Origin of the sequence: Chryseobacterium luquanense (genome assembly GCF_026460945.1) — a bacterium.
Taxonomy (GTDB): Bacteria; Bacteroidota; Bacteroidia; order Flavobacteriales; family Weeksellaceae; genus Chryseobacterium; species Chryseobacterium luquanense.
In genome coordinates this window covers 57672-114424 of the sequence record NZ_JAOVZV010000005.1, presented here as the reverse complement: position 1 = coordinate 114424, position 56753 = coordinate 57672, and the positions used below count along the sequence as shown (strand labels likewise).

Annotated in this window: 65 protein-coding genes and 3 pseudogenes (2 of these 68 cut by a window edge); 56 read left to right on the top strand and 12 right to left on the bottom strand. The window is 33.7% G+C overall.

Features of this window, described 5'->3' with window-relative positions; translation table 11 throughout:
• Window positions 1-726: the 3' portion of a trypsin-like serine protease gene (locus OEA66_RS07220; protein ID WP_267280732.1), read on the top strand. The gene continues 15 nt to the left of window position 1, outside the view; 726 of the gene's 741 nt are visible here — the last part of the coding sequence; the start codon falls outside the window, past its left edge; it ends in the stop codon at window positions 724-726.
• A gap of 22 nt (window positions 727-748) precedes the next feature.
• Here the strand turns inward: OEA66_RS07220 and OEA66_RS07215 are convergent, their stop codons facing one another.
• From OEA66_RS07215 to OEA66_RS07190, 6 genes are all read right to left on the bottom strand, one after another.
• Complete coding sequence (locus OEA66_RS07215; protein WP_267280731.1) at window positions 749-2248, bottom strand: DNA recombination protein RmuC; 1500 nt, start codon at window positions 2246-2248, stop codon at window positions 749-751.
• Between the two features lie 59 nt (window positions 2249-2307).
• The gene (locus tag OEA66_RS07210; RefSeq protein WP_267280730.1) at window positions 2308-3063 is read right to left on the bottom strand and encodes a DUF5995 family protein; all 756 of its coding nucleotides are present in this window, start codon (window positions 3061-3063) and stop codon (window positions 2308-2310) included.
• A gap of 58 nt (window positions 3064-3121) precedes the next feature.
• Complete coding sequence (locus OEA66_RS07205; RefSeq protein WP_267280729.1) at window positions 3122-3631, bottom strand: YciI family protein; 510 nt, start codon at window positions 3629-3631, stop codon at window positions 3122-3124.
• Window positions 3632-3679: 48 nt separating this feature from the next.
• Window positions 3680-4363: a hypothetical protein gene (locus OEA66_RS07200; protein WP_267280728.1), complete on the bottom strand. Its 684-nt coding sequence runs from the start codon at window positions 4361-4363 to the stop codon at window positions 3680-3682.
• An 18-nt stretch (window positions 4364-4381) separates the two neighbouring features.
• Window positions 4382-5560 (bottom strand): nicotinate phosphoribosyltransferase, encoded by a 1179-nt coding sequence (gene pncB, locus OEA66_RS07195; RefSeq protein ID WP_267280727.1) that lies wholly within the window; start codon window positions 5558-5560, stop codon window positions 4382-4384.
• A gap of 96 nt (window positions 5561-5656) precedes the next feature.
• The gene (locus OEA66_RS07190; protein ID WP_267280726.1) at window positions 5657-6133 is read right to left on the bottom strand and encodes a Dps family protein; all 477 of its coding nucleotides are present in this window, start codon (window positions 6131-6133) and stop codon (window positions 5657-5659) included.
• Between the two features lie 136 nt (window positions 6134-6269).
• Between OEA66_RS07190 and OEA66_RS07185 the strand changes: the two genes are divergently transcribed.
• The 5 genes from OEA66_RS07185 (at window position 6270) to rpsJ (ending at window position 11141) form a co-directional block, all read left to right on the top strand.
• Window positions 6270-7646: a hypothetical protein gene (locus OEA66_RS07185; protein ID WP_267280725.1), complete on the top strand. Its 1377-nt coding sequence runs from the start codon at window positions 6270-6272 to the stop codon at window positions 7644-7646.
• A 134-nt stretch (window positions 7647-7780) separates the two neighbouring features.
• On the top strand, window positions 7781-8194 hold the full coding sequence (rpsL, locus tag OEA66_RS07180; RefSeq protein ID WP_027383325.1) for a 30S ribosomal protein S12: 414 nt from the start codon (window positions 7781-7783) through the stop codon (window positions 8192-8194).
• A 23-nt stretch (window positions 8195-8217) separates the two neighbouring features.
• Window positions 8218-8694, top strand: coding sequence for a 30S ribosomal protein S7 (gene rpsG / locus OEA66_RS07175; RefSeq protein ID WP_055987532.1), 477 nt, complete (start codon window positions 8218-8220; stop codon window positions 8692-8694).
• A 6-nt stretch (window positions 8695-8700) separates the two neighbouring features.
• Entirely contained in the window at window positions 8701-10818 is a 2118-nt protein-coding gene (gene fusA, locus OEA66_RS07170) for an elongation factor G (RefSeq protein WP_267280724.1), read from the top strand.
• A 17-nt stretch (window positions 10819-10835) separates the two neighbouring features.
• Window positions 10836-11141, top strand: a complete 306-nt coding sequence (rpsJ, locus tag OEA66_RS07165; protein ID WP_002661363.1) for a 30S ribosomal protein S10 — start codon at window positions 10836-10838, stop codon at window positions 11139-11141.
• 388 nt (window positions 11142-11529) lie between these two features.
• Here the strand turns inward: rpsJ and OEA66_RS07160 are convergent, their stop codons facing one another.
• The gene (locus OEA66_RS07160) at window positions 11530-13266 is read right to left on the bottom strand and encodes a tetratricopeptide repeat protein (protein WP_267280723.1); all 1737 of its coding nucleotides are present in this window, start codon (window positions 13264-13266) and stop codon (window positions 11530-11532) included.
• 334 nt (window positions 13267-13600) lie between these two features.
• Here OEA66_RS07160 and OEA66_RS07155 point away from each other — a divergent pair, with 334 nt between their 5' ends.
• Window positions 13601-14098 (top strand): low affinity iron permease family protein, encoded by a 498-nt coding sequence (locus OEA66_RS07155; protein WP_267280722.1) that lies wholly within the window; start codon window positions 13601-13603, stop codon window positions 14096-14098.
• 16 nt (window positions 14099-14114) lie between these two features.
• Here OEA66_RS07155 and OEA66_RS07150 read toward each other — a convergent pair whose 3' ends face one another.
• The 3 genes from OEA66_RS07150 to OEA66_RS07140 form a co-directional block, all read right to left on the bottom strand.
• Window positions 14115-16823 carry a hypothetical protein gene (locus tag OEA66_RS07150; protein WP_267280721.1) on the bottom strand — a complete coding sequence of 903 codons (2709 nt, stop codon included), beginning with the start codon at window positions 16821-16823 and terminating at the stop codon, window positions 14115-14117.
• A 121-nt stretch (window positions 16824-16944) separates the two neighbouring features.
• A complete protein-coding gene (locus OEA66_RS07145) occupies window positions 16945-17916 on the bottom strand; it encodes a hypothetical protein (protein WP_267280720.1) in 972 nt (323 codons plus the stop codon).
• A complete protein-coding gene (locus tag OEA66_RS07140; protein WP_267280719.1) occupies window positions 17917-18330 on the bottom strand; it encodes a hypothetical protein in 414 nt (137 codons plus the stop codon). It lies immediately after the preceding gene.
• Window positions 18331-18572: 242 nt separating this feature from the next.
• On the opposite strand from OEA66_RS07140, the gene rplC reads away from it, so the two are divergent.
• The 28 genes from rplC (at window position 18573) to rplQ (ending at window position 32348) form a co-directional block, all read left to right on the top strand.
• Entirely contained in the window at window positions 18573-19199 is a 627-nt protein-coding gene (gene rplC / locus OEA66_RS07135; RefSeq protein WP_267266476.1) for a 50S ribosomal protein L3, read from the top strand.
• Window positions 19190-19819, top strand: a complete 630-nt coding sequence (gene rplD, locus OEA66_RS07130; protein ID WP_066679846.1) for a 50S ribosomal protein L4 — start codon at window positions 19190-19192, stop codon at window positions 19817-19819. Before rplC ends, rplD begins: the two co-directional genes overlap by 10 nt.
• Window positions 19820-19822: 3 nt before the next feature.
• Window positions 19823-20113, top strand: a complete 291-nt coding sequence (gene rplW / locus OEA66_RS07125; protein WP_047442263.1) for a 50S ribosomal protein L23 — start codon at window positions 19823-19825, stop codon at window positions 20111-20113.
• A gap of 22 nt (window positions 20114-20135) precedes the next feature.
• Window positions 20136-20957 carry a 50S ribosomal protein L2 gene (gene rplB / locus OEA66_RS07120; RefSeq protein WP_267280718.1) on the top strand — a complete coding sequence of 274 codons (822 nt, stop codon included), beginning with the start codon at window positions 20136-20138 and terminating at the stop codon, window positions 20955-20957.
• Between the two features lie 2 nt (window positions 20958-20959).
• Complete coding sequence (gene rpsS / locus OEA66_RS07115; protein ID WP_267266473.1) at window positions 20960-21238, top strand: 30S ribosomal protein S19; 279 nt, start codon at window positions 20960-20962, stop codon at window positions 21236-21238.
• 2 nt (window positions 21239-21240) lie between these two features.
• Window positions 21241-21639 (top strand): 50S ribosomal protein L22, encoded by a 399-nt coding sequence (gene rplV / locus OEA66_RS07110; protein ID WP_267280717.1) that lies wholly within the window; start codon window positions 21241-21243, stop codon window positions 21637-21639.
• A gap of 8 nt (window positions 21640-21647) precedes the next feature.
• The gene (gene rpsC, locus OEA66_RS07105) at window positions 21648-22394 is read left to right on the top strand and encodes a 30S ribosomal protein S3 (protein WP_066679842.1); all 747 of its coding nucleotides are present in this window, start codon (window positions 21648-21650) and stop codon (window positions 22392-22394) included.
• 76 nt (window positions 22395-22470) lie between these two features.
• The gene (gene rplP, locus OEA66_RS07100) at window positions 22471-22896 is read left to right on the top strand and encodes a 50S ribosomal protein L16 (RefSeq protein WP_267280716.1); all 426 of its coding nucleotides are present in this window, start codon (window positions 22471-22473) and stop codon (window positions 22894-22896) included.
• A 12-nt stretch (window positions 22897-22908) separates the two neighbouring features.
• Window positions 22909-23094, top strand: a complete 186-nt coding sequence (gene rpmC, locus OEA66_RS07095; RefSeq protein WP_267266470.1) for a 50S ribosomal protein L29 — start codon at window positions 22909-22911, stop codon at window positions 23092-23094.
• Between the two features lie 14 nt (window positions 23095-23108).
• Window positions 23109-23363 (top strand): 30S ribosomal protein S17, encoded by a 255-nt coding sequence (gene rpsQ / locus OEA66_RS07090; RefSeq protein ID WP_034678021.1) that lies wholly within the window; start codon window positions 23109-23111, stop codon window positions 23361-23363.
• A 2-nt stretch (window positions 23364-23365) separates the two neighbouring features.
• The gene (gene rplN / locus OEA66_RS07085; protein ID WP_034684837.1) at window positions 23366-23734 is read left to right on the top strand and encodes a 50S ribosomal protein L14; all 369 of its coding nucleotides are present in this window, start codon (window positions 23366-23368) and stop codon (window positions 23732-23734) included.
• A 22-nt stretch (window positions 23735-23756) separates the two neighbouring features.
• Window positions 23757-24083: a 50S ribosomal protein L24 gene (gene rplX / locus OEA66_RS07080; protein ID WP_267280715.1), complete on the top strand. Its 327-nt coding sequence runs from the start codon at window positions 23757-23759 to the stop codon at window positions 24081-24083.
• A gap of 11 nt (window positions 24084-24094) precedes the next feature.
• A complete protein-coding gene (gene rplE / locus OEA66_RS07075; protein WP_267280714.1) occupies window positions 24095-24646 on the top strand; it encodes a 50S ribosomal protein L5 in 552 nt (183 codons plus the stop codon).
• A gap of 3 nt (window positions 24647-24649) precedes the next feature.
• Entirely contained in the window at window positions 24650-24919 is a 270-nt protein-coding gene (rpsN, locus tag OEA66_RS07070; RefSeq protein ID WP_047442254.1) for a 30S ribosomal protein S14, read from the top strand.
• Between the two features lie 148 nt (window positions 24920-25067).
• Window positions 25068-25466, top strand: coding sequence for a 30S ribosomal protein S8 (gene rpsH, locus OEA66_RS07065; RefSeq protein ID WP_267266467.1), 399 nt, complete (start codon window positions 25068-25070; stop codon window positions 25464-25466).
• 17 nt (window positions 25467-25483) lie between these two features.
• Entirely contained in the window at window positions 25484-26029 is a 546-nt protein-coding gene (rplF, locus tag OEA66_RS07060) for a 50S ribosomal protein L6 (RefSeq protein WP_230636376.1), read from the top strand.
• 14 nt (window positions 26030-26043) lie between these two features.
• A complete protein-coding gene (gene rplR / locus OEA66_RS07055) occupies window positions 26044-26397 on the top strand; it encodes a 50S ribosomal protein L18 (protein WP_267280713.1) in 354 nt (117 codons plus the stop codon).
• Between the two features lie 18 nt (window positions 26398-26415).
• Window positions 26416-26937 carry a 30S ribosomal protein S5 gene (rpsE, locus tag OEA66_RS07050; protein ID WP_027387203.1) on the top strand — a complete coding sequence of 174 codons (522 nt, stop codon included), beginning with the start codon at window positions 26416-26418 and terminating at the stop codon, window positions 26935-26937.
• Window positions 26938-26947: 10 nt separating this feature from the next.
• Complete coding sequence (rpmD, locus tag OEA66_RS07045; RefSeq protein WP_047442249.1) at window positions 26948-27124, top strand: 50S ribosomal protein L30; 177 nt, start codon at window positions 26948-26950, stop codon at window positions 27122-27124.
• 19 nt (window positions 27125-27143) lie between these two features.
• Window positions 27144-27593 carry a 50S ribosomal protein L15 gene (rplO, locus tag OEA66_RS07040; protein WP_267266464.1) on the top strand — a complete coding sequence of 150 codons (450 nt, stop codon included), beginning with the start codon at window positions 27144-27146 and terminating at the stop codon, window positions 27591-27593.
• Between the two features lie 9 nt (window positions 27594-27602).
• Window positions 27603-28982 carry a preprotein translocase subunit SecY gene (gene secY / locus OEA66_RS07035; RefSeq protein WP_129535101.1) on the top strand — a complete coding sequence of 460 codons (1380 nt, stop codon included), beginning with the start codon at window positions 27603-27605 and terminating at the stop codon, window positions 28980-28982.
• A gap of 3 nt (window positions 28983-28985) precedes the next feature.
• Complete coding sequence (infA, locus tag OEA66_RS07030) at window positions 28986-29201, top strand: translation initiation factor IF-1 (RefSeq protein ID WP_027381317.1); 216 nt, start codon at window positions 28986-28988, stop codon at window positions 29199-29201.
• 65 nt (window positions 29202-29266) lie between these two features.
• Window positions 29267-29383: a 50S ribosomal protein L36 gene (gene rpmJ / locus OEA66_RS07025; RefSeq protein WP_007839480.1), complete on the top strand. Its 117-nt coding sequence runs from the start codon at window positions 29267-29269 to the stop codon at window positions 29381-29383.
• 3 nt (window positions 29384-29386) lie between these two features.
• Window positions 29387-29764, top strand: coding sequence for a 30S ribosomal protein S13 (rpsM, locus tag OEA66_RS07020; RefSeq protein WP_034678036.1), 378 nt, complete (start codon window positions 29387-29389; stop codon window positions 29762-29764).
• 12 nt (window positions 29765-29776) lie between these two features.
• Window positions 29777-30166, top strand: coding sequence for a 30S ribosomal protein S11 (rpsK, locus tag OEA66_RS07015; protein ID WP_066679832.1), 390 nt, complete (start codon window positions 29777-29779; stop codon window positions 30164-30166).
• A 19-nt stretch (window positions 30167-30185) separates the two neighbouring features.
• Entirely contained in the window at window positions 30186-30794 is a 609-nt protein-coding gene (gene rpsD / locus OEA66_RS07010; protein ID WP_066679831.1) for a 30S ribosomal protein S4, read from the top strand.
• 33 nt (window positions 30795-30827) lie between these two features.
• On the top strand, window positions 30828-31823 hold the full coding sequence (locus OEA66_RS07005) for a DNA-directed RNA polymerase subunit alpha (RefSeq protein WP_074230972.1): 996 nt from the start codon (window positions 30828-30830) through the stop codon (window positions 31821-31823).
• A gap of 6 nt (window positions 31824-31829) precedes the next feature.
• Entirely contained in the window at window positions 31830-32348 is a 519-nt protein-coding gene (gene rplQ, locus OEA66_RS07000) for a 50S ribosomal protein L17 (RefSeq protein ID WP_267280712.1), read from the top strand.
• Window positions 32349-32405: 57 nt separating this feature from the next.
• Here the strand turns inward: rplQ and OEA66_RS06995 are convergent, their stop codons facing one another.
• Window positions 32406-32834, bottom strand: coding sequence for a hypothetical protein (locus OEA66_RS06995; RefSeq protein ID WP_267280711.1), 429 nt, complete (start codon window positions 32832-32834; stop codon window positions 32406-32408).
• A 175-nt stretch (window positions 32835-33009) separates the two neighbouring features.
• Between OEA66_RS06995 and OEA66_RS06990 the strand changes: the two genes are divergently transcribed.
• From OEA66_RS06990 to ctlX, 7 genes are all read left to right on the top strand, one after another.
• Complete coding sequence (locus tag OEA66_RS06990) at window positions 33010-33642, top strand: response regulator transcription factor (protein ID WP_267280710.1); 633 nt, start codon at window positions 33010-33012, stop codon at window positions 33640-33642.
• Between the two features lie 3 nt (window positions 33643-33645).
• Window positions 33646-34443 carry a hypothetical protein gene (locus tag OEA66_RS06985; protein WP_267280709.1) on the top strand — a complete coding sequence of 266 codons (798 nt, stop codon included), beginning with the start codon at window positions 33646-33648 and terminating at the stop codon, window positions 34441-34443.
• A 651-nt stretch (window positions 34444-35094) separates the two neighbouring features.
• Window positions 35095-35880, top strand: a complete 786-nt coding sequence (locus OEA66_RS06980) for a sensor histidine kinase (RefSeq protein ID WP_267280708.1) — start codon at window positions 35095-35097, stop codon at window positions 35878-35880.
• Between the two features lie 302 nt (window positions 35881-36182).
• Window positions 36183-37475, top strand: a complete 1293-nt coding sequence (gene eno / locus OEA66_RS06975; RefSeq protein ID WP_267280707.1) for a phosphopyruvate hydratase — start codon at window positions 36183-36185, stop codon at window positions 37473-37475.
• Between the two features lie 89 nt (window positions 37476-37564).
• Window positions 37565-38851 carry a citrate synthase gene (locus OEA66_RS06970; RefSeq protein ID WP_267280706.1) on the top strand — a complete coding sequence of 429 codons (1287 nt, stop codon included), beginning with the start codon at window positions 37565-37567 and terminating at the stop codon, window positions 38849-38851.
• Window positions 38852-39216: 365 nt separating this feature from the next.
• Complete coding sequence (locus OEA66_RS06965) at window positions 39217-40131, top strand: dimethylarginine dimethylaminohydrolase family protein (RefSeq protein WP_267280705.1); 915 nt, start codon at window positions 39217-39219, stop codon at window positions 40129-40131.
• Between the two features lie 48 nt (window positions 40132-40179).
• Window positions 40180-41106 (top strand): citrulline utilization hydrolase CtlX, encoded by a 927-nt coding sequence (gene ctlX / locus OEA66_RS06960; protein ID WP_267280704.1) that lies wholly within the window; start codon window positions 40180-40182, stop codon window positions 41104-41106.
• Here the strand turns inward: ctlX and OEA66_RS06955 are convergent.
• A complete protein-coding gene (locus OEA66_RS06955) occupies window positions 41103-41345 on the bottom strand; it encodes a hypothetical protein (RefSeq protein ID WP_267280703.1) in 243 nt (80 codons plus the stop codon). The genes ctlX and OEA66_RS06955 overlap by 4 nt on opposite strands.
• Before the next feature lie 46 nt (window positions 41346-41391).
• On the opposite strand from OEA66_RS06955, the gene OEA66_RS06950 reads away from it, so the two are divergent.
• From OEA66_RS06950 to OEA66_RS20500, 14 genes and pseudogenes are all read left to right on the top strand, one after another.
• Complete coding sequence (locus tag OEA66_RS06950; protein WP_267280702.1) at window positions 41392-42075, top strand: hypothetical protein; 684 nt, start codon at window positions 41392-41394, stop codon at window positions 42073-42075.
• A gap of 231 nt (window positions 42076-42306) precedes the next feature.
• Window positions 42307-43113, top strand: a complete 807-nt coding sequence (locus OEA66_RS06945) for a hypothetical protein (protein ID WP_267280701.1) — start codon at window positions 42307-42309, stop codon at window positions 43111-43113.
• Between the two features lie 20 nt (window positions 43114-43133).
• A complete protein-coding gene (locus OEA66_RS06940; protein WP_267280700.1) occupies window positions 43134-43925 on the top strand; it encodes a T9SS type A sorting domain-containing protein in 792 nt (263 codons plus the stop codon).
• Window positions 43926-43934: 9 nt separating this feature from the next.
• Entirely contained in the window at window positions 43935-47459 is a 3525-nt protein-coding gene (locus OEA66_RS06935) for an RHS repeat domain-containing protein (RefSeq protein WP_267280699.1), read from the top strand.
• 10 nt (window positions 47460-47469) lie between these two features.
• A complete protein-coding gene (locus OEA66_RS06930) occupies window positions 47470-50988 on the top strand; it encodes a DUF6443 domain-containing protein (RefSeq protein ID WP_267280698.1) in 3519 nt (1172 codons plus the stop codon).
• Window positions 50985-51584 carry a hypothetical protein gene (locus OEA66_RS06925; protein WP_267280697.1) on the top strand — a complete coding sequence of 200 codons (600 nt, stop codon included), beginning with the start codon at window positions 50985-50987 and terminating at the stop codon, window positions 51582-51584. Before OEA66_RS06930 ends, OEA66_RS06925 begins: the two co-directional genes overlap by 4 nt.
• Window positions 51585-51648: 64 nt before the next feature.
• Window positions 51649-51837, top strand: a pseudogene (locus tag OEA66_RS20505) (RHS repeat-associated core domain-containing protein); the annotation flags it as partial.
• Window positions 51838-52453: 616 nt separating this feature from the next.
• Complete coding sequence (locus OEA66_RS06915; protein ID WP_267280695.1) at window positions 52454-53161, top strand: hypothetical protein; 708 nt, start codon at window positions 52454-52456, stop codon at window positions 53159-53161.
• Between the two features lie 578 nt (window positions 53162-53739).
• Complete coding sequence (locus tag OEA66_RS06910) at window positions 53740-55131, top strand: RHS repeat domain-containing protein (protein ID WP_267280694.1); 1392 nt, start codon at window positions 53740-53742, stop codon at window positions 55129-55131.
• Entirely contained in the window at window positions 55113-55520 is a 408-nt protein-coding gene (locus tag OEA66_RS06905; RefSeq protein ID WP_267280693.1) for a hypothetical protein, read from the top strand. The genes OEA66_RS06910 and OEA66_RS06905 overlap by 19 nt, the downstream gene beginning before the upstream one ends.
• 4 nt (window positions 55521-55524) lie before the next feature.
• Window positions 55525-55717, top strand: a pseudogene (locus tag OEA66_RS06900) (RHS repeat-associated core domain-containing protein); the annotation flags it as partial.
• A complete protein-coding gene (locus OEA66_RS06895) occupies window positions 55705-56358 on the top strand; it encodes a DUF4329 domain-containing protein (protein WP_375379293.1) in 654 nt (217 codons plus the stop codon). The pseudogene OEA66_RS06900 and the gene OEA66_RS06895, both read left to right, overlap by 13 nt.
• Window positions 56359-56360: 2 nt before the next feature.
• On the top strand, window positions 56361-56726 hold the full coding sequence (locus tag OEA66_RS06890) for a hypothetical protein (protein ID WP_267280692.1): 366 nt from the start codon (window positions 56361-56363) through the stop codon (window positions 56724-56726).
• A 21-nt stretch (window positions 56727-56747) separates the two neighbouring features.
• Window positions 56748-56753, top strand: a pseudogene (locus OEA66_RS20500) (RHS repeat-associated core domain-containing protein) (its annotated part continues 192 nt past the right edge of the window); the annotation flags it as partial.

The following is a 56753-nucleotide window of genomic DNA, read 5'->3' as shown; positions in this document are numbered from 1 at the left end:
CTACTTTCTCTAGTTCTATTTTCCCTGTATGGCTGTCAAAATAAAACATCTGCAAAAACTTTTGAAGAAATTGCTTTGGTCAACAAAATTGATTTTAACGATAAAGAATTAGATCAGCCGAGATTTAGCTGTGGATTTTTATTGCAGTATAAAAATGAGACGTATGCTATTACGGCAAAACATTTATTGCAGATTATTAAACCAAAAGAAATGAAGACTTTATCTTTTAAGGATCACATCAAAAGTTGGTCGTTTTATGTATTGGATAAGAAAAATGAGCTTGTGACAACAGAAAATTTGTTAAACACTAATCAGTCTGAAAACTTAGAAGATAAATCTTCTTATACTAATGATTGGCTTGTCTTTTCAATTGAAAATAATGATACAAAAGTGAAAGTATTAAATATAAGAAAAACTCCACTCACAGCTGGTGAAAAATTATATGTAATTGGCTGGACAAGAACCATGGAAAGCGGACCTCAAAGAGTTTATGAATTCGAGTATTACAAAACGATTAAAAACAGAATTCTGCTGAAAGATATTGCAGTTCCAGATAAATTCGGTGGATTAAGTGGTGCTCCCGTTGTTGATGAAAATGGCGAACTTGTTGGTATTGTTTCTAATGGAACTGAAGATCCGGACACTAAGAAAAAATATTTTTCACCATGTACTTTAGATGGATTGATTTCTTTTTTAGATCACGATAAACAAATCGGTAAGGATTAAATTGTAGAAATTTGAAAACAGATTAATCAGGAAGTTGGGATTCCTCAGTGGTTTGTATTTCATCAACAGTTGCTCTTTCCACAAGAGTTTCCGGCAGGTTTTTTTTAGGCTTTACACCCATCTGGGTCAGTCGCTGAGCACTGGAAACCAAACTTCCTCTTCCGGTAGATAATTTCTTCATTGCACTTTCATAATCTGTTTTTGCATCATCCATTTTCTTTCCTATTTTCAAAAGATCGGAAACGAAACCTTCGAACTTATCGTACAGAGCAGCAGCTTGGCGTGCAATTTCTTCTGCATTTTGATTTTGATCCGCTCTTTTCCAAACATCAGAAATTAGTTTCAGATAAGCGACCAAATTAGTTGGACTTAGTAGGATAATATGTTTACGATAAGCATAATTCCACAACTGATTATCACTTTGTAATGCCGTTAGAAATGCAGGCTCTATGGGTACAAACATAATGGTGAAATCCAACGATTCTTTCAGATTATCATACCTTTTCAGTGCCAAAGTGTCAATGTGCTTTTTCATCGCTGAGATATGAAGTAGCAAATTTTGTTTTCGTTCTTCTTCAGTTTCTGCCGAAACCATTCTTTCATAAGCATTTAGTGAAACTTTAGAATCAATAATTACCAGTTGGTTTCCGGGAAGTTTTAAGGCAAAATCTGGACGCTGATTTTCTCCTTCTTCATTTTTTATATTGAATTGGGTGAAGTATTCACGGTCTTTCGTTAATCCGGAATCTTCCAAAATTCTTTCCAAAATCATTTCTCCCCAATCGCCCTGCGTTTTCGTTTGTCCTTTTAAAGCTGTTGCCAGATTGTTCGCTTCCTGGCTTATTTTGCTGGATTGTTCCATCATCAGTTTGATGGTACTATTTAAAGAAAATCTCTCGCGGGTTTCATTTTCGTACACTTCATTTACTCTTTTTTTGAAGCTTTCTAAGTTTTCACCTAAAGGTTTTAGCAAAAGATCAAGATTCTTTTTATTGGAGTCGGTGAATTTCTTTGATTTTTCTTCTAATATTTCATTAGCCAAATTTTTAAATTCAAGTTTTGCGGTTTCTTGGATTTTGGTGATTTCCTCTTTCTGTGTTTCCAGGGATTTCTGCAAACTGTCATTAATCGCTGAAAGTTCAGAATTCCGGGCAAAAAGATTTTGCTTTTCTGACAGTAAGCTTTCAATCTGAGATATTTGCTTTTGGTTTAAAATTTTTTGCTCGTTAAATTGAGTTTGAAATAAATTGTTTTCTGCAGTAATTTTTGAAAATTCGTTTTTTAAATCATTTAGTAAATCGGTTTGCTGAACATGAAGTTCTTTTTCATCTCTGATAATTTGATCTAATTCTTTAATTTTAGTGTTGGAATTTTCTAAATCTGCATTTGATTTAATGTGCGAATGGTTTAACTCATCATAAGAATTTCTTGAAATCATCGTAGATTTCAAAACATAATAAATGATAACTGCCCCGATTATTCCTCCGGCAAAACATCCGATGATTAGATAAGTAACTTCCATTTTTCAAAATTACAAAACAATAAAATAGGTTCTTTGAGGAAAACCTTAATGTGGATAAATTAAATGATTTTTGTTTGTTCTAAAATCTCAATATTTTTCACGACATCATTGCTTTCGCATTTCTTTAATTCTTTGGCTAAAGCTGACGAAAGTAATTTCGGATTTAAAATCTGTGAAGCAACTTTCGCTGCTGCGTAATCTACAATAGTGATAACCGAATCTTTAAGGAAATTTGGAGTATTTGAAGAAATCACGGCAGTTGCCCAAGAAGTGTCTCTCGCTTTTGAAATCGCAAAATCTAAAACGGCATTATCTTTTCCGTTGGAAAGTTTGTCGATGAGACTGACGGGATAGCAAATCTTATTTAAAGAATCCTGAACATTTTGATTAATCGAAGAAATCACAGAATTGATTCTTTCGAAATCGGTTTTCAGGGGATTGATTTTTCGGTAAGGCATAATTGAAGCAGCAGAAATTCCCAAGTCTAAATTGATGTGTGCATTTATCCCAAGAAAAATATGCTGAAGAATCAGAAGGTCTTTGTTTTTCGCTGCTTCAAACGCTAAATACCACGAATTACTGCATTTTCTGCCTTTAGAATAATTTTCCCACGCATCAAGATAGCGGCTTGCAAAAACAACATCCATCATTGTCATTCTAGGATTGTCTTCAAATTTTTTCTGTTGAATTCCTTTCAAAACCTGAGCGGTCATCATTCTGTAAGTACTGGCAAAATATCCTACCGGACTTTGATTTGTTTTGCTCCAAGCGATAATTTCATCTAATTTTTTCAGAACTTCTTCGATGGTTTTCATGATGGTTTAGTTTTATTTAAAGATAAGAAAAACCTCACAAAAAATGTGAGGCAAATAATTAAGGATTCTCTTTCGCAATCTCATCATGATGTTTCAAATACAGAGGCAAAGCTGCAGAGCCGTACCAAGAAAATATTTCATAACTGAAAAGTCCGGCAGCAACAGCGGGGTCGGTTTTTACCCAAGATTCGGCTTCTTCTTTTGATTTTGTATTGAAAATAAACATTCCACGATAGTTTTCTTTATTCTTTTCTAAGAACGGACCGGCAACAGTAATTTTTCTTTCTTTGGCAAGCTTTCCGATATTTTCCATGTGACCTTTCATCAGCTCGGCTTTTTTATCTTTATCGTCAATTTTTGCAGTTCCGGTGGTAAGCATTACAATCGTGTAACCTTTCATTCCATATTGGTCTGCACCTAGAGAGTCTGCCAGTTTTTGGTTAAAGAGAGTTTTAGAATTTGAAGACACGCCATCTTTTCCAGGTTTCCCATTTTGAGCTTTTGTTTGAACAGAGCAAGAAACCAAAGTGAAGATCATTCCGCTAAGTAGAAATATATTTTTCATCATTTTAAATGTTTTTAATAAGTTTATTAGCAATTATAAATGTCGGAAGTTTTAGCTAATTGTAGAATAAATAATTTTCAGTTTATGCCATTTACCATTTTTAAATTCAAAAATGGCAGTTTCACTATACGCGCTCAAGTATCCTGAATAGATATGATAGGAAAAAATAACTCTGTTTTTATCTTTTAAAAATATTGGCTTATTGATATATAATATTGGAGTGTATTTTTTGATATAATTCTGATATTCGCTAGATGCTTCATGTGAGATATATTCCTTTGCTTTTGAAACGCTTATTTTTCTTAAAGAGTCTATTTTTTTATCTTGCCAATCACTAAATTTTTTATTTTCATTTCTCAAAGAATCAGAATTGATAATTTTTTTCTTGAAGTTTTTCCTATTAAGCGAATATTCTTTCTTATCCGTTGTTTGCTTTTTTACAAAAATTAAATCTTCACTGCTAAATATAGAATCCTGTTGAGCTTTGGTGATAATCCATCTCTCAGGTTTTAATAGAATTGCATTTTTTTCAAGTTTGTTGCCGTAAAATTTTGTGTTCTTTACAAATGAAAATAAATCATTTTTGTTATCTAGGTTTTCAATGAAAAATTGAGTAAAATTATTTATTTGCTCTTCACTGAAAACATCAATATTCTCAAATTTATTATCATGATGACCTCTTTTATTACAAGAAAAAAGAAGCAATGTTATGATAACAAAATGTTTAATTCGCATTTGATTTTAAAATGAAAGTTAATCTTTAATTCTCAAAAATTCTTTTGCCAATTCGATCATTTTTGGGTCACCGGTGTATTTTCCGTGTTCGTCAGAAAGTTTTACGGTAGGAATCCATTCTTTGTTTGTGGCTTGCACACCGATTAATTTCATAACGATATTCATTGGCTTCAAACCGACATCGTTGGTCAGGTTAGTTCCGATTCCGAAAGAAACTCCTATTTTTCCTTTACAATAATTGGTGATTTCTTCTACTTTTTCAAGATTTAAAGCATCAGAGAAAATAATATATTTAAATAAAGGATTAATTCCGTGACGTTGATAATGTGCAATGGTTTTGTCTGCAAATTCTAAAGCATCACCGCTGTCATGACGAACTCCATCGAAAAGTTTTGCGAATTTTTTGTCAAATTGCTGAAAGAAAACATCCGTCGTATAAGTGTCGGAAAGGGCAACTCCCAAATCACCTCGATAGACATCGACCCAGTGTTCAAGGGCTAATTCGTTCGCCATTTTAAATCCAAATTCAGCTCCATGAAACATAAACCATTCATGAGCGTGTGTTCCGATTGGTTTTACATTGTATTTCATCGCAAAATGCACGTTGGAGCTTCCAATAAATGTAGAATCTTTTTTCTGCGTTAAAGCTTCCATTACAAGATTTTGTACTTTGTGAGAATGTCTTCTTCGGGTTCCGAATTCTGCGAAAGTAACGCCAAGTTTATTTAGATAATCTGCTTTTTCAAGAGTTTTATTCATCACGACTTCGTTGGAATCTCTTTCCATGTGATTCATTTCGTAATGTAGTTCGCTAATCAAAGCAAGTAACGGAACTTCCCAAAGAATTGTTCTGTACCAAAGCCCCTCAACGGTAACGGAAAGTTCGTTTCCGGTTTGTACGATTTTCACTTCTGACGGATCGTAATGATAACCTTCAAGAAAATCCAAATAAGGTAAATCTAAATATGGACAGGTTTTAGCTAAAAACTTTTTCTCATCTTTTGTGAGTTTCAGTTCAGCCATTTTGTTGACAATTTCTTTTAAAGCCTGATCGAAACCTTCAGGAAAATGATGTTTTCCACGATTGATAAATTCGTATTTTACAATCTGACTCGGGAATAATTTTACCACCGCATTTTGCATGGTGATTTTATAGAAATCGTTGTCAAGGATGGAATTTAAGTGTATGCTTTGCATGATTGCGTAATTTTAACACAAATATAATTATTTAAAAATAAAAATCGTCTAAATGTAAGACGATTTTTCTAATATAAAGGCGATTTTTGTCCAGTTTTACTTTCCTAAATAAGAATTATACATCCAAACTTCTTTTTCCTGTTCGGTAATGTAGTCGCTCATCTGAGAATTTGTTCCCTCGTCTCCAGCTTTTTCCGTGATGTCTAAAAGCTCTCTTTGTAAATCGATAACAATTTTAAAAGAATTTAGAATAATTTCGACGCTTTTATTTCCGTCGCTTACCTCTTTGCTTTCCTTAATTGTGGAAACTGTTAAATAATCTGAGTAATTATGAGCCGGAGTGGCTCCAAGAGTAAGAATTCTTTCAGCAATTTCGTCAATTTTTAAAACTAAACTGTTGTAAAGTTCTTCAAATTTTGGATGTAGTGTGAAAAACTGGTCTCCTTTAATATTCCAGTGTGAACCTCTTGTGTTTTGATAAAAAACGGAGTAGTTGGCTAATAGCAGATTTAGTTTTTCAGAAATGTTTTTGCAGTCTGCTTCTTCAAGACCGATAATGTTGGCATTTTTCATAAGTTTATTTATTTGCATTTTTAGAGGAAATATTGTGCCATAAGACTTATTATTGTGATAGAAGTTGGCTATAGTAAGTTTTTAAAATTTGTCTGAATAAGATTTCTTATTATTGTGAAAAAATATAGTATAAGCAATGTTTAAGTACAAAGTTTTAGCGGTCTTAATAGTAATCATCTATTTTCTACAGCCTTTTTTCTTTTCAAATGGCGGAATTGGAGCAGACAGTCTTTCTTATTTTGGAATTGCTGTTGATTTGCCGCATCCTGAAACCAATCTTTTTCCTTTGGGTTATCCTGTGATGTTGAGAATGATTTATAATCTTGTAAGCGATTGGTTTTGGACAGCCAGAATTTTGAGTCTGCTTTTTATGATCACTATTTTAAGCTTTTCATATTTTAAAAAGTTTTATTTCAGAGAAACTGTCTTATTATTTACAGGAAAAACCTGCTTTTTTGTCTTCACCCAAGCGATGTCTGAAGAACCTTTTATTTTCTTCTTATATTTTCTTTTCTACTTTTTGCATCAATTGTTTTCTGAAGAAAAAAAAGATTATAAAAATGCAATTTATGCTTCTGTAATGTTAATCTGTATGTTTTTAGTACGATATTCCGGTATCTATATATATGCATCAATATTGGTTTTCTTTTTCTTGATGTTTTTTAAACTGAAAAACAAACTGTATTTTAAACCTTTTGTGTTGTTTGTTCTTTTATCTGGATTGGGAATTGGCTCATATTTGCTGTTTAATTATTTGCATTTCGGAAGTTTTACAGGTGAAAATTTGCGTGGCGGTCCGGTGGGAAGAACTTCAATATTTATATTAAGAAGTATTTTGGGCGTAACAAATGTGACGGATCCTTTTATTGGTATAAAACCGGCGTCTAATAGTTTTTTAAGTATAGGATTTCAGTTTTTTTTATTATTATTAGATGTTTGTCTATTTATTTATATGTTGAAATTTTTTAAAAAGGCTAAAAATGATTCAAACTATTATTTCCATATATTTTTGTGGACTACAACATTGATATATTCCATAGCTTTATTTGCATCCGGTTGGTATCAACAGATAGAGGAGATGAATGTGAGGATGTTGGCCGCCGCAAATTTTGCAATCTTTTTCTCATTTCTTATTTTATATTTTAAATATTCTATATCTGATAAATTGATGTGGAGAATTGGATGTTTCTTTTTTGTTTTTCTTACGGTTTATAATTTAAAAGATCCGAGTAATTTCCTGAAAAATAAAAATAAAATCGAGCCGCAAATGTTAAGTTTTGTTGGTAAGAAGTATTTGTTTAATGACGAAAAAAATAAGGTTACAACAACAAACTATCATATTCCTGTTATTAATAAATCTTTCAATTATATCCACACCAATAAGCAAATAGGAAGCATCAAAGAAAATATCATTGGAACTTTAAATCCCAAAATAAAATGGCTGATGCAGGACACTATAAAAGATAAGTCAAAAGTTTTATATACTTCAGAAATAAATTTTTCTGCACGATAATATCATTAGATCATCATGAAACTGCAACGTAAGTTTCTGTTAATTAATTTTTAAGAATGTAAATTATTTATTTGCAACTACTTGTCAATTAAAAAATTATTACTACTTTTGCACCCTAAAATAAAAGCAATTAAATGCCTACTATTCAACAATTAGTTAGAAAAGGAAGAGTCGCACTTACCAAGAAGAGTAAATCGGCTGCACTTGATTCTTGTCCACAAAGACGAGGTGTATGTACGAGAGTATATACTACCACACCTAAGAAACCTAACTCTGCACTTAGAAAAGTTGCAAGGGTAAGACTTTCAAACGGTAAAGAAGTTAACGCCTATATCCCAGGTGAAGGACATAATCTTCAAGAGCACTCGATAGTATTGGTACGCGGGGGGAGAGTAAAAGATTTACCAGGAGTAAGATACCACATCGTAAGAGGTGCGTTGGATACTGCTGGAGTAAGCGGAAGAACTCAAAGAAGATCTAAGTACGGAGCTAAGAGACCTAAGCCAGGTCAAGCTGCAGCTGCACCGGCTAAAGGAAAGAAAAAATAATCATTAAATAAGGTACAGAAACAATGAGAAAGACAAAAGCGAAAAAAAGACCGTTGTTACCAGATCCAAAGTTTAATGATCAATTGGTAACTAGATTCGTAAACAACTTGATGCTTGACGGTAAGAAGTCAATCGCATTCAAAATATTCTATGATGCTTTAGAGATCGTAGAAACTAAAAAAGGTGAAACTGAAAAGACTGCCCTTGAAATCTGGAAAGATGCATTGACAAACGTTATGCCTCACGTAGAAGTACGTTCTAGAAGAGTAGGTGGAGCTAACTTCCAGATTCCTATGCCAATCAGAGCTGACAGAAAAATTTCTATGGCAATGAAATGGTTAATCCTTTACTCTAAAAAGAGAAATGATAAGTCAATGGCTTTGAAATTGGCTAACGAAGTGGTAGCTGCTTCAAGAGAAGAAGGTGCTGCTTACAAGAAAAAATCTGATACTCACAAAATGGCGGAAGCTAACAAAGCTTTCTCACACTTTAAATTCTAATTAGAAATGAGTAGAGATCTTAAATTTACAAGAAATATTGGTATTGCTGCGCACATTGATGCCGGTAAAACTACCACTACAGAAAGAATCTTATTCTATACAGGTGTAAACCATAAAATTGGTGAGGTTCACGATGGTGCTTCTACAATGGACTGGATGGAGCAGGAAGCGGAAAGAGGTATTACAATTACTTCTGCTGCAACTACTTGTTCTTGGAATTTCCCAACAGACCAAGGTAAGCCATTAGCTGATACTAAACCTTACCACTTCAACATCATCGATACACCAGGACACGTTGACTTCACAGTAGAGGTTAACAGATCTTTGAGAGTATTGGATGGATTGGTTTTTCTTTTCTCTGCAGTAGATGGAGTAGAGCCTCAGTCTGAAACAAACTGGAGACTTGCTGACAACTACAAAGTTGCAAGAATGGGATTCGTAAACAAAATGGACCGTCAAGGTGCTGACTTCCTTAACGTGGTAAACCAGGTTAAGACAATGTTGGGATCAAACGCAGTTCCAATCGTTTTGCCAATCGGTGCTGAAGAAGATTTCAAAGGTGTTGTTGACTTGATCAAAAACAGGGCGATCATCTGGGATGAGGCAGGACAAGGTGCTACTTTCGAGGTAGTTCCAATTCCTGAGGATATGAAAGCTGAAGTTCTGGAATACAGAGAGAAACTAGTAGAAGCTGTGGCTGACTACGATGATACTTTGATGGAGAAATTCTTCGAAGATCCAGATTCTATCTCTGAAGATGAGATCAACGAAGCTTTGAGAAAAGCGACTATCGATCTTTCTATTATCCCGATGACTTGTGGTTCTTCATTCAAAAATAAAGGAGTACAGTTTATGTTGGATGCAGTATGTAAATATTTGCCTTCTCCATTGGATAAAGATGATATCAAAGGTACTGACCCAAGAACTGACGCTGAGATCACAAGAAAACCAGACGTAAAAGAGCCTTTCGCGGCTTTGGCATTCAAGATTGCTACCGATCCTTTCGTAGGAAGATTGGCATTCTTCAGAGCATACTCTGGAAGACTAGATGCAGGTTCTTACATCTTGAACACACGTTCAGGAGATAAAGAAAGAATCTCTAGAATCTATCAGATGCACGCTAACAAGCAAAATCCTGTAGAATATATTGAAGCAGGAGATATTGGTGCAGCGGTAGGTTTCAAATCTATCAAAACTGGTGATACAATGTGTGACGAGAAAAACCCAATCGTTCTAGAATCGATGGTTTTCCCTGATCCGGTAATTGGTATCGCTGTTGAGCCTAAAACTAAAGCTGACCAAGATAAAATGGGTAACGCTCTAGCTAAATTGGCTGAAGAGGATCCTACTTTCACAGTGAGAACTGACGAAGCTTCTGGACAAACGATCATTTCTGGTATGGGTGAGCTTCACTTGGATATCATTGTTGACCGTATGAAGAGAGAATTCAAAGTTGAAGTTAACCAAGGACAGCCTCAAGTAGAGTACAAAGAAAATCTTACAAAAGTTGCCAGCCATAGAGAAGTTTACAAAAAACAATCTGGTGGTAAAGGTAAATTTGCGGATATCGTATTCGATCTTGGACCAGCTGATGAAGGTAAAATTGGTTTAGAATTCATCAATGAGATCAAAGGTGGTAACGTTCCTAGAGAATTTGTTCCTGCCATTGAAAAAGGCTTTAAAGCGGCAATGAAAAACGGTCCTTTGGCTGGTTTCGAAGTTGAAGGTATTAAAGTTACTCTTAAAGACGGATCTTTCCACGCGGTGGATTCTGATGCACTTTCTTTTGAATTGGCTGCAAAATTAGGATTTAAAGAAGCGGGACGTGCTGCTAAGCCAGTAATTATGGAGCCTATTATGAAATTGGAGGTTGTAACTCCAGAAGAGTATATGGGTAACATCATTGGTGACCTTAACAAGAGAAGAGGTACGATCAGTGGACAGGAAGAAAAGAACGGTGCCGTTGTAATCAAAGGTTCAGTTCCATTATCTGAAATGTTCGGATATGTTACGACTCTAAGAACACTTTCATCAGGAAGAGCTACTTCTTCTATGGAATTAGAGAAGTACCAGGCTACTCCTCAAAACGTTGCTGAAGATATCATTGCTAAAGCAAAAGGTTAATTTTTTAAATCAAAGAAATGTCACAAAGAATCAGAATAAAACTAAAATCTTACGATTACAACTTGGTGGACAAGTCTGCTGAGAAGATCGTAAAAACGGTAAAGGCTACTGGTGCTGTTGTAAACGGACCAATTCCATTGCCTACGAACAAGAGAATCTTTACAGTACTAAGATCTCCGCACGTAAACAAGAAAGCAAGAGAGCAGTTCCAATTGTCAGCTCACAAGAGATTGATGGATATCTACTCTTCTTCTTCTAAAACTGTAGATGCTCTAATGAAATTAGAACTTCCTTCAGGAGTTGACGTAGAAATTAAAGTGTGATAATTGAGCCTTTTGGCTTATCATCTTAATATAAATCCCCTTTCGAAAGATTGGGGATTTTTTTATTTTAATTGAATTAATTAAAATACAATTCCGGTTAATTCAGATAGTATTGATAAATTTAATTAAAATTTAGAAATGAAAAAAAACGATTTCTTTCTCTAAAAAATCATTGCTAAAAGCAATTAGAAATTTATAACAATTCTTTGCAGAATATTGCAGAATCATTTAAGTCTAATACCAATTCCGAAAACACATTTTATGTAATAGGAGTACAGATAAAAAGTTTGAGACCAAACAAGGAATGTCTGATGAAAGAAGAAAAATGATGCTCAAGGAAAACAATCCCATTGATATTGATAAAGCCTTAAAATCCCATTAAATAATATTATAAAATCTGCTCAAAAAGACTTCCACAATCATTTTCATACTTTTTACGGAGACGATGTTTCGCTTTTTTTACCGCATCTAAAGTAACGCCCAAAAGACGCGATATTTCAGTGTTATTCATACTCAGTTTAGTCAGAATAATGATTCGCATATTAGAATCGGTTAAATCAGGATATTGATCTGTGAGTTCTTTATATTGCGACGGATATCGTTGAATAAATGCATTTCTGAAATTCTTCCAGTTTTCATCGGTCATCAAATGAGATTCCAACAGCTTTTGCAGCTCACCTGATTTTTCTTCAAGCTCAGAAAAAGATGAGTTTTTTATTTTTTCCATCTCTTTTTCGAGTACTTCGATTTGCTTGTTTTTTTCTGCAAGATAAACCTGATATGAATGAATGGTTTTATGAGTGGTATTTAGCTTATTTTCAGATTTTATTTTATCGATTAAAAGATTCAGAACTTTTTTCTCATACTCGCTTTTTTTACTTTTCATTTTGTGACGGTACGTACGAATAACAGAAATAATAATTAAAATAAGCAGAAAACATACAACAATCGCTGCAATTTTCATGTAAGATTCTTTCTCCTGCTTTGCCTGTTCCATTTGAACTTTTAACTGCAGCTGATTTTTTTGAGATTCCCAACCGACTTTTAGAATAGTTTCTTTCCCATCATAATCTTTAAGAGAATCTTTTAATTTTTCGAGTCGTCTTCTTGTCTGAAGTTCTGTTTTGTTGTCACCTTTAATTTCCGCAATTCTTAAAATCATTTCATTAATACCAAATTCCGCACTCCTGAAATAAGATTTAGACTGGGAATAATTTTTAGCTTCTTCAAGATATTTTTCAGCATTTTTGATGTCGCCTTTTTCAAAATAACTTTTACTCAAAACCGTCAAAGCATACATTGAATTTTGATTATTTTTATTCTTCTCTGAGATTTCAATGTCTTTTTCTAAAAGTGAAATCGCTTTGTCGTAGTTTTTCTTTTTAAGTTCGATTTCAGCTAAACTTCCCAGTGCTTTCGCATACCGAACTTCATCTCCACTTTTCTGAGCAATTTTTAAAGTCTTTTCGAAATAATTTTTCGCTTCTGATAATTTATTCGTCTTTGCGCTGCAATGTCCTAGAGTATTAAGAATACTTGCCAATTCGCTGCTGTTTGGCTCTGCATATTTTTCGGCTTTCTTCAGATACTCTTCGGCTTTTGAAAATTCGTCGGTTGTTGTAAGAAAATAGGCAATCTTTTTATAGGTTTCACTTATTTGAATGACATCTTCATCTTCAGTTTTGTCTAAATTTTCAATGCAAAACATAAAAAGAGGAAATGACTTTTCATACTTCCGATAAGTATAAAAATAGAATGCGTAATGCAGTGATGCCCAAATTTCAAGGTCAATTCTTTTTTCAGCTCGAGCATCTGCAATCGCTTTTTCAAAAAGACGATTGGTAGTGAAGTTGAGTTGATCTATTTTTTCTGCGGTTTTTAATGCTGAAAAAACATTAATGACAATCTCTTTTACTTTTTGGTTTTTTAAAGAATTTTTTCGGGTGTATTCATCAATAAAATCGGTGAAATCTTTTGTCGTTTTATTTTTAAAGTCAGGATATTGATGTGCAATGTCATCAATTATTTTTTTATCAGAAGAAGAATGATTTGATGTAAAGAAAATCTGTGCACTAAAAAATGCATTAAAGAAAATGAGGATTAAAAATAATAAAAATTTTACCATAGATTTTCAATATTCAAGACTGTTTTTAAGTGTAAGTTTTTGATAATTAGTTTATTTTAAAATGTCCACCTTTTTGTCCACCCCTAATTTTTGGTATTTTTACCATATCCCTATATTTTTGGAGTGTCTTAAACATAATAAGATAATCTTTAAAAGATTAAATTTAATAAATGATTTTTAAAGAAAAAATTTAAGGAAACGAAATGTCTAGAAATCAATAAAAACTAATAACCATATTTTTTATTTTAGACATAGAGTTTCTGGATGATGAAAAGTTATTATGAACACTTATCTTAATGGGTAAGTGTTTTTTTGTAATTTTAATTAAAAAAAAATGTCTACATCAGATAAAAGTGTTTTTGAAAAATTTGCCAATTGGGCGACGAAATTTACGGGCAGTTCATATGCTTTTATAGGAGCGGTTGCTATCGTTGTGATTTGGGCAGCTTCCGGACCTGTTTTTAATTATTCTGAAACTTGGCAGTTGGTCATCAATACCGGTACGACTATTATTACTTTTCTAATGGTTTTTCTGATCCAGAAATCTCAAAATAAAGATTCAAAAGCGATTCAGATAAAATTAAATGAATTAATTGCTGCCAACGAAAAAGCAAGCAACCGAATTGTTGACATCGAAGATCTTACCGAAAAAGAATTGGATCAATTACACTGCTATTACGAAAAACTGGCAGACTTTGCTGAAGACGATACAGATATTCACACTTCACATTCTATTGATGCTGCTAAAAGAAATCAGGATAGAAAACATGATATTTTCAGAAAAAAGCATGATGAATGGCTTTTGAAGCAACAACAAAAAAAGGAATCTTAACGATTCCTTCTATAACTTACCTCTTCATAAAATAATCAAAATAACTACAGCTTCCCAAAAGCTCTCTCGCTGTTTCGGTATTTGAAAACTGAGATTTAAGTTGGGTAAAGTAGGTTCTGTATTTTTGGTTTTTCAGATCGCCCATTTGTTTTTCATAGCTGTCGTTTTTCTCAGACCATTTAGGATCAGAATAATCGATATTGGCTTGATGTTTCGCTTCGTACTGATAATATTTTCCCTGTTCTGCACTTGCCATTTGAAATAAAACTCTCGCTTTCTGTTCTCTGTCTGTCGATAGATCAAATGCTTTTTTGTAATAATTAATTGCCAAATCAAAATTATCGGGCTCGATGAAAGTGGTATTGGTAAAATCTTTATAATAATATTGAAAAGGATTTTGTCTTTCGGTTGCCCAAAAATCGTATTTTCCACCGTTGCTGTTGTCAACATCCATTACGAAAAGCTGTCTGTAATAGCCGAGAATCGAAGTGTTGTACAGAACGTTTCCAATGAGTTGATTGGCTTGAATGGCTTTCGCATCTTTTCCGGTTCCTATTTTTTTAAGCTGAACCAATGCATCGGCTAATTCCAGCTTATTCATTTTAGTTTTAATAAATGGAAAGGCAGAATAATCCTCGGCTTTCATACTTTCGACATCAGAACTTTGGAAGCTTTCCCAAACATTATGACCGAAAACCTGATTTGGAATATTGTTGTAGCCGTCATAATTTGAACCGTCGTAAACCAGTTTTTCATATTTTCCGGTTTCAGAATTATAAGTTTCATAGTTCTCTCTCGGAATTCCCGAAAATTTCAGCGCTTTCTGATAATAAGATTTCGCTTTGTCAAAATCTGCCAGTCTCATCGCTCTGTCGCCATAAATATCGGCAAAGAATGCATCTATATTTCCTACATCATCAAGATTTTTAGCAATAATTTGTTTCTCGAATTGTGTTTTGTCTGACTTTTTGTAAAACTCTTCCACACTTTTTACCAAACTTGAATTGGGGTTGTATTGCAAATCCGAAAGTTTGTTATTCATCAGGAAAGATTTTCCGTCTTCACCTTGAAGGAAATAACGGTTGGCTAAAACATCTTTCAGGAAATCTGCAGTAGACGGAGCATCAACATAATAATCGTAATCATTAACTTCTGTGCTATCTTTTTTCACGGGAGCTTTTTCAACAAAATACTCAGCGTAATCTTTCATTAAATGATCTTCATATTCCGCATCAATTTTAGGCTGAGAAACAATATCGTTCAGAACTTTCATTCTCTTGATTTCTTCAAGATATTCAGGATTATTCGTTTTAATATCTGCTAAAATATCACTGCTCTCTTCGTAATCTTTTTTAAGGAACTTTAAATAGGCATCTGCAATCTGCCAATATTCGTCTTTGGATTTTTCTTTGGTTTTAGCGGTGAATTTTTCTAGATCATCGATGAAGTCTTTCTGATTTTGATCTTCAGACCAGTAATAAGAATTGTTTTTAACAAAAGTTGGAATTCTGTCTGGGTTTTCAAACAGTTCATCATTGCTTTGTTCAGATTTAGAATCGGTTTTCTCAGATTTTTTTCCGCCAAAAAGGTTTTTAAAGAAAAGAACAATTTTCTGCCAGAAACTCAATTCCTTTTTCTTGACTTCTGTTTTTGTAGTGGTTGAATTGTTGTCTTTCTTATCTAAATTTTTACTTGAATCTTTTGAAGCGTAATAATAAGTCGGAAGATAATTTCTTTCCAATTCATTGATGCTTCTTGCAGCCATTACTTTCAGAATTTCGGAGTCTGGATCGATGTCGTACATCTTTTCCATCATGGGAATCGGATTGGTAAAATCTTCATATCCCAAAAGAAAATACGCCATGTTTTTCTCCTCATTCGTTCCAGCTCTTTTCATAATGTTTTTGAAAGAAGCTGAATCTGATAGCTTCATCGAAACAAAAGAAGATTCTTTACGGCTTTTTGAGTTCATAAAAACCTGAAAGAAATTCCAGTTGGCTTCGTTTCCCAACTGAAGTCCTCTCTGAGCTCCTGCCAATTGATCGAGTGCCATATAATAAGGAGCTCCTTTCAATTTTATAGGTTGTACATATTTTTTGAAAGCTTCAACCGCAGAATCATAATTTCTTGTATAGTGATTGAATCTCACCAACTGATAACCGTATCGCTGCTTGATTTCAGGATTTTTCGCTGCATTATATAAAGAGGTTAATGCTGAAATGGTTTTGCTGTAATCTAATTTCGTTGCGTTTTTATCATTTTCGTTTTCTCTGTAATAAAATGAATCTGCACCCTCTACGTAATTAATCCTCATGTAAGGCTCAAGATATTTTGCTTCAATTAAATAATCAACCGCTTCGCGATATTTAGCATAAAAACCAGTTCCCAATTTGTTTAAAAACTGATTGTTTGGCGTTCCTTTTTTTAGTTCGTTTAAATCATTTAAGCTTACTTTGTTTACCAAATAATTGGTTTCAGTATAACTCAATTGATTTCCAAAAAACTTTCTCCACGATTCAATATTTTCATCAGGGATCTGAGAAGGTTTATAGTTGGTGTAAAACCGGTCAGAATAATTATGTAAAAAAGGTAGATAAGATTTGTCTTTTATAATGCTCTGGGTGAAAAGATTAAAATAATCATAATCAGGATCAGACCATGCGCAAGCTTCGGTCTTAGTATAGAACAGCGATGCAATTGAAAGTGAAATGATATACTTTTTCATATTGTTTGTTGGTGTTTTATTTAAATTTTAAAATCTGAATGACAATTAAATCCCACAGATTTCACAAGGTTGTACAAAATTTTGCTGCGAATTTAGAATTTCATCCATCATCAAGTTTAACTCAGAAAATCCGTCCTTCCACAAATTTACTATCTAATTGATAATATATAATGTTATAAGTACCTATTTTTTTATCTAAAAATTGAATGGCATTTTCAAGTTGCTCTTCGGTGATTTCCTCGATTTTTATTTTAAAACCTTTATTTAAAAAGTTTCCGAAGTAAAATCCGTCTTTTAAAACTTTAACTTCATTCTCGGAAATCTTTTTGAAATCAGGATTATCTAAATCTTTTGTGGAAAGCGCATTAATGAGTTTGTGTTTTCCCAAATGATTGGTTACAATTCCCCACGAGTAAATCGGAAGTGCAACTTCAATTTTTTTAATTGGATAATCTTCCAGTTTTGATAAATAGCTTTTCAGAACATTCAAATCTAAAATCGAATTTTTATCCGAATTTTCTAACGGTGAAGAAGTAGAATAGCACATCAGGTAAACATTTTCAACAGGCGGAATTCCTGTGATATTTTTATCTTTTACCTGATGAAGTCGCAAAGTGCAGGTGATTTCTTTTTGTGAAATCTTTTTTAACTCCTTTAAAAATTCGAAATAATCGTCTTTCGTTCCGGAAGTCCAGTCGCAATCGATTTGAATTTCGTTGTTGACCTTTAAACCGTAATCTTTGATTTTTTTATGAATTAAAGTGTTCACTTTTTCAGCCAAAAAACCAATTTCTTCTTTTTGAATATTTAAAAAACTTCGGTTGGTAATGAAAACTGTTGGAACAATTTCTTTTTCTGTTTTAAAACTTTTATCCTTTGTAATAACGGCAACTGGTTCAAATTTTCCATCAATTTTATCAACATCAAAAAAGCGGGTGTATAAAAACAGACTATCAGATTGATCTAAAACTTTCTTTTCAACAGAATTGAGTTTAAGATTGGTTTTCCAGTAATAAAATGTGTGAAGGTGTTTTTCTTGTTTGCTGCAAGATGCAATGAGCAGACAAATAAGTAAGGGGTATAGCGTTTTCATTTATTGATAAAGTGGACTGTGACAACTGCAATTTATTTCTGCCATTTCAGAAATCGGACAGCAATCGTCTGATTTTTTTATTTCGCCGTTTTTGTCGGTAAGATATATTTTTTCTTTGTCGAACTTTACATAAAATGTTTCATTATAAGTTTTAAAATGTACTTTCATTACTTTCGGATTGTATTTTCCGGCATTTATTTCTTCTTTTGTTTCTTTTCCATCGGCTTGGTTGATTTGAAGAAATCCAAAATGTACATTTCCATTTCTCTTTATATCTAAATAATAGGTGGGAGTTCCGGAACCGCTTGCTCCCTGTTCTATATTGAAGTGTCTTTTGCCTGTAAAAGGTGTTTTAGCCTGTGAAAATAATACAGTGCTAAAACAGATTAAAAGCGTGGTGAAAATAGTTCTCATATTTCTTTTTTCTCAAAATTAAAAAATTAATTAAAAGAATTTCATTTCAAAAATGATGCAAATCTGCTAAATGATTAAAAATCAAAATATTTTGCAAGAAATATTTGTCAAATTAAATTTTATTCATACATTTGCACACTCATTTTAGGGGAGGAATATGCCCAATTCAAACTTGGTAATTATTTGAGAACTCGAAAAATGAAAGTGAATACAAGAAAATTTTATAACATATTATATAAATAATGTCAGGTATTATTGGAAAAAAAATTGGGATGACTTCTCTGTTTGACGAAAACGGCAAAAATATGCCGTGTACCGTTATCCAGGCAGGTCCTTGCTCAGTTTTACAGGTCAGAACCATTGAAAAGGACGGATATAAATCTGTTCAGTTAGGTTTCGATGACAAGAGTGAGAAGAACGTTGGTAAAGCGTTAGCTGGTCATTTTAAAAAGGCTGGTTCAACTCCTAAAGCTAAGTTGGTAGAATTCTACAGAGAATTCGTTGACGAAGTAAAAGTAGGAGAAGAAGTAAAAGTTGATCTATTCGCTGAAGGTGAATTTGTTGACGTAACAGGAACTTCAAAAGGTAAAGGTTTCCAGGGTGTTGTTAAAAGACACGGATTTGGAGGTGTAATGCAAGCTACTCACGGTCAGCACAACAGATTAAGAGCTCCAGGTTCAATCGGTGCGGGATCAGATCCTTCTAGAGTATTCAAGGGGATGAGAATGGCAGGTAGAATGGGAGGTAAGCAGGTAACTGTACAAAACCTTCAAGTATTAAAAGTGGATCAAGAACAAAATCTTTTAGTAGTAAAAGGTGCTGTTCCGGGAGCTAAAAATTCTTATGTAATTATCAGAAAATGGAACTAGTAGTATTAAATACATCAGGAAAAGAAACCGGAAAGAAAGTAACTCTTGACGAATCTATCTTCGGAATTGAGCCAAACAAGCACGCGGTTTACTTAGAAGTAAAACAGTATCTTGCTGCACAGCGTCAAGGTACTCATAAATCAAAAGAAAGAAGCGAAATTACTGCTTCTACTAAAAAACTTAAGAAGCAAAAAGGATCTGGTTCTGCTAGATACGGTGATATTAAATCTCCTACTTTTAGAGGTGGAGGTAGAGTGTTCGGTCCTAAGCCAAGAGACTACAGATTCAAATTGAATAAAGCTCTTAAGAGATTAGCTAAAAAATCTGTTCTTTCTCAGAAAATGAGAGACAACAGCATCAGAATTGTTGAAGGTTTGAGCATTGCTGCTCCTAAAACTAAAGATTTCATCACTGTATTGAATGCATTAGCATTGAACGACAAGAAGTCTTTATTCATTTTAGCTGATACAAACAAGAATGTATATTTATCTTCAAGAAACTTACCTAAGACTAAAGTTATGAAATTCAACGAAATTTCTTCTTATGACTTAATCAACGCAGGTGAGATCGTTTTCTTAGAAGGTGCAGTTGAAAAATTCCAGGAAAATTTAAAGAAATAAATCATGTCACTAATTATTAAACCAGTTATTTCAGAAAAAGCTAACTATCTTACAGATTTAAGAGGTGCTTATTCTTTCTTAGTACAACCTAAGGCGAATAAAATCCAAATTAAAAATGCAATTGAGCAAGCTTACGGTGTGAAAGTAGCAGACGTTAGAACCATGATTTATGCTCCTAAAGTTTCTTCGAAATACACGAAAAAAGGTCTTCAAGTAGGAAAGACAAACAAATTGAAAAAGGCGGTTATCACTCTTGCTGAAGGAGAAGTAATCGACATTTTTGCTGTAAATTAATTATTAATTATAAATAATAGTAATGTCTGTTAGAAAATTAAAACCTATCACCCCAGGACAGAGATTCAGAATTGTAAACAATTTTGAGGAAATTACTACCAACAAACCAGAGAAATCTCTAACCGTTGGTATTAGTAAGTCAGGTGGACGTAACCAAACTGGTAAAATGACCATGCGTTACACCGGAGGTGGACACAAAAAGAAATACAGAATTATCGACTTCAAAAGAAACAAGCATGATGTTGAAGCAACGGTAAAAACTGTAGAGTACGATCCAAACAGAACTGCTTTCATCGCTTTAGTTGAATATGCAGACGGAGAGAAGAGATATATCATCGCTCCAAACGGTATCAAAGTTGACCAAAAAATTATTTCTGGTGAAAGCGTAGAGCCTAATGTAGGTAACGCAATGAAACTGAAAAACATTCCTTTGGGAACTGTAATTTCTTGTATCGAAATGAAGCCAGGTCAAGGTGCAATCTTAGCTAGAAGTGCTGGTTCATCAGCTCAATTAACTTCAAGAGACGGTAAATATGCAATCGTAAAATTGCCTTCAGGAGAATCTAGAATGATCCTTACTGAATGTTATGCAATGGTTGGATCTGTTTCTAACTCTGATCATCAGTTAACTGTTTCAGGTAAGGCTGGTAGAAGCAGATGGTTAGGTAGAAGACCAAGAACAAGACCAGTAGTAATGAACCCTGTAGATCACCCAATGGGAGGTGGTGAAGGACGTTCTTCTGGAGGTCACCCAAGATCTAGAAACGGTATGCCGGCTAAAGGTTACAAAACTAGAAAGAAAAACAAAGTGTCTAACCGTTACATCGTATCTAAAAGAAAATAATTATGGCAAGATCACTTAAAAAAGGACCATTCATTCATCATACTTTAGATAAGAAGGTTCAGGCAAACGTAGAAGCTGGTAAAAAAACAGTTATCAAAACTTGGTCTAGAGCATCAATGATCTCTCCGGACTTCGTAGGACAAACTATTGCTGTACACAACGGGAAATCTTTTATCCCTGTTTACGTTACAGAAAACATGGTAGGTCACAAGTTAGGCGAATTTTCTCCAACAAGATCTTTCAGAGGTCATGGTGGTAACAAAAACAAAGGTAGCAGATAATCATGGGATCAAGAAAAAGAGAAAGTGCATTAGCACGTAAATTAACAAATCAGGATGTAGCGAAAGCGTTACACAATGATTGCCCTTCTTCTCCAAGAAAAATGAGATTAGTAGCTGATATCATCAGAGGGGTAGAAGTAGATAAAGCTTTAAGCATTCTAAAATATTCAAAGAAAGATGCGTCAAACAAATTGGAGAAAGTATTACTTTCTGCAATGGCAAACTGGCAGTCTAAAAACGAAGGTGCTGATATTGAAGAAGCAAACCTTATCGTTAAAGAAATTTTTGTAGACAGTGCAAGACAATTGAAGAGACTAAGACCAGCTCCACAAGGTAGAGGGTACAGAATCAGAAAAAGATCAAACCACATTACATTAATCTTAGGTACAAAAGAAAATTAATTCAAGGTATGGGACAGAAGACAAATCCAATTGGTAACAGATTAGGTATCATCAGAGGATGGGATTCTAACTGGTTTGGTGGTAAAAACTACGGTGATAGAATCGCTGAAGATTACAAAATCAGAAGATACCTTGAAGCAAGATTATCTAAAGGTGGAATTTCAAAAATTTATATTGAAAGAACACTTAAATTAGTAACTGTAACAATCACTACTGCTAGACCGGGATTAATCATCGGTAAAGGAGGTCAGGAAGTTGACAAGTTGAAAGAAGAATTGAAGAAACTTACAAAAAAGGATATTCAAATCAACATCTTCGAAATCAAAAGACCTGAACTTGATGCAGTATTAGTTGCAGACAGTATCGCTAAGCAAATCGAAAACAGAATTTCTTACAGAAGAGCTGTGAAGATGGCTATCGCTTCTACAATGAGAATGGGTGCTGAAGGTATCAAAGTTCAAATCTCTGGTAGATTGAACGGTGCTGAAATGGCAAGATCTGAGTCTTTCAAAGACGGAAGAATCCCATTGTCTACTTTCAGAGCAGACATCGATTATCATATCGGTGAAGCTTTAACTCAATACGGTAAGCTGGGAGTTAAAGTTTGGATCATGAAAGGAGAAGTGTATGGTAAGAGAGATCTTATGCCATTAGTAGGACAACAGAAGAAAGGTGGTCCTTCAGGTGGTGGAAACAGAGAAAGAGGAGGAGATAGAGATAACAGAAGACCTTCAAGAGATAAAAAAAATAATTAATAAAATTTTAGAGGATAGTTTTTAAACGACCGTTACTTTTTTAAAATCTAAATTCTAAAATCTAAAATTTAAAATTATGTTACAACCAAAAAGAACCAAATTCCGTAGAGTTCATAAGATGAAAATGAAGGGGATTGCTCAGAGAGGTAATCAACTTGCTTATGGAACTTTTGGAATCAAAGCTAACGAAGGTGCTTGGATTACTGCAAGACAAATCGAAGCTGCTCGTATCGCTGCGACAAGATATATGAAGAGAGAAGGTCAACTATGGATCAAAATATTTCCAGATAAACCTATTACTAAAAAACCAGCCGAAGTAAGGATGGGTAAAGGTAAAGGTGCTGTAGAATATTGGGTAGCTGTAGTAAAACCAGGTAAAATTATGTTCGAAATCGGAGGTGTATCTTACGAAATCGCTAAAGAAGCATTAAGACTTGCTGCACAAAAATTACCAGTTACGACTAGATTTGTAGTTGCTAACGATTTTGTTAAACCTCTTTAATCTCTGAATACAATGAAACAAGCTGAAATTAAAAATCTAAGCGCGGAAGATGTTCAAGCTAAATTGACTGAAGCTAAAGCTCAATTTTCAAAAATGAAATTGGCTCACAAGATCAGCCCACTTGAAAACCCGATCCAAATCAGAGATTTGAGAAAGACAATCGCAAGATTAAACACTGAGTTAACTAACAAACAATAATATTCCTTTTTACAATGGATAGAAATTTAAGAAAAGAAAGAATCGGAGTGGTTTCCAGTAATAAAATGGAAAAAACTATTGTTGTTAGCGAAACTACGAGAGTAAAACACCCGATGTACGGTAAATTCGTTTTGAAAACGAAAAAATATACTGCACACGACGAAAACAACGAATGCAACGAAGGAGATACAGTTTTAATTTCTGAAACTAGACCTTTAAGCAAGAGTAAAAGATGGAGATTAGTAAGAATCATTGAAAAAGCTAAGTAATCATGTTACAAACAGAATCAAGATTAAAAGTTGCTGATAACACAGGTGCTAAAGAAGTATTGGTTATCAGAGTTCTGGGAGGAACCAGAAGAAGATATGCTTCAGTTGGTGATAAAATCGTAGTTACTATTAAAGATTCTACACCATCAGGAAACGCAAAAAAAGGTCAGGTATCTAAAGCAGTTGTAGTAAGAACTAAAAAAGCAGTGAGAAGAAAAGATGGTTCATACATCAAATTCGAAGACAATGCTTGTGTATTACTAAACGCTGGAGGAGAAATGAGAGGAACACGTGTTTTCGGACCGGTTGCTCGTGAGTTGAGAGACAAAGAATATATGAAAATCATTTCATTAGCTCCTGAAGTACTTTAATTTTAAAAATTTTTAAAAGAAAATGTCAAAGTTAAAAATAAAAAGAGGAGATAACGTAATCATTACTACTGGTAAAAAAGATATCAAAGGTAAAACTGGTGAAGTTATTGAAGTGATCAAAAAAGAAGGAAGAGACCCTAGAGTTATCGTTGCAGGTCTTAACATCGTTAAAAAACACGTTAAGCCTTCAGCTTCTAATCCTCAAGGAGGAATCACTGAGAAGGAAGCTTCTGTTCATATCTCAAATGTAGCTCTAGTTGGTAAAGACGGAAAAGCTATCAAAGTAGGTTACAAAATCGAAGGAGATAAGAAAGTAAGAATCAACAAAAAAACGGGTGAAACTTTATAATTAAATAACACATGGAATTTATAGCAAGACCCAAAAAAGCATATTTAGAAACGATTGTTCCAGCAATGATGGAAGAATTCGGATACAAATCAGTAATGCAGGTACCAAGACTTGAGAAAATTATTTTATCTCAAGGTTTAGGAGACGCTACTGCTGATAAAAAAATCATCGATTATGCTGTAGAAGAACTTACAAATATCACTGGTCAAAAGGCTGTTGGTACTATCTCTAAGAAAGATGAAGCTGCTTTCAAATTAAGAAAAGGTATGCCTGTAGGTGCTAAGGTAACTCTTAGAGCTCACAAAATGTACGAATTCTTAGACAGACTTACTGCTTCTGCTTTACCACGTATCAGAGATTTTTCTGGTATCAAAGCTGATGGTTTTGATGGTAGAGGTAACTATAACTTAGGTATTACTGAGCAGATTATCTTCCCTGAGATCGTAATCGACAAAGTAAAGAAAATCCAAGGGATGGACATTACTTTCGTTACAACTGCGAAAACAGATAAAGAAGCTAAATCATTATTAACTCACTTCGGTTTACCGTTCAAAAAGAACTAAGAAATGGCTAAAGAATCAATGAAAGCGCGTGAGCGCAAAAGAGAAGCTACTGTAGCTAAATACGCTGAGAAAAGAAAAGCTTTAAAAGAAGCTGGTGATTATGAAGGACTTCAGAAATTACCAAAAAATGCTTCTCCTGTAAGATTACACAACAGATGTAAATTGACAGGTAGACCAAGAGGATACATGAGAACGTTTGGTATTTCTAGAGTAACTTTCAGAGAAATGGCAAATAACGGTCTTATCCCGGGAGTTAAAAAAGCTAGTTGGTAATAATTACTAATTAAAAAATCGGGACAATTAAGTTGTCGAGATACTAAAGAAATAAATATCAGACCGAGGTTTTTCTGAAGTCTGATATTTTAATCTTCAAGTCTTTTCAATACTGATTGTTCTTTAACCAATAATTTAAAACAAAGAAATGGTAACAGATCCAATTTCAGATTTCCTGACTAGAGTAAGGAACGCACAAAGCGCAGGCCACAAAGTGGTGGAAATTCCTGCATCGAAAATCAAAAAGGAGATTACAAAGATTTTATTTGATCAAGGGTATATCTTAAACTTTAAGTTTGAAGATAACGCTGTTCAAGGAAACATCAAAATCGCTTTGAAGTACGATAAGCAAACTAACAAACCAGCTATTAAGTCTATCCAAAGAGCTTCTAGACCAGGTTTGAGACAGTACAAAGGTTCAGGTGAACTTCCAAGAGTACTAAACGGTTTGGGTATTTCTATCATCTCTACTTCTAAAGGAGTAATGACTGACAAGAAAGCTAGAGAAGAGAAAGTAGGCGGTGAAGTAATCTGCTATGTTTATTAATTTTTAATCAAAGGAAAATGTCAAGAATTGGTAAAGCAATTATAACAATTCCAGCTGGTATCACAGTTTCTGAAAAAGAAGGTGTAGTTACAGTAAAAGGTCCTAAAGGAGAACTTTCTCAGGAGCTTACAGAAGGAATTACTATTGAGCAAAACGAAGGTACGTTAACTGTTAACAGACCATCTGATGCTAAACAACACAGAGCACTTCACGGTTTATACAGAGCGTTAATCGCTAATATGATCCTTGGTGTAAACACAGGTTTCGAAAAGAAACTAGAATTAGTAGGGGTAGGATACAGAGCTTCTCACGCAGGTCAAAAACTTGAGCTAGCTTTAGGATTCTCTCACGGTATCGTATTAGAACTTCCAAGTGAAGTGAAAGTTGATACATTGACTGAAAAAGGTAAAAACCCAATTATTACTTTAACGTCTCACGATAACCAACTTTTAGGGATGGTAGCTGCAAAGATCAGATCTTTCAGAAAACCTGAGCCATACAAAGGAAAAGGTGTGAAATTCGTAGGAGAAATTGTAAGACGTAAAGCTGGTAAATCTGCTTAATAAAATTTAAGAAAATGGCACTAAGTAAATTAGAAAAAAGAATAAGAATCAAAAGAAGAGTAAGAGGAAAAATCTCTGGATCTGCTGATTTGCCAAGATTATCTGTATACAAGAGTAATAAGGAAATTTACGCTCAGTTAATCAACGATAAAGACGGAAAAACTTTAGCTTCAGCTTCTTCTAGAGAGAAAGGAGTAGACGCTAACGGAACAAAAAGTGAAGTTTCTGCTGCTGTAGGTAAAGCAATTGCTGCTAAAGCCCTTGCTGCAGGAATCGAAACTATTGTATTTGATAGAAACGGATTCGTTTACCACGGTAGAGTGAAAGCTTTAGCTGACGGAGCGAGAGAAGGAGGACTTAAATTCTAATCATTAAATTTCGGAAATATGTTAGGACTAGATAATATAGAAAGAGTAAAACCGGGAGGATTAGAATTAAAAGATCGTCTCGTAGCTGTTAATAGAGTAACAAAAGTAACTAAAGGAGGTAGAGCTTTCGGATTTTCTGCAATTGTTGTTGTAGGAGACGAAGCTGGAACTATCGGTTTTGGTTTAGGAAAATCTAAGGAAGTTGCTTCTGCTATTGCTAAAGCGGTAGAAGATGCTAAGAAAAACTTAGTAAAAGTTCCTGTAATGAATCATACTATCCCTCACCAAACTTCTGCTAGATACGGTGGTGCAGATATCTTCTTGAGACCTGCTTCTCACGGTACAGGGCTTATCGCAGGTGGTGCGGTAAGAGCGGTACTAGAATCTGCTGGTGTTCACGATATCCTTTCAAAATCTAAAGGATCTTCAAACCCTCACAATGTGGTAAAGGCAACTTTCAAAGCATTGTTAGACATCAGAAGACCTGAAGAAATTGCAAGAATGAGAGGAGTTTCTCTAACTAAAGTGTTTAACGGTTAATAAATAAACAATGGCAACAATTAAAGTAAAGCAAGTAAGAAGCGCTATTGGTAGAACAAAAACCCAAAAGAGAACGCTTGAAGCATTAGGATTTAAGAAACTTCACCAAGTTATCGAGCACGAAGCTACACCTTCTATTTTAGGAATGATAGCTGCAGTTAGCCACTTACTTGAAGTTCAAAAATAATTTTTAAAATAATTTTAAAATGAATTTAAACAACATAAAGCCTGCTGCAGGTTCTACATTTAGTTCAAAAAGAATTGGTAGAGGACAAGGTAGTGGAAAAGGAGGTACTTCTACAAAAGGTCATAAAGGTCAAAAAGCTAGAGCTGGTTATTCTCAGAAAATTGGTTTCGAAGGTGGACAGATGCCTTTACAAAGAAGATTACCTAAGTTTGGTTTCAAAAACGTAAACAGAAAAGAATTTAGAGCTATCAACCTGGATGATATCCAAATTTTAATTGAAAATAAATCTGTAACAGGAGATATTACAAAAGAAGTTTTGGTACAATTCGGTTTAGCTACTAAAAACGAATTAGTGAAAATTATGGGTAGAGGAGAATTGAAATCTGCGGTTTCAATTACAGCTGACAAATTCACTAAATCTGCTCAAGAGCTTATTGCTAAAGCAGGTGGTCAAGCAATTACTTTATAATAATTACTAATGAAAGAATTTATACAAACCCTCAAAAATATTTGGAGCCTTAAAGAATTGAGAGATAAGATTCTCTTTACTTTGGGTATTATCCTTGTGTATAGATTCGCATCTTTCATCTCACTTCCCGCAATTAACCTTGCAGAGGTAGGTGATCTCTTAGAGCATTATAAAAATCAAGGCGGTAACAAGCAAGGAGCAGGTCTCCTTGGCTTGCTTTCGTCGTTTACAGGAGGAGCTTTCAGCCACGCTTCTGTAATGGCGTTAGGTATTATGCCTTACATTTCTGCTTCTATTATTGTTCAGTTGATGGGGATGGCTATTCCTTATCTTCAGAAACTTCAAAAAGACGGAGAATCTGGTAGAAATACATTGAATCAAATTACTAGATGGTTAACAATTGGGGTTTGTCTTGTACAGGCGCCTTCTTATTTAACTTCTATTACTCAATTGTTCTTACCTTATGCTCAGTTCCAGTCTGCATATTTTGTAGATCCTAATTCTATTATGTTCTGGTTGCCAAGTATTGTAATCTTGGTAGGTGGATCTGTATTTGCAATGTGGTTGGGTGAAAAAATTACCGATAAAGGTATTGGAAATGGTATTTCTATCCTTATTATGGTAGGTATTTTATCTAGATTACCAGAAGCATTTGTACAGGAAATCGCAGTACAAAACGGAAAAGGAGGATTAGGTTCAATCATGATCCTTGTTGAAGTAATATTCTGGATGTTGGTGGTTCTTTTAGCAGTAGTACTATCTGTTGCAGTAAGAAAAATCCCTATTCAGTATGTAAGCAGAGCTCAGGCAAGAGGAGGTGTAAATAAAAATCTTATGCAGGGAGCAAGACAGTGGATTCCATTAAAAGTAAATGCAGCCGGTGTAATGCCGATTATCTTTGCGCAGGCATTGATGTTCGTACCTGGTTTGTTGACTAAATTTGATGAGTCCAATACTTTTCTTGCTGGTTTCAAAAATGTTTTCAGCTGGCAATACAATGTATTGTTTGCATTACTGATTATTATCTTTTCATTTTTCTATACCGCAATTACTATTCCGGTAAACCAAATGGCCGATGATTTAAAGAGAAACGGAGGTTTGGTACCTAAAGTAAGACCCGGTAAAGAAACCGCTGATTATTTGGATGATATTTTATCAAAAATTACTTTGCCAGGTGCAATATTTTTATCTATCTTTGCAGTCCTTCCAGCAATAGTGCATGGAAGTCTTGTTCAGACAGATGCGTTCGCCCTATTTTTCGGGGGAACTTCGTTGCTAATTATGGTTGGAGTAGTATTAGATACTGTTCAACAGATTAACACTTATCTGCTGAATCATCATTATGATGGCTTAATGCAGTCTAAATTATCAAGATCGACTGGATATTAATTTATGGCAAAACAGAAACATATCGAGCAGGATGGCGTTATTACGGAAGCACTTTCGAATGCGCAATTCCGTGTAGAGTTAGAAAATGGGCATATTCTTATCGCTCATATCTCTGGTAAAATGCGTATGCATTATATTAAACTATTACCTGGTGATAAGGTAAAATTAGAAATGTCTCCTTACGATCTTTCGAAGGGGAGAATTACATTTAGATATTAAACAAACGCCAAGTGGAATCTTCTGATCTCCATTTGGCTATTGTTAAAAAAATATAAATATTTCAAATGAAAGTTAGAGCATCAATTAAAAAAAGAAGTGCTGATTGCAAGATTGTACGCAGAAAAGGTGTACTCTTCGTAATCAACAAGAAAAACCCAAAATTTAAACAAAGACAAGGCTAAATTATGGCGAGAATTTCAGGTATTGATTTACCAAAAAACAAAAGAGGTGTTATCGGATTGACTTATATTTATGGAGTTGGAAGAAGTACTTCTTCTGAAATCCTTAAGGCTGCCGGTATCAGCGAAGACAAGAAAGTCAACGAATGGAATGACGATGAATTGGCTGCAATTAGAACTTATATCTCAGAAAACATTAAAGTGGAAGGAGAGCTTAGATCTGAAGTGCAATTGAACATTAAGCGATTAATGGACATAGGATGCCAACGAGGAATACGTCACAGACTAGGACTACCTTTAAGAGGCCAGAGAACGAAAAACAACTCTAGAACCCGTAAAGGAAAGAGAAAAACAGTTGCTAACAAGAAAAAAGCAAGTAAATAATCGTTAGGAATTATGGCAAAACAAACTAAAGTAGTTAAAAAAAGAAAAGTAAAAGTTGAGGCTATTGGTGAAGCGCATATTCAAGCTTCTTTCAATAACATCATCATTTCTTTAACAAATAAAAGCGGAGAAGTTATCTCTTGGGCATCTGCCGGTAAAATGGGTTTCAGAGGTTCTAAAAAGAACACTCCTTTTGCTGCTCAAATGGCAGCAGAAAATTGCTCTACTGTAGCTCACGAAGCTGGTCTTAGAAGAGTAAAGGTGTATGTGAAAGGTCCAGGTGCAGGTAGAGAATCTGCAATCAGAACAATTCACAATTCAGGTATTGAAGTAAGCGAAATTATCGACGTTACTCCTATGCCGCACAATGGATGTAGACCACCGAAAAGAAGAAGAGTTTAATTTTTAGAATTTACCCATTATGGCAAGATATATTGGACCTAAAACTAAGATTGCTAGAAAGTTTGGTGCTGCAATCTACGGAGATGATAAAAACTTCGAGAAAAGAAAAAACCAACCGCCAGGACAACATGGCGTTAACAAAAGAAGAGGAGCAAAGAAATCAGAATATGCTGTCCAGTTGATGGAGAAGCAAAAAGCTAAATATACTTACGGTATTTTAGAAAGACAGTTTGCTAACTTATTCGAAAAAGCGCACAGAAGTAAAGGTGTAACAGGTGAAGTTCTATTACAGCTTTGCGAATCAAGATTGGATAACGTTGTTTACAGATTAGGTTTTGCTAAAACTAGATCTGGAGCAAGACAGTTAACTTCTCACAGACACATCACTGTGAATGGTGAGATTCTTAACATTCCATCTTATTTAGTAAAAGCTGGTGATGTAATCGCTGTAAGAGAGAAATCTAAGTCTCTTGAAGTAGTTGCTGATGCTTTGGCATCAAAAGCAAACTATGAGTGGTTACAATTCAACGACGAGAAAAAAGAAGGTACCTTCATTTCTGCTCCTGAAAGAATCCAAATCCCGGAAGACATCAAGGAACAGCTTATCGTCGAACTTTACTCTAAATAATTTTTTAATCAATTTTTTGCTCAACCCAATAATATGGCAATTTTACAATTCATAAAACCCGATAAAGTAATTCTACTTAACTCTGATGAATTTAAAGGTCAATTCGAATTTCGTCCTTTAGAACCAGGTTTCGGGCTTACAATCGGTAATGCTTTGAGAAGAGTGTTGCTTTCTTCTCTGGAAGGATACGCTATTTCATCTATCAAAATAGAAGGTGTAGAGCACGAATTTTCAACTATTCCAGGAGTAATCGAAGACGTTACCGAAATTATTCTTAACCTTAAGCAGGTGAGACTTAAAGCTACAGCAGAAAACCAAGCTTCAGAGCAGGTTGTTGCTAAAGTTTCTGGTCAAACTGTAATTACTGCTGGAGATTTAGGACAGTCTATCAACGGATTTGAGATCTTGAATCCAGATTTGATGATCTGTAACCTAAACTCTGATGTTACTTTTGAAATTACGTTCAACATAGAAAAGGGAAGAGGGTATGTACCTTCTGAACAAAACAAGTCAAACAATGCACCTGTAGGTACTATTGCTATTGATTCTATCTTTACGCCGATCAAAAAAGTACAGTATAGTATTGAAAATTACCGTGTAGAGCAAAAAACAGACTACGAAAAACTTGTATTAGATATAGAAACTGATGGCTCAATCAGCCCTCAGAATGCTTTAACTGAAGCTTCTAAGATATTAATTTATCACTTCATGTTGTTCTCTGATGAGAGAATCACTTTGGAGACTGAAGCTGTAAAAGCATCTATCCAGTACGATGAAGAAACTCTTCATACAAGACAATTACTTAAGTCTAAATTAGCAGATATGGATCTTTCTGTAAGAGCCCTAAACTGTCTGAAAGCAGCTGAAGTAGAAACTCTTGGTGAGCTTGTTTCTTACAGTAAGTCTGATTTGATGAAATTCAGAAATTTTGGTAAAAAATCTTTGACAGAACTAGAAGAATTGGTGCATTCAAAAGGTCTTAACTTCGGTTTTGACGTTGCAAAATATAAATTAGACGCTGATAATTAAATAATAATGAGACACGGTAAAAAATTCAATCACTTAGGAAGAACGTCTTCGCACAGAAGCGCTTTACTTTCTAATATGGCTTGTTCTCTAATTGAGCATAAAAGAATCAACACTACTGTAGCTAAAGCTAAAGCTTTAAGAGTATATGTTGAACCTTTATTAACAAAGGCAAAAGAAGATACTACACACAATAGAAGAATTGTTTTTGCATATCTTCAAAGTAAAGAAGCAGTTACTGAACTTTTCAGAACAGTAGCTCCTAAAATCGCAGAAAGAAACGGTGGATATACAAGAATCATCAAGACTGGTTTCAGACAAGGTGATGCTGCAGACATGGCTCTTATCGAGCTTGTTGATTTCAACGAACTTTACAATCCTAATGCTGATGAGAAAAAGACGACAAGAAGAAGTAGAAGATCTACTTCTACTGCAAAAGTAGCTGTTGAAGCTCCTGCAGTAGAAGAAAAAGTTGAAGAGGCTAAAGCTGAATCAACTGATTCTACTGAAGAAAAAGCTGGAGAATAATATTCTTACAGATATATAAAAAAAACCGTTCAGATTTCTGAGCGGTTTTTTTGTTTTTTATATTTTGGTTTTTACCAATTCAATAATGTTCTCGCCTTGATGAATAATTAAACTATCACCTTTTACGGTAGCTTTCATATCATCTTTTTGATAAATAGTTTCATTTACTTTTGCTTCAGATTTATCCAAAACAAAGGTTTTCTTGTTATTCGTGATCGAAACATTTCTGCTTTTAGGATCGTAATTAAATACTACTTTTACCAAAGTTCCGTCTGTTGCCTTGTAAACGTAATCTGTTTTTATGCTTTTATTGCCGTTAATATCTGTATTGTAAGCAATCGTAGAATCAATTGCTCCGTTATCGGCAAGAACTTGAGTGTTTGCAGAATCAGCTTTAATAATTCCTTTATTTCCCTCTTCTGACTTTTTACAGCTTGATAACGAAAGAGTCAAAATTCCAATGGATAGTATAAGTCCTTTTTTCATTCAGTTTATTTTATTATTAATTTAAATTAATTTTCTATTTGTAGAAATTTCTTTAAATTTAATAAAAACAAAAAACAAACCAATAACGGAAAACTCAAAACTTTAAAAATTACCCAAAGGTGTAATTGATTCTGCTTTGTTTTTTAATGAAATTTGTTTTAACAAAATCATAAACATGAGCATTTCCATAGCCATAGTAGAAGACGAAAAAAACTACAACAATGCGTTGAAGAAAATCATCGATTACCAAGCTGATATGAAGGTAATTGCTCAGTTTTTTGACGGAAATGCTGCGCTCAAAAATTTATCAGAGATTTCTCCGGATGTTGTGATGATGGATATTCAATTACAGGATATGCTTGGTATAGAAATTATCACAAAGTTGAAAAAAGATTTACCTTCAACACAATTTATTATGTGCACAAGTTTTGAAGATGACGAAATGATTTTCAATTCTCTAAAAGCCGGGGCAACGGGTTATTTGATTAAGGGTGAAAGTATGGATAAGATTCTATCATCAATCCGTGACGTTTACAGTGGCGGTGCGCCAATGAGTTTTTCAATTGCCAGAAAAGTTTTATCTCATTTTGAGAAGAAAACAATTGAAGTAAAAGACTTTGAAGAACTTACAAAGCGTGAAACAGAAATCGTAGAACTTTTGTCTAAAGGACTTTTATATAAAGAGATTGCAGATAAAATATTTGTAAGTATTGATACCGTAAAAAAACACGTCGGAAATATATACCGAAAGCTTCAGGTCAATAATAAAGTTGAAGCTATAAATAAATTTAACCATTTTAAAAACTAAAACATGAGCAATTTAAACGACTCAAACCATGAAACCAACGTAGAAAAAACCAGTCATCAAAAAAGACCTATTGGAAATAAATTTAGTCAGTTGGTTGATGGTCATCCGCTTCTTCCTATTGATTGTATTGTGGCCGAAAGCTTTATCGAGAAGGCAAAAAATGGGATGCTTCCTTTTTTGAATAAAAATTTTGTAAACTATAACAGCAATGGAGTTTACCAAGTAAATTGCAATTTGCTGAGAGAAATTTGTGAGGTTATGGAAGAAAATAATGCTGTAAAGCTCAATTTTACTTTAGTAGAAATAGATTCAAATCATCCAAAACTTGATGTAAATCCAAGGATAACCGGTGGAATGATTTATATGGTTGCATCTTTACAGTCAAATAATGAGCAGACTATTGCTGAGAATAATTATTTAATTATGAATGCGAAAAGTGATCAAACCTTAGACGATTTGAAAATTAGTGATCAAGTATTTTCAGAATATAAGAATCTATATGATAATGGTTATGATTTGAAGCTTAAACAATATTTTTCAAGTCCATCCGGAGAAAATACAAATTCTGTTGTTTATGATATAGCAGATTTGAAAGATACATTGGGAAAAGTAACAAGTTCTAAGTTTGATGTTCATATGTGTGAAGTAAGTGATGTACTGGCAATTATTGAAGAAAATAATTTGGGTGACCAACTTAATGTAGCATTGTATGAAGAACATTTTGCATCAAGAGTAAGACAACTAACCTTGGTTTTCGATTCAGGAACTGACTTTTACGATATGGGAAGCTTGAGGCCATGATTTCTTTAATTATTGAGATCACGTATTATTCAGTATTATTTTTGCTGGCTCTTAAATCAGTATTTGATTTCAAAAAATATGGATTTGCAGGGCTAAAATTTTTGAATGTTTATATTATAGTTACAGCTTGTCTTGAAATATATTCTTATGTTTTGCTAAATATAGATCGATCGATATCAACAGGGATTTTATATAATTTTTATTGTCTTTTTAGCGTAGTATTTTTTTATTTTTTTTACAGGAAAATTTTTGAGAAATTAAGGAAAAGAATTTTAGATATAATTTTTACAGCTTCACTATTCATTTATTTTGGTTTCACAAAATTTTATAAAACAGATTTTGATATTACAATTGGAGTTTTAATATCCTTTTTTTACATCGTTATTTCTTTACTCTGGTTTTATCAGAAAATTATGTTGTTTGATGAAAATAAGATTACATCTGATCCTGTTTTTTGGATATCGACTGCAATATTAATGTGGAGTTGTTTCTTCGTATTTAGATCCGTACCCATGTTTTTGTTTAATAAAATAGATCCCGAATTTTTAAAATTAATTAGGGTAAACCAAAATATAATTAATATAATTATGTATGCTTTGCTATATGTAGGAATGAAAAAATATGAGAATAAAATATATTTGAATCCTAATCATGAATGAGCTTCAGGATGAGATAAAAATTACTTACATCATTGCCATAGCAATTATGATGATTTTAGTTTTGTTTATTGTTTTTGTAGTTTTTATTTATAACAGAAAACAACTCCTTTACTTAAAAGAAAAACAACTTCAAGAATCAGAGTACCAAAACCAACTCCTTCAAAAAGAATTGGAAAAACAAAAATCTATAGAGCAGGAACGTGAACGAATTTCTCATGATATGCATGACGATCTCGGCGCAGGGATTTCTGCACTCAAACTTCAGGCAGAATTTCTAAAACAAAAAGCAGAAGATGAAGATTTAAAAACAGATATCGACGAACTTCTAAAAACATCCGAAGAAATGAATATTTCTATGAGAGAAATGCTATGGAGTTTAAATTCAGGAAATGATACTATTGGAAGTTTCGTTGAATATGCTAAAATGTATGCAGCGAGTTTTCTTAAAAAAACAAAAATTCGACTTGTTTTCGAAGAAGAAAATATAGCTTTTGAAAAAACAATCACCACTGAACAACGAAGAAATCTTTTTTTATGTCTAAAAGAAGCACTAAATAATGCCTACAAGCACAGTCAAGCTAATCACCTGAAACTCTCAATGATTCAAAAAGATAAAGAATTCATAATGAAAATTTCAGACAACGGAATAGGAATCAGTCATGAAAAAACAGAAGGAAATGGGCTTCGTAATATGAAGCGAAGAATGGAGGAACAAAAAGGACATTGCGAAGTGACTAACGATAACGGTACGAATTTGTTTTTCAGAATAGATTTGTAATTAATTTCAAGCAAAAAAGCATCATTTTTATGATGCTCTTTTATTATAAATTAACTGTTTGGAGAATTGAAATGTTTTTACAGCAAAAAGAATTTTGAATTGTAAAGCTTTAAAAATAAATAGCATTTAAAATTTTTTTCTTATTCCAGAGTATTAAAATTCTTCTTTGAATTAATAAAATGTATTTTATAGTTTCAGAATTAACTAAAATTTAACTCTCAAAAGCTCAAATGATGCTTTCAGAATAACGTAAAAAATTAAATTTTGACTAAATTTGTCTAAACTATAAAATAAACAGAAAAATGAGTTACATTTCTTACATAGAAGCGAGACAGATTTTGGATTCTAGAGGGAATCCTACAGTTGAAGTTGATGTATTTACAGAAAGTGGTGCGATGGGTCGTGCTGCAGTACCTTCAGGAGCATCAACCGGCGAACATGAAGCTGTTGAGTTGCGTGATGGCGGTTCAGAATGGATGGGAAAAGGTGTTTCTAAAGCTGTAGAAAATGTAAGAGACGTTATTTCTCCGGAATTGGTGGGTCTTCCGGTTTTTGATCAGAATTTGATCGATCAGATCATGATTGAACTAGACGGAACCAGCAATAAAGGAAGTTTAGGTGCAAATGCTATTCTTGGTGTTTCTTTGGCTGCTGCAAAAGCTGCTGCTGCTGAATTAAAAATGCCTTTATATAAATATGTAGGTGGTGTAAATGCAAATACACTTCCTGTTCCGATGATGAACGTAATCAACGGTGGTTCTCACTCAGATGCGCCGATTGCTTTCCAGGAATTTATGGTAATGCCAGTAAAAGCAGATTCTTTCTCTCACGCTTTGAGAAAAGGAACTGAAATTTTCCATAATCTGAAATCTATTCTTCATTCAAGAGGATTGTCAACAGCAGTAGGTGACGAAGGTGGTTTTGCACCGACTTTCAAAGGAACTGAAGATGCTTTGGATACTTTACTTCAGGCTATTGAAAAGGCAGGTTACAAGCCGGGTGATGATGTAATGATTGCATTAGATTGCGCAGCTTCAGAATTTTATAAGGATGGAATTTACGATTACAGAAAATTCCAGACTGCAGATGCGCCTCAATTCTCAAGCAGCGAGCAGGTTTCTTATTTAGCTGAATTAGCAAATAAATATCCGATTATCTCTATCGAAGATGGTATGCAGGAAAATGACTGGGAAGGTTGGAAAATGTTAACTGATAAAATCGGTGACAGAGTGCAATTGGTTGGTGACGATTTATTTGTAACTAATGTTGAAAGATTGAAAAGAGGAGTTGACGAAGGAATTGCAAATTCAATTTTAGTTAAAGTAAACCAAATCGGTTCTCTTTCTGAAACAATGGCAGCTGTACAAATGGCTCAACACAACAAGTTTACATCTGTAATGTCTCACAGATCTGGTGAAACTGAAGATTCTACTATTGCAGATTTAGCTGTAGCAATGAATTGTGGTCAAATTAAAACTGGGTCTGCTTCAAGATCAGACAGAATGGCGAAATACAACCAGTTATTAAGAATTGAAGAAGCTTTGGGTGATACAGCTTATTTCCCAGGATTGGATGCTTTCAAAATCAAAAGATAATTAATTGAATTTGTAAATAACGGCGAACGAAATTTTTTGTTTGCCGTATTTTATAATAAATAGTATATTTAAAAAAAATAAATTAAATAATGTCAGACAACAAAGTTATATTGAATTACGACGGTAATTCGTATGAATATCCAATCGTGGATAGTACAATCGGAGACAGAGGAATAGATATTTCAAAATTAAGAGATCAAACAGGCCTTATTACCCTAGACTTAGGATACAAAAATACAGGTGCTACATTAAGCGACATCACATATCTTGATGGTGACCAGGGAGAATTATTCTACAGAGGATACCCTATCGAGCAAATCGCTGAAAAGTCAAACTTTACTGAAGTAATGTACTTGTTATTACACGGTGAATTGCCTACAACAGAACAGTTTGATACCTTCAACGGTAACATCAAAAAATATAACTTCGTAGCAGAGGAGATGAAAAAAATCATCGATGCTTTCCCTCGTTCTGCGCATCCAATGGGAGTTTTATCTACTCTTACTTCTGCTTTAACAGCGTTTAACCCTAAAGCGGTTAACGTACAGTCTAAAGAAGAGATGGATCTTGCTGCAGAATTATTGATTGCTAAATTTGCTCACCTTGCAGCTTGGACGTACAGAAAAACTCTAGGTTTACCATTAAACCACGGAGACAACAGCCTGAACTATGTAGAAAACTTCTACAAAATGGCGTTCAGATTACCAAATGAAGAATTTGAAATCAATCCTGTGGTAACTGCTGCTTTAGATAAATTATTAATTCTTCACGCTGATCACGAACAAAACTGTTCTACATCTACTGTAAGAATGGTAGGATCTGCTCATACAGGTCTTTTCGCTTCAGTTTCTGCTGGTATTTCTGCACTTTGGGGACCACTTCATGGTGGTGCAAACCAAGCGGTTATCGAAATGCTTGAGTTGATCGAAAAAGATGGTGGAGATGTTAACAAATGGGTAGCTAAAGCTAAAGATAAAAATGACAGCTTCCGTTTGATGGGATTCGGACACAGAGTGTACAAAAACTTCGACCCAAGAGCAAAAATCATCAAAAAAGCTGCTGATGATTTATTGGCTGCTTTAGGAATTGAAGACAAAGCGCTTGATATTGCAATGCAATTAGAAAAAGTAGCTCTTGAAGACGAATACTTCATCGAAAGAAAATTATATCCAAACGTAGATTTCTATTCTGGAATCATCTACAGAGCATTAGGGATTCCTACAGAAATGTTTACCGTAATGTTCGCATTAGGAAGACTTCCGGGATGGATCGCTCAATGGAAAGAAATGAGATTAAAAGGAGACCCAATCGGAAGACCAAGACAGGTATACCAAGGAGCTCAAAAAAGAGATTATATCGATATTTCAAACAGATAATATTGGTTTCTCATATCAATTTAAAATCCCAAAGTTTTTGCTTTGGGATTTTTGTTATTCTATAACTTAGGTTTTAAAAATTATTTTAAAATTTAACATAGATTTTGTGCTTGAATTTTTGCTGATTATCATTAATTCTATCTGTAAGTTTTTAGTTCATCAGATGAAATTAGTGAAGAATCAAAAATATTCAAAACCATCAAAAAACGTCTCAATCTTATCTAAATAAAAAGCTTTCCACATCACAACCGTTTGATTATATTTGCGTAATTCTCATTATTTATGAAATCGCCCTTGACTAAATTAAAGATAAATAAACAATATAAGGCGATTGCATTTGACCTTTAGAATAAAAATTTCTACAAATGAAATTAAATATAAAAAACGAAACCGGAAGACTGAGGTCGGTCGTATTAGGACAGCCCAATTCTATGGGTGGAATTCCCACTTTGGAAGATAGCTATGATGCTAAATCTTACTATACAATTGAGCACAATATGTATCCGAAAGAAGCAGATATCATCAGCGAAATGAATGCTTTTGAAGCTGTTTTGAAAAAATATGATGTCGAAGTTTTTCGTCCGGATATTATTCAAGATTACAATCAGGTTTTCGCAAGAGATGTAGCTTTTGTGATTGACGATAAAATGATTATATCAAATGTCATTGCAGACAGAGCAGACGAACAGGAAGCTTACAAAACTGTTTATGAAAAAGTAAAATGGAGAGACATTATCAATCTTCCGGAAACTGCTCATATTGAAGGTGGAGATGTTATCGTTTGGAATGATTTCATTTTTATCGGAACTTGTTTCAGTGAAGATTACAGAAGTTATAAGACAGCGAGAACCAATGAATACGCTATCGAAATTCTTAAAGAATATTTTCCTAAAAAGAGAATTATTGATCTTGAATTAAAGAAAAACGACAGAATTCCGTATGAAGGAATTTTGCATTTAGACTGTACATTCAATCCTATCGGAAAAGACAAATGCATTATCTATAAAGACGGATTTGTAGATGAAAGTGATTACAACTTAATCATAGATATTTTCGGAGAAGAAAACTGTTTCCATGTTACTGCCGAAGAAATGTTTGAAATGTTCCCGAATATTTTCTCTATTTCACCGGAAGTTGTGGTTTCAGACAAAGCTTTCACAAGAATGAACAATCATTTAAGAGATGTTTGGGGAATGACCGTTGAAGAAATTCCGTATAGAGAGATTTCTAAAATGGGAGGTTTGCTGAGATGTTCTACAATGCCTTTGGTAAGAGAATAGATTTTTGATTTAATAATTTAAAATCCTATAATTTTAAAATAAAACAAAATGCAGACAACAGATACAGTATTAATGATAGAGCCGATTGCATTCGATTACAATGCAGAAACGGCAGAAAATAATTATTTTCAAATAGAACAAAAAGGTGCAGATATTCAGTCAAAGGCTTTGGCAGAATTCAAAGTTTTTGTTGAAAAATTGAAAAGCAAAGGTATTAACGTTATCACCATAAAAGATACTATCGATCCACACACGCCGGATTCTATTTTCCCAAACAACTGGGTAAGTTTTCACAAAGATGGAAAAGTGGTTTTATATCCAATGTTTGCTTCAAACAGAAGAGTAGAGCGAAGAGAAGACATTATTGAAAGCATCAAAAATCAAGGTTTTGAAGTAGCTGAAATCGATGATTGGTCATTGCCCGAAATCCAAGGTCATTATTTGGAAGGAACAGGAAGCATGATTTTCGATCATGATAACAAAATTGCTTATGGTTCAGTTTCTTTGAGATTAGATGAAAACCTTTTCAGAGAATTTTGTACAAAATATGATTTTACACCTGTGGTTTTTCATTCATTTCAAACGGTTGGTGAAGAAAGACTTCCAATCTATCATACCAATGTTATGATGTGTGTAGCCGATAAATTTGTAGTGATTTGTCTTGATTGTATCGATAGCGAATTGGAAAGAAGCAAAGTTATTGAAACGATTAAAAATTCAGGAAAGGAAATCATCGAAATTTCTGAAGCGCAGATGCAGCAGTTCGCCGGAAACATGCTTCAGGTTCAGAATAAAGATGGCGAAAAGTTTTTGGTAATGAGCCAGACGGCTTACAAGTCTTTAGATGAAACTCAGGTTTCAAATATTGAAAAATACTGTGAAATTATCTATTCAGATCTAAATACCATCGAAGTCAACGGTGGTGGAAGTGCAAGATGTATGTTGGCGGAGGTTTTCCTTCCAAAGAAAAATTAAAAAAAATATTCATTTTCTAATTTTAAGTCCACTGTAGTAAAGCAAAAACCTTCCTCACTAAGCTTTCGCTCTACTTCAGTGGAATATTTTCCTTCTGATGTATAGAAAATTACTTCTTCAGTAGGACAAAATTCTACTTCATTAAGCATTATCCTTAGCTCAATAACATGCTGATTGCCCTCACTGTGGCAAACTTCTTCATCAGTAGAATAAATTCCCTGAGAAGTATTGTATATCACAACAAAATCATATATTTACCTTTCAATCTTTAAAATTAAAACACTTATGGGATTACTAAAAGAAGAGTATGTACCCGTTGCGGATGCATTACTAAACAGCTTAACTAGGGATTTGGATTTATTCCAATCGGAAAATCATCTTTTCACTTCAGATTACCTTGCAGGAATGCAGAACAAAACAGACGAGCTGAGGGCAAAAGAAACAGGAGATGCATTTCTTGTAATGCAAAAACAAACCACTCAGGATCTTTATGCTTTAGGAAATGACATCAACAAACCGATTAAGCTTCTCAATCTGGTATTGAAAAAATCCAACATCGAAACTTCTTTGGGGAGTAATGTTCTGAAGAAAATCAAAAAAAGAAACTTTGAAGGAGTACTGCAGGATCTTAAAGGACTTAAAGAGGTAATCAGTTCACAATCTGCCCTTCTGATTTCTAATGGTATGAAAGCGGATACTGAAAACGTTTTGGAAACAGCATTCAATACGATTACTGCAAAGAGCAATGAGCAGACTAATTTCAGGCAGCAGAGAAAAGCATTTACGTCAGTCAATAAACAACTGTATAGTGAAGTATATCAGTACATCAGTGATGTTGCAAAACTTGGAAAGATTATTTTTCAGGGTGAGCAAAAAGCTTCCGAATATACGATTGACAATCTTATTGCCTTGGTAAATGTTTCAAAAAAAGGAGGAACAGACGAAATTTCTAAAACTCCCAATTCTTAAATTCAAGATCGATAGGATTAGCCAATACTTTCTACTTTTCCCTATAAAGGACACTGAAAGTATTGGCTTTTTTATTAAAATTTACATATCATTTTCTTGCGTCAAGTTTTGTCGCAGTATCTCAATATATTTGTCACGTTAAAATGACAATATTCATATTAAATCTTATTTACGGTGAGATATAATTCGTTGATAAAATGTTAAATTCGCAAAAAAAATAATAACCAAATTATGAAAAAACTCTACATGAGTGCATTTTTACTATGTACTACCGCTGTATTGTATGCTCAGAATGTGCTATGGCAGAAAGACATTAAATCCAATACGCAGGATTTTCTATCGCAGGTCACCACAACAATAGACCAGCAATACCTTATTACAGGAAGTAGCATTCAGGCAAACAACAATCAATCATCAACTAACAACCAAAAACAGAACAACGGTTACGATTTCCATTTGGTAAAACTTGACCAACAAGGGAAGGAAGTTTGGGAAAAGTATTTCTCAGGGCAAAACCATGACTTTCTTTCGGCGACAGTTGCTACACAGGAAGGAGGTTTTCTTTTAGCCGGAACTTCTTTTTCAGGAAAAGGGCTGGATAAAAAAGATGCTTCCAAAGGTGGTTCTGATATCTGGCTGATCAGAATCAATGAATTCGGAGACGAACTTTGGCAGAAAACCTTGGGAACCTCACAGGATGAAGAAGCAAAATCTGTCATTCAAACCACGAATTTTGGATTCATGGTAGCTGGAAATGTTCAGAATTCACGCAACGGTTTTGGCTCTAAAGATGTCACGGTGACCACATTGGATAAGAACGGTAAAGTCCTTTCAGAATTAATTTTAGGTGGAAGAGGTTTGGATGAAGTGGAAAAAATAATTCCTACTCCGGACGGAGGTGCTTTGCTTGGAATGTACTCGAGAAGCGGAAAATTTATCAATGATAAAAGATTAATGATAAAATCAATGATCAATTATCATTTATCAATTATTCAAAATCTACCGAAAATTTTGGCGAAGGCGATTTCTGGATTGTAAAGCTGAATAAAGACGGTAAAGTGGAATGGGAAAAGAATTTCGGAGGTAAAGGTGATGACCATTTAAGAACCATGGCTTTTACTTCATCAGGATATATCATTGGCGGAGAATCGAGATCTGAAAGATCGGGTAATAAGACCGTTGGAATTGAAGAAGGAACAGATATTTGGTTGATTTCTTTAAATACAAAAGGTGATGAACAGTGGCAGAAATCCTACAATTTTAAAAACCGTGATATTCTGATGGGTATGAATGTGATCAGCGGAAAACCATTAACTGACAACCAACAACAGTCAATCAAAGGCGTTTTGCTGGGTGGTTATACGCAAGCCGAAGGAAGAATAGAAGCCGATGATGAAACATTCTGGATGCTTTATATCGATAATAACGGCAATGAACAATGGAGAAAACACGTAAAAGGAGAATCGAGAAAGAAAGAGGAAAGACTTTCTGATCTGAAGATGAACAAGGATGGTTCTATTGTTTTGGCAGGAACAAGTGCGGAAGAATTGGGAAAAGAGAACTGGAAGATTGTAAAGCTGGGAGACAGTCAGATTGATCAGTTGATCGAAAAGCAGGATATTAAGATTTATCCGAATCCGGTGAGTGATTACTGTTATGTAGAAGTTGGTTTTGATTTTAAGGAAGCTGATATTATTCTTTACGATATGGGAGGAAGACAATTGCAAAGTCTGAAAACGAAGAATAAAGTGACGAAGATGAATACGCAGAATCTCATTCAGGGAGCGTATCTGATTGTTGTGAAGACTGATGCCGAGAAAACTGCTAATGCTAAATTGATAAAAAAATAAAATACATACATGAGAAAAATTCATCTATTAACTTGTATATTCATACTATCTTCAACCTTTGTAAATGGGCAGGCCTTAGGTATGCAAAATATTACAACAGATTTACCACAAATCATACCTCCCTCTCCTACAGTATCATCACTGATGAAGTTTGAAGAAGTTCCGGTAAGTCATTACACCGGAGTTCCGGATATTTCTATACCTCTCATAAGTGTCCCTTCAAATTCAAAAGATATCTCAATAAACATCAGTCTGAAATATCATACATCCAGTGTTTCAGCAGACGAAATATCAAGTGATGTAGGTTTGGGGTGGAATTTATTTGCCGGTGGTACAGTATCGAGAACCGTTAAAGGTCATCCGGATGAAGAGCTGATTTTAGCATCGTCAAATAAGCCCGGAAAAATAGGGATCTATCAGACGACTCCTTCCGACTATACCAATAATTTCTATTATTTTTCGAAAAATTTATTGAATGATTATAAAACATATTATAAACCCAATTTATCTGCAAGTGATCAACTAATTGCAAATGAATTTATATGGACTGCAAACCGTACCGACAAATATGATACTGAACAGGATCTTTGGCAGTTTAACTTTTTTGGAAGAACGGGAAGGTTTTATATCAAAAAAAATGATTTTGGAGTTTTAGAAATTGTTCCTTTAGATCATTATAATATTAAAATTATTAATCATTATGACGGCAATACCTACAAACCGACAGGATTTACAATATTTGATGACAGAGGCTACAGCTATTTATTTGATATTATTGAAGTCTCTAACAATTCCGGAGGGGTAAGAAATTATTATTACGACAATGATGAAGTATTAACTCCGATTGATCATCTTTTTGAAGATAAAGAATTTAGCAGCTCTTTTCATCTTTCAAAGGTTATAGACTCTAATAATAATACTCTCGTTGAATATCACTATAATGAAAATGAAATAAAAGAAGGTTTTACCAAGGCTACTTACAGGGTTGCCGAATTTGGAAATTTAGGCAATAATCTATCTACAATTTATAAACTTTATAATATTTGTGGAGACTTCCCTCCTGTACAAAGTTTTAACAGATCTTCAACTACAGTCAGAGTAAAAAAACTTTCACAGATTGATATAACGGGAATAGGAAAAATAAAATTTAATTATCAGCAAGACAGAGAAGATACAAATCTTATACTACCGGAAACAGCATCATCACTTAAATCTGTAACACTCCTTAATTGGAATAATAGCTTTATAAAAAAATATAATTTTACCCAAGAATACAGAACGGTTCTGGAAAAAAGAATGTTTTTAAGTAAAATCGAAGAAATTGATAAAAACAACCAGATTGTAGGAAATTACAAATTTTCATATGAAAACAATGATTTTATTGGAAAGAGAATAGGAAAAGATTCTTGGGGATATTTTAATGCATTTGATGAGTGTGATATTAATACATCATTTGAATATCAAAGAAATACTAATCCAGCTTATTCAACGACAGATATTTTACAGAAAATTACATATCCTACAGGAGGGGCAACAATTTTTGATTTTGAATCTAATCAGTATTCATATATAGCTAACAATTTAATAACAGATTTTAGCGAAAATAAACCTTATACGCCATTATCTACAGATAATTTATACTTTCATAAGAATAGTGTTGATCATGTTGTGATACCAATGTCTACTTCAAATAGAAAAGCCGTATTCTATTCCAGTATCGTTTTAACAGATCTTAATACCAGGAAGTTTTCACTGGAAGTATATAACGGAACAGGTTGGGAAGTGGCTCAAAACAGTCTGTCCTGTCCTTCTTCAATCCCTGTTTGCTGTCTATCTTTTATTTTAGAAAAAAATAAGACTTATCGTGTAAAATGGTCAAACCTTGATGTTTATTATAATGGAACCGACATTTTGGGGATTCATTATTTTTCGGAAGATTCGGTTGAAAATAATTTTCTTTATGGAGGAGGCAATAGAATAAGAAGAATTGGTTATTTTGATAGCGATACTCCTGCAGATTACTATAAGTCTATAAATAATGGTTTTTCTGCACCTGCACAAGAAAAAAAATACATATACACCTATGATAATAATACAACATTAAGCAGTGGTTCTTTGGTAGATCCTAAACCATTATTTCGCTACACAGACAGTTTTTCGGCTAAGTTAAGATTCGGTCCTTACAATGTTGGTGCTTCATGTGGTGGTGTGCTAAACAGTTACAATTTTTCATGCGACATGGTGACTACCGAAAATAATATACCTCTTTTCAAAACACAGGGCAGCGCTGTTGGGTACAAATACATCACTGTAGAAGAAGGCGTTGATAAAGGAAAGATAACTTACGAATATACCTCTCCTCTGGATTTCCAAAATAGCCTATACCCGCAAGGTCCGCCATTTGTGCAACCTAAGGATTTTGATTATAAAAGAGGAAACTTAATTAAGCAAACTGTTTATGACAATAATTCACGTAAGCTTTCTGAAGTAGAAAATACTTATGCTTACGATGATTATGAAGAGTTTACCGGTGTAAAATTTACTAAACCCAACAGTATTTATAACGGGACAAGCCAAAATTATCCACAGACCTTTGCTGTCTATCAGCAGCTTTTAAACTCAGGCTGTATGATGTGTAATGGCAATTATTCTACCCCAAAAGAATTCTGGGGAGGAATGCCTATGGACAGCAATACTCCTAATTTTATTCCCGTTCCGGTTTTTGAAGCTTATGGCTGGACAAAGCTGATGTCTACAAAAACTACAAATTATTTTTATGAAAACGGAGCCCCAAGAATTTTAGAAAAGAATGAATCTTTTGAATATAATCCTTTAAATAAACAAATTTCTCAGCATATTGCAAAGACAGAAGATGGAGGTATACTTAAAACAAAGTATTTTTACCATTCAGGAAACTCATTGTATTCTCAAAACAGAATATCCGAAATAGAAAAGATAGAAAGTTATAAGGATGGGGAATTACTGGATACTAAGAAAATAAATTATGGAAACAGCTGGACTGGTAATGTTTCTTATCTTCCGAATCAAATACAATCTTCTTTCGGGAATGCAACTTTAGAAACACAAGTGACTTTTGACCAATATGATGCAAAAGGCAATATTCTACAGTATACTACAAAAGACGGGATTTCCACTGCAATCGTGTGGGGATATAACCGTACTCAGCCAATAGCCAAGGTGACGGGAGCCACATATACACAAGTGAGCAGTTTGGCAGTGGCAATTATTACCGCTTCAGACCTTGATGCTTCGAATCCTGCAAGCGAATCTGCATTGATTAGCGCCTTAGATGCATTCAGAAAATATTCTGCATTGTCAGGGTATCAAATTACCACCTATACGTACGATCCTTTAATTGGAGTAACGAGCACTACCTTACCTTCCGGATTAAGAGAAATATATTTATATGATTCTGCCAACCGACTGAAGGAAGTGAAACAGCAAGAAAGAGATTCTAATGGAACGCTGATTTACAAAACAGTAAAAGAATACAACTATAACTACAAACAATAAAAACCAGATCATGAAAAAAATAATCATCCCTATTTGTACATTGTTTGTAGCAGGAATTTCCCATGCACAGACTCTGAATACAGACCAAAATTATGTTTATTCAAAAACCTACCTTGAATATAATGGAACAACCATTTCTAAAACAGCAGAAACCGTTCAGTATCTTGATGGATTAGGAAGAGCCAAACAACTAATCAATATCAAAGCATCTCCTTTGGGTAGAGATGTAGTTTCTCATATTGTTTATGATCAATATGGAAGGCAAACATTAGAGTATCTTCCGGTACCCCAATCCGGAACAATGAACGGCGCTTTTATATCTTCCCCCCTTACCAATGCCACACAAAACGATATTTATGGATCTGAGAAAATATATGCCGAGAAAATACTGGAAAATTCTCCTCTAAACAGAGTTTTGGAGCAAAAACAGGTCGGTAATGCATGGAGCAATAAGCCTGTAAAGTTTGAATATAATGCCAATGCAGATGGAGAAGTGAAAAAATATACCGCTACATTTAATGAGTCAAATTTTGAATCTTCAATCAGTTTATCCGGAAATTACGTAGCCAATAAGCTGTACAAAACCATTGTAATTGATGAAGATCTGAACAAAACCATTGAATTTAAGAACGGGCAGGGACAAACCATCTTGGTAAGAAAGATGCTGGATGGTACAAACAGTGTCGATACGTACTATGTGTACAATAATTACAGTCAGCTGGCTTACGTCATCCCGCCTTTGGCTGTTGCAGCCAATGCTTTAAATGCAGCTACATTAAACAATCTTTGTTATCAGTATAAATACGATAACAAAAACCGTGTAGTAGAAAAAAAGCTTCCCGGAAAAGGCTGGGAATATATGGTGTATGATAAAGCCGACCGTCTCATTGCAACGCAAGATGCCAATTTAAGACCAGATTCAAAGTGGCTTGTCACAAAATATGATAAGTTCGGGAGAGTGATTTATACAGGAATTATGCCACTTCCCGGTCAAACCCGTGAAGGATTGCAAGCGATTACCAATAATTATGTGATCACTGAAAACAGAAGCGCACAAGGATTTACAATGAGTGGAATGCAGGTTTATTATACCAATGATTTATACAGCCAGATAGAAACCATTCTATCGATTAATTATTATGATACCTATCCAATAGGAACACCGGGCTTTACTCCGACACTTTCGGGAAATACCGTGATTACAGATGATTTTACGCAAAATATCAGCACCAAAAGTTTACCTGTAGCCTCATTTGTAAAAAACATTGAGGATAACAATTGGACTAAAAATTTCACATGGTATGATAATAAAGGCAGAGCCATTGCCTCGCATTCTATCAACCATTTGGGAGGTTATACCAAAACAGAATCTGAGCTTGATTTTTCGGGAACGCCGAAACAGGTGATAACAAGACATAAGAGATTGGACAGTGATACCGAAAAGGTGATTACAGAATCCTTTACTTATGACCATCAGAACAGATTACTTACCCATAAACATAAAGTGGATAATAATGCTGAAGAAATCTTAGCTCAGAATGAATACAACGAATTGTCCCAGCTGAAAACCAAGAAGATAGGCGGAATCAGTGTTTCTACACCACTGCAAATTGTCGATTATCAATACAACATCCGAGGCTGGATGACGCAGATTAATGATCCTGCTAATCTCAACAATAAGCTTTTCGGTTATGAAATAAAGTACAGCGATCCTGTAATTTCTACTCCAAAATTTAACGGAAACATTGCCGAAATCGATTGGGTAAAAAACTATACAGGATCTCCTACTATAAGAAGATACAGTTATCAATACGATAGTCTTAACAGATTAGAGCATGCCGGGTTTTCAGAGCCGTCTGGTTATAATCTTTCAGCAGGAATTTATGATGAAACGATGGTTTATGATCTGAACGGAAATATTCTGTCATTATCCAGAAATGCGGCTTCCTATTACAATACCCCGGAACAGATTGACGATCTGAAATATGAATATGAAGGAAACAGACTTTTGACGATCCAAGACTTTTCCGGAAACCTTACAGGATACGAAGGCGGTAGTAATACCATTAGTTATGACCTGAACGGAAATATGATTTCAATGCCGGATAAAATGATTGAAGATATTCAGTATAATCATCTTAATCTCCCGAGTAAGCTTAAAATTAATGGATTCAACAAAGGGTTAAAATATCTTTACAGAGCAGACGGAACAAAACTAAAGAAAAGTTTTATCGCAGCAAGTGGCAATGGAGCGATGTATTCTTCATCGACCGAATATCTGGATGGTTTTCACTATGCATCTTCTACGGGAGATGAATTGTGGTGGGCTTTGTATGAAGAATCTGGCGGAGCCTATGAAGGGGAAGCATTCATGAACGAAATTCACAATGGCAATTTTGATATCTCATTAAAATTTGTTCCCACATCCGAAGGTTTTTATGATTTCGAAAATAATGAGTACATTTATCAGTATAAAGATCATTTAGGAAATGTGAGAATGAGCTACAAGAAAGAGGGAAATGAATTGCAGGTAACCGACAGCAACGATTACTATCCTTTCGGAATGAGCTTTATAAGAAATGCAGAGGAAGAGGCGTATTTTGGAACGGGAAGTTATAAGAATTACAAATACAACGGAAAGGAACTTCAAGAAACAGGAATGTATGATTATGGATGGAGAATGTACATGCCTGACTTAGGTAGATGGGGTGTTGTGGATCCTTTAAGTGAAAAAGGACATAATTTTTCTCCTTACAATTATGCAATAAACAATCCGATACGTTTTATTGATCCAGACGGTTTATGGATTAGTATTACTGATGGAGATAATCAGTATCGATATTCTAAAGGACAGACACAGCATCAAGTAAATGGTAAATGGCAAGCAATTGATTCAAGCGTAACTTTATCAGATAACGTAATAGGAATTGTTGCAGGTCTGCAATCAATTGGAAGCGGAGGAGAAACAGGAGCGGGAATGATTTCTTATTATGATAATAAAAATCATGATATAAACATTCAATCTACAACAGGCGAAAATAATTATGAAAATGGAACTGCGTATATAAACCTTTCTTCAAAATCAAATTATCCAACAAGTGATGGTCAGGTTTCTGATTCTCCATTTTTTATAAAATTAGGGCATGAAATGGGTCATGGGATGGACCCTATGAAAAAGAGTGATTTGTTTGGACCGTGGGTTGGAGGAAAAACTCAAAATGATAAGGTAAGTCATTCTGAGATTTTTGCTTCACATATTGAAAACAAGCTAAGAGCAGAGAACGGATTACCATTGAGAGTGTCTTATATGGTTAATCCAAATAATAAAATTGCTAATGGTGTAGATTTGCAAACAATGCTAATTGACAGTACTGGTAATAGTGTCTATTTTAATGGTTATGGGCAAAATCTCCAAAATCAATTAAAACCTGGAGATCCATACAATGCTTTTATGGATTACATAGGTTGTGGAGAGCCCTTAAAAGGTAGATATAATTATTATAATAATGTAAAAAAGCAAAAAAAATGAAAAACTTTTTAATAATATATGTAGTTTTACTTTTTACCTGTTCTTGTAAAGCTCAAGATAATCAAAATTTAGAATCTAAAATTATTTCTTCTTATAAAATAAACGAGAAGAATATTCAAAATTGTAAAAAAGAAAGTGATGAACTTCGAAAGATGAAATATGAAGAATGGCTTGTCGAAACTACTTTTAAAGGATGTACAGCGAGATTAGAATATTTAAATTTCTTTAGAGAAAACAGTTTAAAAATGTTGGAGAAAACCTCAAACAAAGAAAATTTGTTAATAGTTAATTATATTAGTAACAACATAACTATACCGAGTGATACTAAAACTATTTTATATGTTAATAATAATTATTCTGGTATAAAACACTATACTGAATTTGTAAATAATACAGCTATCGAAAAAAATGAGGAATTTGAGGTAAGTAAATTTGAAATTGATATTATTGAAAAAATTGATGAGTATTTGAAAACAGGTAAATCAGAATATTTTAGCAATAAAAGTAATGGACAAATTGGTTTGTATAGACATTGGAATGTTATTGCAAGAAATAATGGGAAGGTTAAAATGATTGAATTGTTTAGAATAAAATAATGCCTCGCTCCCGCACGATTGTATTGTGTGGAAGATCATAATTAATCTTGTATTTTACGAGCTTGCTTATCAATACAAGTACAACGGAAATGAACTTCAAGAGACCGGAATGTATGATTACGGAGCAAGATTTTATATGCCTGATATTGGAAGATGGGGTGTTGTAGATCCGCTGGCGGAGAAAACGAGAAGGTGGACTACCTATGTATATGCAGCAAATAACCCCATAAGATTTATTGATCCAGATGGAAGAACTTGGGGAGATCCTAAAGACCAAGAAACATTAACAAAAAATGTTAATAATAGAATTGAAAAATTAACTGGAAATATTAAGAGTATTCAGTCAAAAATTGATCAAGGAAAACTGAGTGAAAAAAATCTTGAAAGTTTAAATAATCAATTAAATGAAAATAAGGATAAACTTGAATATATGAATCAATCCCTTACTGATATTAAAACAATAGCAGAAGCTAAAGAAATATTTTATTTAACTACTCCAGGAGGAAATGGAGATCATGGGGTATTAAAAATTACTGATAAAAACGGAAAAGTTAGAATTAATATTGAAGGTAATGGGTCTGCCTTGTATTTACATGAGATCCGGCATGTTGGACAGGGCTATGAAGCTGGAGGCTTAAGATTTAATAAAAAAGGGCAAATGTTTAATCCTGCTATAACCCCAGATAATCAGGATTTTGCGAAAGCTAGAGCACTAGAAGTAGAAGCATATAAAGTAGGCTTTTCATATGATAATGATAGTTATCCAATTCCTTCTGCAAGTTCTTTAAGTGATATCAATGAGACAACTTTGATGCAGATTGGTGGAGGAGCTTTATATCAATCGTTGCAAGATCCCAAAAAAAGATAAAATGAAAAATATTTTTATAAATATCGTTAGCATTTTAACAATGCAAATTTTTTATGCTCAAAACTTCAAACCAGGGCTATACATTAAAAAAAACATGACGGATAAAATAGAATTTAAAAATAATGGCTCATATATTCTTTATAATGTACAGAACTTAGGTCATTTAGCTTTAGATCAATGTGATACTCTATCCATTGGACAATGGAAAATAATTAGCAATGATATTTTAGATTTAACTAGTGAAAACTATTATAAAGAACAATTAGGATATAAGTATGAATTAGAAAAAAGTAATAAAGGATCTCAAGATAGTATTTATATTGATATTAAGTTATCCGATAATTCTAAAGAATCAATCCCTACTCCTGAATTTAATATATTATTTAATTATAAGACAGCTAAACAAATTAAAACTAAGAGTAATAAAATTAGAATCTCAAAAAAGGAATATTTTCTTTTTGGTAAAAATAATAGGATTTCATTAGACTTAGTTTTTAAGACTTCTGGTAAAGTATTTTACAGTAATCGATTGAAATACAATATTTTGCAAGATTATGCTTTAAATTTAGAAAGCAATAATTTTTTCACAATAAATTTGCCTTATTTTAATCAATGTTTTTTTTATTTTGAGCCGTACTATCACAGTTATATATATATTAAGGATAAAAATACTTTAATTTGGAAAGGGGAAGAATGGATAAAAAAATAAAACCGGATAATGTAGGTAATGTTTCAGAAGTGGGCAATGTATCAGAAGTGTTGGTTTTCTTTGTTAATAGATGTTTAGAATAGATAATTAATAAAAACTATTAAAAAAGAGTAACTAAATCGTTACTCTTTTTATTTTTGAACGACATTTAACCTTTCAAATACAGTCTAATTTCTATAGGTATTCTAGATCTGTTGGTGAAAACAATAAGAGTATTAAATACAATGAAATAGAAGGGCTTGAAACACCAGACGTATTAGATGGAGCTTTACAGGTAAAACCAAAGTTTAATGGGAATATCGCTGAAGTAGACTGGCGAACTGCTACCAATTTTAATGACAATCTTAGAAGATATGGGTATGTATATGACGGATTGAATCGATTGAAAGCAGGATTTTATCAAAATGAAGAAAATCCTTCAGCAACAGAATATTATGAAAAGTTAACATATTACTTAAACGGAAAATATTACGAATCTGAAAAGATCAGCTTCAAAAGATGGAAATGCTTTCGCTGCAATTATCGATAACCTTACCTATACTTATAATTATCCATTAACAGGGAACAGGCTGAATTCTGTGACAGATTCATCAACAGATTACAGAGGTTATCCCGATACGTCAGGAATTACAATAAATTACGATAGCAATGGTAACATGAAAAACCATGTCGATAAAGGAATAGAAAATTTAGATTATAATTACCTTAATCTTCCGAATTATATTCTTTTTAATTTTGGCTTACCTACCAGAGGAGGAATTATCAGGAACAATTTGAGTTATCTATATCGTGCCGATGGAGTAAAGCTGAAAAAGATTTATAATTATGCGCCAGCAAACCCAGATGGAACAGTGATGGAACTTTCAACTGAAGTAATAGACTACATCGATGGTTTTCAGTATAAAGGAAACGGTAAGACAGGGAAAGGTGGATTTACATCACTATTATTTTATCCGACAACACAAGGTTACTACGATTTTGTAAAAAATAAGTATATTTACAACTATGCAGATCATTTGGGAAATACCAGGTTAAGTTATTTTCACAATGGCAGCAGCGTAGAAGTTCTTGAAGAAAGTAATTATTATCCATTTGGGTTGAAGCATGAAGGATATAATCCTACGGCTGGAAATCCTAATTATCAATACAAGTACAACGGTAAGGAACTGCAAGAGACCGGAATGTATGATTATGGAGCAAGGATGTATATGCCTGATATAGGAAGATGGGGTGTGGTAGATCCGTTGGCGGAGAAAGATAGACGCTGGACTCCATACCGATATGCTTATAATAATCCTCTCCGTTTCATTGATCCAGACGGTAGAAATGAAGAGTTAGTAATAACAGGACAAGATGCTGATATTGCAGTAAAAGAATTAAATGATGATTCAGCGTTAAAATTATCACGAAATAACCAAACAGGAAAAGTTTCTATTGATAATAAATCTAAAATAAATTATAAAAATCTTTCTGCTGTTGATAAAAAATTATTTGATGTAATTGAAAGTACGGATAAGACAATCAATCTATCAACCACACGAGATTTAATTAAGACAACTCCACAAGGAGGACAAGAGGCTTTTGTGATTGGCAAATTTCACGGTCAAACATCAGCTAATGCAAATCCAGAGGTTAACGTTATTCAATCACAAGGATTAGAAAATTCAGGAGGACAGACTTCCGGAACATCAATTAGGCATGAAATATTTGAATCATTTATTGCTGTTGAATTAGCTCAATCATTTGACCTTTTGAGGAATTTCGGAGTTATAGGACCAAATTCTTCTAGTATAAATTTCTATCAACCAGCACATGATGCAGCCAAGTCACTTGATCCTAGTTTTAATTTTACACCACAAGGTAATCAGCTATATTTACAAAAATCATCATCGGGACAACCGTCTGCATTATGGTATAATTCAAATAAAAACGCAAATATAAATTCTACAGGATGGATAAAACTGCAATAATCAAAAATATGGTTTTAATAGTTTGGGTATTATTCCCTTTATCATTAATAAATTGCCATAAAATAAAAAAAGAAAATGAAGATTGTTATTTTATTTTTAAAAAAGAAAGTATTAAAGATTTAATTCTATTGCACGGGAATAATAAAAATGACACATTATTATTCGTTATAAGACAAAAAAAAATTAAAGCAAATAGTAATTATGAATGTATACAAGTTAACTCAAACATGTCTAAAATTGATCATATAAAATTAGATGGAGAATTAGTTTATTTCAATTATAAAATAAAAGTTGCTGGTAAAGATTTAAAAATAAATGTCGGAAGCACTTCTCCAGGTTCTCAAAAAATTATTAATTCATATTCAAGTTTTCCTTATTTTATAAAATAGTAATCAATATAAGTACAACGGCAAAGAACTTCAAGAGACAGGAATGTATGATTATGGTGCAAGATTTTATATGCCCGATATTGGAAGATGGGGTGTTGTAGATCCGCTGGCGGAGAAGTATCGCAGATGGTCCCCATATAACTATGTCATGAATAATCCGATTAGATTTATTGATCCTGATGGAATGCAAGTGATGGATCCTGGTGATAAATTTAAAACATTAAGAGATGCAGCAAAAGATTTTGGAAAAGAATATAATGGTCTTTCGATTAATTATAATATTGAGCTTCGTACGATGTTTTATAAAGCGACTGCTGAAAATGGTGAGTCCTATTACAGTTATTCTATTCCGAATATTGGCTCTGCAGGTATGGCTGGGACAATTAATCCTGATGAATTGGCAGATGTGTCGAAAAAAGGAGAGATTGTTGCTGATGGTCATACTCACTCAGGTGATACGTCTGTACTTCAAATTGATGGCAAAGATTATAGTGAAAATAGTAGATTTTCAGATCAAGATATATCACTTTACAACAATACTAATACAGAAACAGGTGGAAAAAAAGTAGATAATGGTTTTAAAAAACCTGTCATTGGATATGTTGCTACTGGAGACGGTGGTTTAAGGGAGTATATACCTGGTATTAGCAATGAATCTAATTCTAAGAAAAAAGATGCTAATAATCAATTTATTAAAAACTATGATATTCCAGTAGCTACAGATTTGCCTTCTGATCCTGCTTCAAAGACATTAAGACTTAATAAAATCTCACCAACACATATGCCCAACAAATTACCAAAGGGCTTTAGTCCTGATGATTATAAAAAAAGATATTAATTATGCTTAGAAAAATCTTATTTATTTTTTGTGTGTTGCCAATATGCCTGATTGCTCAACAGGCTAAAACAAAAAAATGCAAAGATAACAATAGAGCAATTGATCAACTTCCTTGCAAAATTATCAATCGCTATGGTGCAGATATTTTTCCCGATGAAGAAATGTTAATTAAGTACACTGATATTCTTATAAGTAAAAGAGAGTTGTTAGATCCAGAAAGGGCTAAACCTTATCAGATTAGTTTAATAGCGGATAATAAAGTTTGGCATGTTGTTGTGAAAAGCTATAACTGTAGGTATTGCAAAATATATATCAATATTAATAAAAATACAGGTGAAGTGTTAAATTTTTATAGATCAGAAGACTAATTCATAGCTACAACACAGATTGCTTAT

Coding starts and splice junctions, on each gene's coding strand:
- OEA66_RS07215 (WP_267280731.1), bottom strand. CDS start 2,248: ATGGAAGTTACTTATCTAATCATCGGATGTTTTGCCGGAGGAATAATC.
- OEA66_RS07210 (WP_267280730.1), bottom strand. CDS start 3,063: ATGAAAACCATCGAAGAAGTTCTGAAAAAATTAGATGAAATTATCGCT.
- OEA66_RS07205 (WP_267280729.1), bottom strand. CDS start 3,631: ATGATGAAAAATATATTTCTACTTAGCGGAATGATCTTCACTTTGGTT.
- OEA66_RS07200 (WP_267280728.1), bottom strand. CDS start 4,363: ATGCGAATTAAACATTTTGTTATCATAACATTGCTTCTTTTTTCTTGT.
- pncB (WP_267280727.1), bottom strand. CDS start 5,560: ATGCAAAGCATACACTTAAATTCCATCCTTGACAACGATTTCTATAAA.
- OEA66_RS07190 (WP_267280726.1), bottom strand. CDS start 6,133: ATGAAAAATGCCAACATTATCGGTCTTGAAGAAGCAGACTGCAAAAAC.
- OEA66_RS07185 (WP_267280725.1), top strand. CDS start 6,270: ATGTTTAAGTACAAAGTTTTAGCGGTCTTAATAGTAATCATCTATTTT.
- rpsL (WP_027383325.1), top strand. CDS start 7,781: ATGCCTACTATTCAACAATTAGTTAGAAAAGGAAGAGTCGCACTTACC.
- rpsG (WP_055987532.1), top strand. CDS start 8,218: ATGAGAAAGACAAAAGCGAAAAAAAGACCGTTGTTACCAGATCCAAAG.
- fusA (WP_267280724.1), top strand. CDS start 8,701: ATGAGTAGAGATCTTAAATTTACAAGAAATATTGGTATTGCTGCGCAC.
- rpsJ (WP_002661363.1), top strand. CDS start 10,836: ATGTCACAAAGAATCAGAATAAAACTAAAATCTTACGATTACAACTTG.
- OEA66_RS07160 (WP_267280723.1), bottom strand. CDS start 13,266: ATGGTAAAATTTTTATTATTTTTAATCCTCATTTTCTTTAATGCATTT.
- OEA66_RS07155 (WP_267280722.1), top strand. CDS start 13,601: ATGTCTACATCAGATAAAAGTGTTTTTGAAAAATTTGCCAATTGGGCG.
- OEA66_RS07150 (WP_267280721.1), bottom strand. CDS start 16,823: ATGAAAAAGTATATCATTTCACTTTCAATTGCATCGCTGTTCTATACT.
- OEA66_RS07145 (WP_267280720.1), bottom strand. CDS start 17,916: ATGAAAACGCTATACCCCTTACTTATTTGTCTGCTCATTGCATCTTGC.
- OEA66_RS07140 (WP_267280719.1), bottom strand. CDS start 18,330: ATGAGAACTATTTTCACCACGCTTTTAATCTGTTTTAGCACTGTATTA.
- rplC (WP_267266476.1), top strand. CDS start 18,573: ATGTCAGGTATTATTGGAAAAAAAATTGGGATGACTTCTCTGTTTGAC.
- rplD (WP_066679846.1), top strand. CDS start 19,190: ATGGAACTAGTAGTATTAAATACATCAGGAAAAGAAACCGGAAAGAAA.
- rplW (WP_047442263.1), top strand. CDS start 19,823: ATGTCACTAATTATTAAACCAGTTATTTCAGAAAAAGCTAACTATCTT.
- rplB (WP_267280718.1), top strand. CDS start 20,136: ATGTCTGTTAGAAAATTAAAACCTATCACCCCAGGACAGAGATTCAGA.
- rpsS (WP_267266473.1), top strand. CDS start 20,960: ATGGCAAGATCACTTAAAAAAGGACCATTCATTCATCATACTTTAGAT.
- rplV (WP_267280717.1), top strand. CDS start 21,241: ATGGGATCAAGAAAAAGAGAAAGTGCATTAGCACGTAAATTAACAAAT.
- rpsC (WP_066679842.1), top strand. CDS start 21,648: ATGGGACAGAAGACAAATCCAATTGGTAACAGATTAGGTATCATCAGA.
- rplP (WP_267280716.1), top strand. CDS start 22,471: ATGTTACAACCAAAAAGAACCAAATTCCGTAGAGTTCATAAGATGAAA.
- rpmC (WP_267266470.1), top strand. CDS start 22,909: ATGAAACAAGCTGAAATTAAAAATCTAAGCGCGGAAGATGTTCAAGCT.
- rpsQ (WP_034678021.1), top strand. CDS start 23,109: ATGGATAGAAATTTAAGAAAAGAAAGAATCGGAGTGGTTTCCAGTAAT.
- rplN (WP_034684837.1), top strand. CDS start 23,366: ATGTTACAAACAGAATCAAGATTAAAAGTTGCTGATAACACAGGTGCT.
- rplX (WP_267280715.1), top strand. CDS start 23,757: ATGTCAAAGTTAAAAATAAAAAGAGGAGATAACGTAATCATTACTACT.
- rplE (WP_267280714.1), top strand. CDS start 24,095: ATGGAATTTATAGCAAGACCCAAAAAAGCATATTTAGAAACGATTGTT.
- rpsN (WP_047442254.1), top strand. CDS start 24,650: ATGGCTAAAGAATCAATGAAAGCGCGTGAGCGCAAAAGAGAAGCTACT.
- rpsH (WP_267266467.1), top strand. CDS start 25,068: ATGGTAACAGATCCAATTTCAGATTTCCTGACTAGAGTAAGGAACGCA.
- rplF (WP_230636376.1), top strand. CDS start 25,484: ATGTCAAGAATTGGTAAAGCAATTATAACAATTCCAGCTGGTATCACA.
- rplR (WP_267280713.1), top strand. CDS start 26,044: ATGGCACTAAGTAAATTAGAAAAAAGAATAAGAATCAAAAGAAGAGTA.
- rpsE (WP_027387203.1), top strand. CDS start 26,416: ATGTTAGGACTAGATAATATAGAAAGAGTAAAACCGGGAGGATTAGAA.
- rpmD (WP_047442249.1), top strand. CDS start 26,948: ATGGCAACAATTAAAGTAAAGCAAGTAAGAAGCGCTATTGGTAGAACA.
- rplO (WP_267266464.1), top strand. CDS start 27,144: ATGAATTTAAACAACATAAAGCCTGCTGCAGGTTCTACATTTAGTTCA.
- secY (WP_129535101.1), top strand. CDS start 27,603: ATGAAAGAATTTATACAAACCCTCAAAAATATTTGGAGCCTTAAAGAA.
- infA (WP_027381317.1), top strand. CDS start 28,986: ATGGCAAAACAGAAACATATCGAGCAGGATGGCGTTATTACGGAAGCA.
- rpmJ (WP_007839480.1), top strand. CDS start 29,267: ATGAAAGTTAGAGCATCAATTAAAAAAAGAAGTGCTGATTGCAAGATT.
- rpsM (WP_034678036.1), top strand. CDS start 29,387: ATGGCGAGAATTTCAGGTATTGATTTACCAAAAAACAAAAGAGGTGTT.
- rpsK (WP_066679832.1), top strand. CDS start 29,777: ATGGCAAAACAAACTAAAGTAGTTAAAAAAAGAAAAGTAAAAGTTGAG.
- rpsD (WP_066679831.1), top strand. CDS start 30,186: ATGGCAAGATATATTGGACCTAAAACTAAGATTGCTAGAAAGTTTGGT.
- OEA66_RS07005 (WP_074230972.1), top strand. CDS start 30,828: ATGGCAATTTTACAATTCATAAAACCCGATAAAGTAATTCTACTTAAC.
- rplQ (WP_267280712.1), top strand. CDS start 31,830: ATGAGACACGGTAAAAAATTCAATCACTTAGGAAGAACGTCTTCGCAC.
- OEA66_RS06995 (WP_267280711.1), bottom strand. CDS start 32,834: ATGAAAAAAGGACTTATACTATCCATTGGAATTTTGACTCTTTCGTTA.
- OEA66_RS06990 (WP_267280710.1), top strand. CDS start 33,010: ATGAGCATTTCCATAGCCATAGTAGAAGACGAAAAAAACTACAACAAT.
- OEA66_RS06985 (WP_267280709.1), top strand. CDS start 33,646: ATGAGCAATTTAAACGACTCAAACCATGAAACCAACGTAGAAAAAACC.
- OEA66_RS06980 (WP_267280708.1), top strand. CDS start 35,095: ATGAATGAGCTTCAGGATGAGATAAAAATTACTTACATCATTGCCATA.
- eno (WP_267280707.1), top strand. CDS start 36,183: ATGAGTTACATTTCTTACATAGAAGCGAGACAGATTTTGGATTCTAGA.
- OEA66_RS06970 (WP_267280706.1), top strand. CDS start 37,565: ATGTCAGACAACAAAGTTATATTGAATTACGACGGTAATTCGTATGAA.
- OEA66_RS06965 (WP_267280705.1), top strand. CDS start 39,217: ATGAAATTAAATATAAAAAACGAAACCGGAAGACTGAGGTCGGTCGTA.
- ctlX (WP_267280704.1), top strand. CDS start 40,180: ATGCAGACAACAGATACAGTATTAATGATAGAGCCGATTGCATTCGAT.
- OEA66_RS06950 (WP_267280702.1), top strand. CDS start 41,392: ATGGGATTACTAAAAGAAGAGTATGTACCCGTTGCGGATGCATTACTA.
- OEA66_RS06945 (WP_267280701.1), top strand. CDS start 42,307: ATGAAAAAACTCTACATGAGTGCATTTTTACTATGTACTACCGCTGTA.
- OEA66_RS06935 (WP_267280699.1), top strand. CDS start 43,935: ATGAGAAAAATTCATCTATTAACTTGTATATTCATACTATCTTCAACC.
- OEA66_RS06930 (WP_267280698.1), top strand. CDS start 47,470: ATGAAAAAAATAATCATCCCTATTTGTACATTGTTTGTAGCAGGAATT.
- OEA66_RS06925 (WP_267280697.1), top strand. CDS start 50,985: ATGAAAAACTTTTTAATAATATATGTAGTTTTACTTTTTACCTGTTCT.
- OEA66_RS06915 (WP_267280695.1), top strand. CDS start 52,454: ATGAAAAATATTTTTATAAATATCGTTAGCATTTTAACAATGCAAATT.
- OEA66_RS06905 (WP_267280693.1), top strand. CDS start 55,113: ATGGATAAAACTGCAATAATCAAAAATATGGTTTTAATAGTTTGGGTA.
- OEA66_RS06895 (WP_375379293.1), top strand. CDS start 55,705: ATGCAAGTGATGGATCCTGGTGATAAATTTAAAACATTAAGAGATGCA.
- OEA66_RS06890 (WP_267280692.1), top strand. CDS start 56,361: ATGCTTAGAAAAATCTTATTTATTTTTTGTGTGTTGCCAATATGCCTG.